The sequence below is a fragment of the SAR202 cluster bacterium genome (genome assembly GCA_009392515.1).
Lineage (GTDB): Bacteria > Chloroflexota > Dehalococcoidia > Lucifugimonadales > UBA6952 > UBA6952.
Map to the genome: position 1 here is coordinate 1 of VFGE01000032.1, position 45,978 is coordinate 45,978.

40 protein-coding genes, 1 tRNA gene and 1 rRNA gene are annotated in these 45,978 nt (G+C 35.7%); 15 read left to right on the forward strand and 27 right to left on the reverse strand.

Annotated elements, in window-relative coordinates:
- Positions 1-581, reverse strand: a 23S ribosomal RNA gene (locus FI695_04840); the annotation flags it as partial.
- 391 nt (positions 582-972) lie between these two features.
- A complete protein-coding gene (locus FI695_04845) occupies positions 973-1,707 on the reverse strand; it encodes an HAD family hydrolase (protein ID MQG51289.1) in 735 nt (244 codons plus the stop codon).
- Positions 1,708-1,839: 132 nt separating this feature from the next.
- Between FI695_04845 and FI695_04850 the strand changes: the two genes are divergently transcribed.
- From FI695_04850 to FI695_04875, 6 genes are read left to right on the forward strand one after another with little or no spacing between them, the layout of a single operon-like run.
- Positions 1,840-2,736, forward strand: coding sequence for a xanthine dehydrogenase family protein subunit M (locus FI695_04850; GenBank protein MQG51290.1), 897 nt, complete (start codon positions 1,840-1,842; stop codon positions 2,734-2,736).
- Positions 2,736-3,218 carry a (2Fe-2S)-binding protein gene (locus FI695_04855; protein ID MQG51291.1) on the forward strand — a complete coding sequence of 161 codons (483 nt, stop codon included), beginning with the start codon at positions 2,736-2,738 and terminating at the stop codon, positions 3,216-3,218. Before FI695_04850 ends, FI695_04855 begins: the two co-directional genes overlap by 1 nt.
- 2 nt (positions 3,219-3,220) lie before the next feature.
- Entirely contained in the window at positions 3,221-5,521 is a 2,301-nt protein-coding gene (locus tag FI695_04860; GenBank protein ID MQG51292.1) for a xanthine dehydrogenase family protein molybdopterin-binding subunit, read from the forward strand.
- Positions 5,521-5,790 (forward strand): MoaD/ThiS family protein, encoded by a 270-nt coding sequence (locus FI695_04865; GenBank protein MQG51293.1) that lies wholly within the window; start codon positions 5,521-5,523, stop codon positions 5,788-5,790. The genes FI695_04860 and FI695_04865 overlap by 1 nt, the downstream gene beginning before the upstream one ends.
- A 14-nt stretch (positions 5,791-5,804) precedes the next feature.
- Positions 5,805-6,206: a hypothetical protein gene (locus FI695_04870; GenBank protein MQG51294.1), complete on the forward strand. Its 402-nt coding sequence runs from the start codon at positions 5,805-5,807 to the stop codon at positions 6,204-6,206.
- Between the two features lie 33 nt (positions 6,207-6,239).
- Positions 6,240-6,710 (forward strand): DinB family protein, encoded by a 471-nt coding sequence (locus tag FI695_04875; GenBank protein MQG51295.1) that lies wholly within the window; start codon positions 6,240-6,242, stop codon positions 6,708-6,710.
- Here the strand turns inward: FI695_04875 and FI695_04880 are convergent, their stop codons facing one another.
- The 20 genes from FI695_04880 to moeB all read right to left on the reverse strand — a co-directional run bounded on the left by FI695_04880 (position 6,711) and on the right by moeB (position 31,567).
- Positions 6,711-7,502: an Mrp/NBP35 family ATP-binding protein gene (locus FI695_04880; GenBank protein MQG51296.1), complete on the reverse strand. Its 792-nt coding sequence runs from the start codon at positions 7,500-7,502 to the stop codon at positions 6,711-6,713.
- A gap of 28 nt (positions 7,503-7,530) precedes the next feature.
- Positions 7,531-7,833, reverse strand: a complete 303-nt coding sequence (locus FI695_04885) for a metal-sulfur cluster assembly factor (protein ID MQG51297.1) — start codon at positions 7,831-7,833, stop codon at positions 7,531-7,533.
- A 69-nt stretch (positions 7,834-7,902) separates the two neighbouring features.
- Positions 7,903-8,094: a hypothetical protein gene (locus FI695_04890; protein ID MQG51298.1), complete on the reverse strand. Its 192-nt coding sequence runs from the start codon at positions 8,092-8,094 to the stop codon at positions 7,903-7,905.
- A gap of 11 nt (positions 8,095-8,105) precedes the next feature.
- Positions 8,106-10,133: an excinuclease ABC subunit UvrB gene (uvrB, locus tag FI695_04895; protein ID MQG51299.1), complete on the reverse strand. Its 2,028-nt coding sequence runs from the start codon at positions 10,131-10,133 to the stop codon at positions 8,106-8,108.
- Positions 10,134-10,171: 38 nt separating this feature from the next.
- Complete coding sequence (ruvA, locus tag FI695_04900) at positions 10,172-10,756, reverse strand: Holliday junction branch migration protein RuvA (protein ID MQG51300.1); 585 nt, start codon at positions 10,754-10,756, stop codon at positions 10,172-10,174.
- A 2-nt stretch (positions 10,757-10,758) separates the two neighbouring features.
- Positions 10,759-11,244, reverse strand: a complete 486-nt coding sequence (gene ruvC / locus FI695_04905; GenBank protein MQG51301.1) for a crossover junction endodeoxyribonuclease RuvC — start codon at positions 11,242-11,244, stop codon at positions 10,759-10,761.
- A gap of 27 nt (positions 11,245-11,271) precedes the next feature.
- The gene (locus FI695_04910) at positions 11,272-12,033 is read right to left on the reverse strand and encodes a YebC/PmpR family DNA-binding transcriptional regulator (GenBank protein ID MQG51302.1); all 762 of its coding nucleotides are present in this window, start codon (positions 12,031-12,033) and stop codon (positions 11,272-11,274) included.
- 11 nt (positions 12,034-12,044) lie between these two features.
- Positions 12,045-13,043, reverse strand: coding sequence for a recombinase RecA (gene recA / locus FI695_04915; protein ID MQG51303.1), 999 nt, complete (start codon positions 13,041-13,043; stop codon positions 12,045-12,047).
- Between the two features lie 87 nt (positions 13,044-13,130).
- Complete coding sequence (locus FI695_04920) at positions 13,131-14,114, reverse strand: LLM class flavin-dependent oxidoreductase (protein ID MQG51304.1); 984 nt, start codon at positions 14,112-14,114, stop codon at positions 13,131-13,133.
- 19 nt (positions 14,115-14,133) lie between these two features.
- Complete coding sequence (locus FI695_04925; GenBank protein MQG51305.1) at positions 14,134-15,513, reverse strand: hypothetical protein; 1,380 nt, start codon at positions 15,511-15,513, stop codon at positions 14,134-14,136.
- 26 nt (positions 15,514-15,539) lie between these two features.
- Positions 15,540-16,784, reverse strand: a complete 1,245-nt coding sequence (locus FI695_04930) for an amidohydrolase family protein (protein ID MQG51306.1) — start codon at positions 16,782-16,784, stop codon at positions 15,540-15,542.
- Between the two features lie 9 nt (positions 16,785-16,793).
- The gene (locus tag FI695_04935) at positions 16,794-18,479 is read right to left on the reverse strand and encodes an NAD+ synthase (protein ID MQG51307.1); all 1,686 of its coding nucleotides are present in this window, start codon (positions 18,477-18,479) and stop codon (positions 16,794-16,796) included.
- Positions 18,480-18,540: 61 nt separating this feature from the next.
- Positions 18,541-20,004 carry a glutamate synthase subunit beta gene (locus FI695_04940; GenBank protein MQG51308.1) on the reverse strand — a complete coding sequence of 488 codons (1,464 nt, stop codon included), beginning with the start codon at positions 20,002-20,004 and terminating at the stop codon, positions 18,541-18,543.
- Entirely contained in the window at positions 19,997-24,547 is a 4,551-nt protein-coding gene (gene gltB / locus FI695_04945) for a glutamate synthase large subunit (GenBank protein MQG51309.1), read from the reverse strand. The genes FI695_04940 and gltB overlap by 8 nt, the downstream gene beginning before the upstream one ends.
- A gap of 11 nt (positions 24,548-24,558) precedes the next feature.
- Positions 24,559-25,905, reverse strand: coding sequence for a glutamine synthetase (locus FI695_04950; protein ID MQG51310.1), 1,347 nt, complete (start codon positions 25,903-25,905; stop codon positions 24,559-24,561).
- Between the two features lie 166 nt (positions 25,906-26,071).
- Positions 26,072-27,514 (reverse strand): type I glutamate--ammonia ligase, encoded by a 1,443-nt coding sequence (glnA, locus tag FI695_04955; protein ID MQG51311.1) that lies wholly within the window; start codon positions 27,512-27,514, stop codon positions 26,072-26,074.
- Positions 27,515-27,682: 168 nt separating this feature from the next.
- Entirely contained in the window at positions 27,683-28,888 is a 1,206-nt protein-coding gene (locus FI695_04960) for an ammonium transporter (GenBank protein ID MQG51312.1), read from the reverse strand.
- A 194-nt stretch (positions 28,889-29,082) separates the two neighbouring features.
- On the reverse strand, positions 29,083-29,733 hold the full coding sequence (locus FI695_04965; protein MQG51313.1) for a response regulator transcription factor: 651 nt from the start codon (positions 29,731-29,733) through the stop codon (positions 29,083-29,085).
- 17 nt (positions 29,734-29,750) lie between these two features.
- Positions 29,751-30,683, reverse strand: a complete 933-nt coding sequence (locus FI695_04970; GenBank protein ID MQG51314.1) for a cysteine synthase family protein — start codon at positions 30,681-30,683, stop codon at positions 29,751-29,753.
- A 53-nt stretch (positions 30,684-30,736) separates the two neighbouring features.
- Positions 30,737-31,567, reverse strand: a complete 831-nt coding sequence (gene moeB / locus FI695_04975; GenBank protein ID MQG51315.1) for a molybdopterin-synthase adenylyltransferase MoeB — start codon at positions 31,565-31,567, stop codon at positions 30,737-30,739.
- A gap of 182 nt (positions 31,568-31,749) precedes the next feature.
- Here moeB and FI695_04980 point away from each other — a divergent pair, with 182 nt between their 5' ends.
- Positions 31,750-32,418, forward strand: coding sequence for a 50S ribosomal protein L25 (locus tag FI695_04980; protein ID MQG51316.1), 669 nt, complete (start codon positions 31,750-31,752; stop codon positions 32,416-32,418).
- 1 nt (position 32,419) lies between these two features.
- Here the strand turns inward: FI695_04980 and FI695_04985 are convergent, their stop codons facing one another.
- Positions 32,420-33,388, reverse strand: a complete 969-nt coding sequence (locus FI695_04985; GenBank protein ID MQG51317.1) for a methionyl-tRNA formyltransferase — start codon at positions 33,386-33,388, stop codon at positions 32,420-32,422.
- A 132-nt stretch (positions 33,389-33,520) separates the two neighbouring features.
- On the opposite strand from FI695_04985, the gene dnaA reads away from it, so the two are divergent.
- The gene (gene dnaA, locus FI695_04990; GenBank protein MQG51318.1) at positions 33,521-34,891 is read left to right on the forward strand and encodes a chromosomal replication initiator protein DnaA; all 1,371 of its coding nucleotides are present in this window, start codon (positions 33,521-33,523) and stop codon (positions 34,889-34,891) included.
- 63 nt (positions 34,892-34,954) lie between these two features.
- Positions 34,955-35,506 (forward strand): hypothetical protein, encoded by a 552-nt coding sequence (locus FI695_04995; GenBank protein ID MQG51319.1) that lies wholly within the window; start codon positions 34,955-34,957, stop codon positions 35,504-35,506.
- On the opposite strand, the gene tsaD is transcribed toward FI695_04995, so the two are convergent.
- Positions 35,490-36,527, reverse strand: coding sequence for a tRNA (adenosine(37)-N6)-threonylcarbamoyltransferase complex transferase subunit TsaD (gene tsaD / locus FI695_05000; protein MQG51320.1), 1,038 nt, complete (start codon positions 36,525-36,527; stop codon positions 35,490-35,492). The two genes, FI695_04995 and tsaD, sit on opposite strands and share 17 nt — an antisense overlap.
- Before the next feature lie 172 nt (positions 36,528-36,699).
- Here tsaD and FI695_05005 point away from each other — a divergent pair, with 172 nt between their 5' ends.
- From FI695_05005 to FI695_05020, 4 genes are read left to right on the forward strand one after another with little or no spacing between them, the layout of a single operon-like run.
- Positions 36,700-39,240, forward strand: a complete 2,541-nt coding sequence (locus FI695_05005) for a DNA gyrase subunit B (GenBank protein MQG51321.1) — start codon at positions 36,700-36,702, stop codon at positions 39,238-39,240.
- A gap of 8 nt (positions 39,241-39,248) precedes the next feature.
- Positions 39,249-40,637 (forward strand): MmgE/PrpD family protein, encoded by a 1,389-nt coding sequence (locus FI695_05010; protein ID MQG51322.1) that lies wholly within the window; start codon positions 39,249-39,251, stop codon positions 40,635-40,637.
- 4 nt (positions 40,638-40,641) lie between these two features.
- A complete protein-coding gene (locus FI695_05015) occupies positions 40,642-41,088 on the forward strand; it encodes a nitroreductase family deazaflavin-dependent oxidoreductase (protein MQG51323.1) in 447 nt (148 codons plus the stop codon).
- Between the two features lie 2 nt (positions 41,089-41,090).
- A complete protein-coding gene (locus FI695_05020) occupies positions 41,091-42,038 on the forward strand; it encodes a hypothetical protein (GenBank protein MQG51324.1) in 948 nt (315 codons plus the stop codon).
- Between the two features lie 8 nt (positions 42,039-42,046).
- Here FI695_05020 and pyrE read toward each other — a convergent pair whose 3' ends face one another.
- From pyrE to cgtA, 3 genes are read right to left on the reverse strand one after another with little or no spacing between them, the layout of a single operon-like run.
- Complete coding sequence (pyrE, locus tag FI695_05025; GenBank protein MQG51325.1) at positions 42,047-42,673, reverse strand: orotate phosphoribosyltransferase; 627 nt, start codon at positions 42,671-42,673, stop codon at positions 42,047-42,049.
- Complete coding sequence (locus FI695_05030; GenBank protein ID MQG51326.1) at positions 42,673-43,260, reverse strand: nicotinate-nucleotide adenylyltransferase; 588 nt, start codon at positions 43,258-43,260, stop codon at positions 42,673-42,675. The genes pyrE and FI695_05030 overlap by 1 nt, the downstream gene beginning before the upstream one ends.
- The gene (gene cgtA / locus FI695_05035; GenBank protein MQG51327.1) at positions 43,251-44,480 is read right to left on the reverse strand and encodes an Obg family GTPase CgtA; all 1,230 of its coding nucleotides are present in this window, start codon (positions 44,478-44,480) and stop codon (positions 43,251-43,253) included. The genes FI695_05030 and cgtA overlap by 10 nt, the downstream gene beginning before the upstream one ends.
- 159 nt (positions 44,481-44,639) lie before the next feature.
- On the opposite strand from cgtA, the gene FI695_05040 reads away from it, so the two are divergent.
- Both FI695_05040 and hflK read left to right on the forward strand, forming a co-directional pair.
- A tRNA-Ile gene (locus tag FI695_05040) sits at positions 44,640-44,716 on the forward strand.
- Positions 44,717-44,780: 64 nt separating this feature from the next.
- Entirely contained in the window at positions 44,781-45,863 is a 1,083-nt protein-coding gene (gene hflK / locus FI695_05045; GenBank protein MQG51328.1) for an FtsH protease activity modulator HflK, read from the forward strand.
- Positions 45,864-45,978: the final 115 nt, after the last annotated feature.

The window sequence follows — 45,978 nt, forward strand, 5'->3', positions numbered from 1 at the left end:
CTCCCCTCTCGGGGTACTTTTCACCTTTCCCTCACGGTACTAGTTCACTATCGGTCACCAACTGTATTTAGCCTTGGAGGATGGTCCCCCCAGATTCAAGCAAGATTTCACGTGTCCCGCTCTACTTAAGAAAGTAATAAGGAGACCATTTCCTTTAATCTACCGGGCTCTCACCTTCTCTGGCTGTCCGTTCCAGGAACATTCGAATAGAAAATGGTTTTCTTACTCCTCGTTGAGTTATGGGCCTCAACACATACTTCTTGCAACCCCATAAAGACATGGGCCCCAAAGCCGTGAAGCCTCTATGGTTTAGGCTATTCCCATTTCGTTCGCCACTACTACGGGAATCTCTTTTGATTTCTCTTCCTCAGGGTACTTAGATGTTTCAGTTCCCCTGCTTACCTTCTTTGAATTAAGGGTTAGTTCAAAGATAATCCACATTTAGTGAATTGGGTTACCCCATTCGGGAATCCCCGGTTAAGTCAGCTAGACGACTAACCGAGGCTTATCGCAGTCTTGCCACGCCCTTCTTCGGCAGTTGGTGCCAAGGCATCCCCCGTGTACGCTTAGTAGCTTTATCCACAAAAAATCCCTGACAGAAAAAAAGACAGAAACTAATAAAAATTAGTTTTGTTTTCGAGAAATGAAGAATTAATATTCTTCATTCTTTTTGTCAACTTCAACATTAATGAATCCGCATTGTAGGGAATCATCAATGTCATTTATAGTTCTCTAACTAACTGGAGATAAACCTTTAGTTAGGAACTACTCTTATATTAAGAAAAACTATTCAATTATTAAGGTAAAAATAAAGACGCTGCCAGAAACTTCTAGCACCGCCTTAAGTCTGGTCTTTAAATCTTTTATGTTAGACTAAAATTATTGTCAATTCACACTCCAAATTTAAACTGAACTACAATATTACCAATTCCCTTCGATATCGTCAATGTTTTTCTGGCAATAAATTTGAATTTAAATTATATCTTTGATTTCTTCCAATCTTTCTATTGTATATGTAGGAGGGGTTATAATATCCCTATTATCATACCCTTTTACCCATATTGCGCTTAAACCACTACTCATGGCACCATGAATATCTGAATATAAATTGTCTCCAACGTGGATTGTGTCTTCAGGCATAACTTGTAAATCAATTAAGCTTTTCATAAATATTTTCCCAGATGGCTTGCTAATCAATAATTCATCTGAAAAAACCATAGAATGAAAAAATTCAAGTATTCCTAGTTGCTCTAAATATGCTTTTACAATTATCCCTGGTGTCGTTCCAGAATTAGAAATTAAACCTATTTTCAACTGCTTAGACTGGGCGTACTCAAGTATATCTAATGCACCTATTGCCAATTCAGGTGGGGCCTCATAAAAAGCAAAGCCATAATCATTTATAATTTTTCTAATAGAAGATTCACTTAACTCTTCAACAATTCCCTCTTTGATAAATGATAAATACATTAATACCTGATCTCGAAAAGATATATCTAAACCATTTTTTCTTAGCTCATCACATTCTTCATAAGTTTGTTTATAAGCATGTGCAATTTGATCCAATTCTACAGAAATATTATTCTCTCTAAGTATTTCGTAAGAACTATTTATACGTACATCCGAACGTGTTTTACCCCATTCTTGTTGATCAACTATGAGAGTTTGCCATAAATCAAAGGTTATACATTCATAAGTTTTATCCATACTAAATCTTTTCTACCCAATTATTAAAATTTATACAAAACAATTGTTATTATAGCTTGTGATATCAATAAAAAAATATGATATAATTCTCGCCATATCACCAAAAAAGCCTTATTGGCAAAGTTTTTCAATATGAAACCGGGGGGTGCTGAATTGAAATGGATAGATTATAGTAGTCCAGAGACCCTTGCTGAAGCCTTATCTTTACTTAATGAATATCAAAAAGATGCAGGTATTTTAGCAGGAGGAACTGATTTAATTGTTAAAATGAGGGCAGACCGCATTAATCCGGGTCAAATCATTGACATTAAATCAATACCTGAACTAAACCAAGTAAATATTAATTCAAATAACGATTTAACAATAGGGTCTGCAATCCCTTGTTACAAAATATATAACAATGATGACATTATGAATCTTCGCCCAGAATTGAAAGATTCTGCCTCTATCATTGGTGGTACCCAAATACAAGGAAGAGCCTCGTTTGGTGGAAATATTTGTAATGCTGCCCCAAGTGCTGATTCGGTACCTCTATTAATATCTCTGGGCGCAACGTGTAATGTACAAAGCGTTAATGGAGAAAGAGCTATCGCATTAGAAGATTTGTTCTCAGGCCCAGGCCAAACCGTACTTGAGCCAAATGAACTTCTTATTTCAATCACAATACCTAAAAAGTCAGATTTATCTGGAGCTAATTACATCCGATTTATACCAAGAAATGAAATGGATATTGCTGTTGTAGGCACAGGCGTTTCAGTAACCTTGAGTTCTAATAAAAAGAATTTCGAATCTGTAAGGGTTTCCCTTGCTTCAGTTGGGCCAACCCCAATTTTTGTGGACGGCATTGATAAGGAAGTCTCTGGGCAAGAAATAAATGATGAAAGTATTAGAGTAGTATCAAATATGGCTAAAAATGCTTCTAAACCTATAAGCGATATGAGAGGTACTGCAGAATTTAGACAACATCTTTGTGAAGTTCTCACTAGAAGAGCTTTGATAACAGCTGTAGAAAGGGCCAAGGAAGCATAATGACACAATCAAAAACATATGTACGTTGCACAATAAATGGAGAGGACACAGAATTTCTATGTGAACCAAGGCAAAGTCTTCTTGAATGTCTAAGAGACGTCTTACGACTAACTGGAACAAAAGAAGGTTGTAATGATGGGAACTGCGGAGCTTGTACTATAATGCTAGATGACAGAATTGTTACTAGTTGCTTGGTTCTTGGAGTTGAGGTTAATGGTAAAACAATTACCACTATAGAAGGTATGGCTTCACCCGAAGGACTCCACCCAGTACAACAAGCTTTTCTTGAAGAAGCTGCTTTACAATGTGGAATATGTACTCCAGGATTTCTAATAGCATCTAAGGCTCTACTAGATACAAATCCTAATCCAACCGAGGAAGAAATTAGGTTTTGGTTAGCAAATAATCTATGTCGATGCACAGGTTATGACAAAATAGTCCGTGCGGTAGTTAAAGCTGGTGAAAAGATAAGAGAGGGATAATAATGGCAACTGTAAAAAAAGATTACAAAGTTATTGGAAGTCGACCAGTACGGCATGACGGAGTAGACAAAGTAACTGGAAAAGCTATCTATAGTGCTGATTTTTCAATTTCAGACTTACTTCACGGGAAGGTTCTAAGAAGCCCAATCGCTCATGGAATTATTAAAAAAATAGACACTTCAAAAGCAGAAAAATTGCCTGGTGTACGAGCAATTGTCACATCTAAAGACTTTATTGGTTCATCAGATAAAAATATTGAGACTGCAGAAGATAGAAACGAAGGTGAAACCACCAGACTTAAATATCTTCGAGATAATGTTCTGGCTTCAGACAAACTCTTATATATAGGCCAGCCTGTAGCTGCAGTTGCTGCAACCTCATCACATATAGCAGAAGAAGCTATAAGCCTTATAGAACTTGAATATGAAACTTTGGAGCCTGTATTGAACACAACCCAGGGATTGGCTTCTAAATCAATAATCCACCAAGAACTTGAAACTAAAGAATTAGGTACAAAAGTCCCTGGTAAAACAAACTTAGCAGAACATATTCAGCACAAACTTGGTGATCCAGAGGAAGCATTTAAGCATGCTGAAATAATTGTAGAAAGAGAATTAACAACTGAAACTGTCCATCAAGGCTACATAGAACCTCATGCTGCTACTGCTTTATGGAGTAAAGATAACCGGATAACTGTTTGGTGTAGTACACAAGGGGCATTCCCTGCAAGAGATACAACAGCCGATATATTAGGTGTGCCTATTTCACAAGTTAAAGTAGTTCCTTTAGAAATAGGTGGAGGATTTGGTGGCAAAATACCAGTTTATTTAGAACCTGTAGCCGCATTATTGTCCAAAGCTACTGGCCACCCTGTTAAATTAGTTATGTCTAGAAAAGAAGTATTTGAATGCACAGGCCCAACTCCTGGAACATTAATGCGAGTCAAAATAGGTGCAGATAAATCGGGAAAATTTCTTGCTGCACAAGCACACCTTGAATTCGAAGCAGGAGCATTCCCTGGATCCCCTGTAGCTGCCGGTAGTTACTGTGTTTTTGCTGCATACGATATCCCTAATGTATTAATTGACGGGTACGATGTAATCGTAAATAAAGCTAAAACTGCTGCTTATCGCGCCCCAGGGGCAACGATGGCGGCTTTTGCGACTGAAACAGTAATTGATGAAGTTGCAGAAAAATTACAAATGGATCCTGCGGAAATAAGACTAATCAATACTGCAAAAAAAGGTACTCGTCGAGCTGACGGACCTGTATATCCAACTATAGGATGTGAAGAAGTTATAAAAACAATTAAGGACAGTGAACATTACAATTCCCCTATTACTGAACCGCATGTTGGCAGAGGAATAGCAATAGGTTACTGGTTCAATGTAGGGCTGGAATCAGCCTGTACTATTAGCCTTAGTAAAAATGGAACCATAAACCTTGTTGAAGGATCAACAGATATTGGCGGTACAAGAACATCAATAGCAATGCAAGCTGCGGAAGTACTTGGTTTGTTACCTGAAGATGTTATCCCTTCTGTTGTTGATACTGATTCAATAGGATTTACATCTGTAACTGGTGGAAGTCGTACTACTTACGCCACAGGATGGGCTGCATACGAAGCAGCAATTGACGTTAAAAATCAAATGATAGCTAAAGTTGCTGGTATTTGGTCTATTGATGCTGACAATGTTGAATTTGAAGATGGTGTATTCTTCTCAAAACAAGACACAGAGTTAAAAATGACTTTCAAAGAATTAGCTGCCAAGTCTGGAGCACCTATTGTAGGTAGAGGAAGTGTAAGTAAAGGAGGAATGGGTGCAGGGGGAGGATCATTTGCAGGCGCAATATGTGATGTAAAAATTGACCCTGAAACTGGAAAAACTACTATTTTACGATTCACTTGTGTACAAGACGCTGGAAAGGCGATATACCCAAGCTTTGTTGAAGGACAAATGCAAGGTGGGAGTGTACAAGGTATTGGCTGGGCATTAAACGAAGAATACTTTATGACAGATGATGGCAGAATGACAAACTCTAGTTTACTTGATTATCGTATGCCTACTTCTTTAGATTTACCAATGATTGACACAATAATTGTTGAAGTCCCTAGCGATGGACATCCTTACGGAGTTAGAGGTGTTGGAGAAGCTAATATAGTTTCACCTCCTGCTGCAGTAGCTAATGCAATTTACAATGCAACTGGAGTAAGACAATCCAGATTACCAATGAATCCAGCTTCAATAACTAAAGGTATTCAGGATCACAGATCTGACATCTTAAATTCTATGAATTGCTAATGTTACATGTATTTATTCCATCATTAATGCGAAAACTTACCAACGATAAACATATCGTTGAAATTAATGCTTCGAGTATTACTGAATTAATAAATAAGTTGGACGAAGAATACCCGGGTATGAAACAACAATTAACCGAGGGAAATCTTATTAAAGATGGATTGTCTGTTGTTATCAATGATGAAATATCAAACAATCCTTTATTGGAACATCTTGAAGATGGATTTGAAATACATTTTGTTCCAACTATAGGTGGAGGTACTTTTTAACAAAGGAATAGATTATGAACAATAAAAGTGATAAATATAAAAAATCTCTTGAGGAAACATACGATCAAACAACTTTGTATACCCAAGAAATCAATGACAGCACATTAGATACAAAACTAAGTTCAAAACAAAGTGTCCGCACAGTACTACAAAATCTTATAAGTGAATACCACGGCACACGTGAACAACTCTTATGGACAAAATGGGGACAAGGAATTCCACGAAGCGAAAGCAGAAGCTTGATTGCAGATTTATCTGCAGCTCGCATAGAGTTTATTTCATACTTTTTAGATATGAATGATAACCAATTGGAACAAAATGTTGCTCCAGCTGAAGGAGAATCTGCTGAAAGTCTTATAAACAAAATGTTGTTATTGGAAAAACAGTTACTATCTTTATTAAAAGAAAATAAGTAACCCATTTAAATATTATTATAGAGGTGTTGTATTATGAGCGATGGAATTTCATCCGAATTAACAAACGAATTAAATGATCAATTAAATGCCGCAATAGAATTAGTTAACAGTTTATCTGAAAAAGATCTTGAAACATTCCATTCTGAAGATACTGGAGAAGAGGGTCCTATGACTGTGAGAAGATTACTTCATAGGATTAACACTCACCACAAAGATCATATACAACATATAATCAAAGTAAGAAAAAAGCTAGGTTTTCCTGTTTCGGAGGTTGAAACTAACATTGCAGAAATTAGAGCTTCAAGAGCTTATCTAACAAGTATCATTCACTCATTAAGTGATGAAAATATGAATAAAGATATAGAAGAAAAAACCGATTTAGGTAATCTTGCCTCAGTTAGTGCTGGCGAAAACAGGTACACTATAAAAAGAATAATAGGGCACGTCATGGAAATGACTAACAATAGATTAAATCATATACGAGATTCAATTAAAAACAAATAATTACTTATTTGTTAAACTTGATAAAACTTGATTGGCAATGACTTCATATTCGGCATTAGCTTCTTCATTTTTTACAATAGTTGGGGTATCCATTAATTGATAATCGTCACGAAGATTTATACATCCTAAGAACGGAACGTCCATCTCTTCTGCAAGGCTTTCTCCACCACCACTGCCAAATTGACCACCTGAAAAGTTTTCAACCACACCGATAACATCAACGTTCATTTTTCTTATCATGTTAATAGAACGCTTTGCATCAAGTTTTGCTAATTCATGCGGAGTAGTAACTACAACAAACCCATCAAGCTGTAAATTTTGCATCACACTTAACGGAGCATCCGAAGTTCCTGGTGGTAAATCAACTACTAGAATATCCAAATCACCCCATTCAGTTGTTTGTAGAAACTGATTTATTGCATTATGAATCATAGGGCCACGCCAAATAATTGCCTCTTCTTCATTTTCTTGAAAAAACCCCATAGATACTACTTTAACACCGAATGCTTGGCCTGGTGTTATTACGCCGTTTTGATAAATTGCATCTTGATGAACTCCGATAATTTTTGGAACGTTAGGGCAGTCAACATCTGTGTCTAATATACCGACTTGTTTATCTTTATTGCCTAGCGAAACTGCCAGATTTACTGCCACGGTAGTTTTTCCAACCCCGCCTTTTCCACTATACACACCAATCTTATAAGCTATCTTGTCTAATTTGTCGTTGATTTCTTTTTTTTGTTGCCAAGATTTCTTCAAGGCCTCCAATTTAGCATTGTTTGGCTGATTCATTACACATCCTTGTTTAATTATATAGAGATCAAATACCTAATACAGCTTTTCCATCTTCTGTAATAAGATCAGGAGACCATGGTGGGTCAAATGTCATTTCAACACTTACGTCATTGATTTCCTCAATTTCAGCAATTGCCCATTCAGCTTGTTGAGCTATATAGGGGCCCATCCCGCATCCAGGCGCTGTTAAAGTCATCAACACATGAATATTATTATCACTCACATCAATATTGTATATTAATCCTAGATCTACTACATTGACTGGAATTTCTGGATCATAAACTTCTTTTAATTTTTCTAATACTTGAGCTCTAGAAACATCACTCATTATAAAACCTCCGGATAAACTTCTATTTCTTGATTTTATTATACATTGAATTGTAAACGACAACTAGAACTATAACACCAGTAAGTTGTCTTCTGGTACTATAACATGTCCTGCTAAACCTCCAAGAGGCCATTCGAAAACTACTTTCCATTCTTTATTTGTCTTAGGACCGAAGGCTTGCAATATACCAATTCTCCCATCGTAGCCACGATCAAAGTTTTGTATTTTAACCTTACAACCGTCAAAAAATTTTGGTTTCATACTATCCTCATTTATATATTCTCTTCAATTGCCATTATAGGTAGTTTATCATCATCTTCAATAATCAATATGTTTCGCAATTCTTTTATTTGGTCTCTAATCATTGCAGCTTTCTCAAATTCCAGTTGAGTTGCATATTTTTTCATATCTCGTTCCAGATCTTTGATCATATTTGCTATCTGTGCTTTATCAACAGTTAACGGTTCATTTGATTTAGAATCAGTATTTTCGTCAAATCCTGAAATTTCACGTACTCGATCAGTAATATCTTTAATACTTTTACTTATTCCAGTAGGTTCTATATTATGACAAACATTATACTGCATTTGTAGTTCACGACGTCGATTTGTTTCACTAATTGCCAAATCCATTGATCTTGTTAATTTATCAGCATACATTATCACATGGCCTTCAACGTGCCTTGCCGCGCGGCCTATAGTTTGTATTAGTGCAGACTGTGACCTCAAGTAACCTTCCTTATCAGCATCCAAAATAGCAATCAAACTGACCTCAGGTAAATCAAGCCCTTCACGAAGTAAATTAATACCTACAACTACATCATAAATACCAAATCGTAGATCTCGCAAACGATCAGTCCGTTCTAAGGTGTCTAGATCAGAGTGCAAATATGCTGTTTTTATTTTCATTTCCAGTAGATATTCTGCTAACTCCTCAGCCATCCTTTTAGTCAAAGTTGTAATTAAACACCTTTGTTTTTTGCTAATTCTATCTCTAATCTCTACAAGAAGATCATCAATTTGCCCTATAGTTGGCCTCACCTCAATAACAGGATCAAGTAATCCAGTTGGCCTTATTACTTGTTCAACAACAGATTCGCTATTCTTTAATTCATATTCCCCAGGCGTAGCAGAAACATATACAATTTGACTCACTTTTTCTGTAAATTCATCATAATTTAATGGACGGTTGTCTAATGCAGAAGGAAGTCTAAAACCATATTCAACTAAGGTTGTTTTTCTAGACATATCACCACGATACATGCCATGCAACTGTGGCAAAGTCATATGCGACTCATCTAAAAACACTATAAAATCGTCCGGAAAATAATCCAAAAGAGTCCAAGGAGCACTTCCTTTAGATCGTTGAGATAAATGTCTTGAATAATTCTCTATGCCAGAACAATAGCCCAGCTGCTGAAGCATTTCCAAATCAAAATTGGTTCTTGATTCGAGACGTTGCACTTCTAATAATTTTTCCTCTATTCTCAATTCTTTTAATCTTGTGTCTAATTCATCTCTGATAGTTCCAATACTGGTTAGCAATTTTTCTTCTGGAGTTACAAAATGTTTTGCAGGATATAATTCTACAGTTTCTCTCTCCCTCAAAACTTCGCCTGTTAAAGGGTCGAAATCCTGAATTTTCTCAACTTCATCTCCCCAAAATTGAATTCGAACTGCTAAATCTTGATAAGCAGGGACTAAGTCAATAATATCGCCCTTTAACCTAAATCTTCCACGTGCTAAATCCATATCATTTCTATCATATTGCATACCAATAAGTTGTCTGATCAATAAACCAATTTTCTTTTTGTCTCCAGTAGATACAGTAAGAACAAAACTCTGATAGTCATGAGGATCGCCAAGGCCGTATATGCACGAAACCGAAGCAACAATTATTACATCTTTTCTGCTAAGCAAAGATCTAGTTGCTGAAAGCCTAAGTTTATCAATATGTTCATTAATACTTGCATCTTTTTCAATATAGGTGTCGGTTTGAGGAACATACGCTTCTGGTTGATAATAATCATAATAACTAACAAAATATTCAACAGCATTATGAGGAAAAAATTCTCTAAATTCTGTTGCTAATTGAGCTGCTAATGTTTTATTTGGCGCCATAACAAGAGCTGGTTTTTGCATTTTTTCTATTGTTTTAGCCATGGTAAATGTTTTACCAGAACCTGTAACACCTAAAAGAACCTGTTTTGACATGCCCTTTTGCAGCCCTTTAACTAAGTTATTTATTGCCTGTGGTTGATCTCCTGTTGGTGAAAAATCCGAAACAATTTTAAATGGAATAGATTCATCATATCCTGTAATTGTATTATTGCTTACCATTAATTCAGTTCCGCAATTTTTTGTAGCAAGGTTTTAATTTTATCTTCAAAAGAAAGGCCATCTTCAAGTTTCGTATCCCTAATTGCATTTCTTATTTCTCTGTCAGAATAACCAAGGCCCTGCATAGCTGAAAAAATATTCACATCGTCAGAAGAGGTTTCTTCTGACTGAAGCCCAACAAATTGATCTAATTTATCCTTGAGCTCTAAAACTATCCTTGCTGCTGTTTTTGGACCTATACCCGAAACCGAATTTAGCATTGTTGAATCACCAATTGTTATAGAATTAACAATTTGGTTGATTTCTAAAGAATCTAATATTGCCATCGCATTTTTAGGCCCAATACCACTAACGCTAGTCAGAAAACTAAATATGGTTTTCTGACTAGTATTTACAAAACCATAAATAGTTGGATAGCCATCTTTTACAACTAAACTGGTATATAATACTGCACGTTTTCCAATTAAATTATATAAATTTCCTGACTTAGTAAGAACATTTATCGTAATGCCAAATCCTCCAACTCGTAGCGTGATGGAGTCGTCAAAAATTTCATCTATTATTCCTTCTATATATGCAATCATAATTATCCTATTATTTTATTTATTTTGATTTGTTGAGCGTGAGTTAAAGCTACAGCTATAGCATCTGCTGAATCAAAGGAAAGACCGTCTTTGACTTGTAATTGCATTTTAACACTATTTTCAACCTGAATCTTAGAGGAGTTCCCATATCCGGTTATATTGATTTTTACTTCTCTTGGCGAATAGCTTTTACAGGGGATATCTTTCTCACCAGAACCAAGAAAGACCAAACTCTGCGCTTGGCCTATTGCAATTGCAGATTTTACATTCTTATCAACAAAAGGATGTTCAACAGCTAATTCAGCGGGATTATGGATGTTTAAAATATTTATTAATTGCTGGTAGATTAAATATAAGCGCTTACTCAAATCTAAATTTGGTTTAGCTTTTAACACTCCGAAGTCAATAAGCTGGATTGCGGATTGTTGAACTTCAATAACCCCGTATCCCATTTTAATTGTTCCTGGATCGAACCCAATAATCTTCAAACTTAGTTTTCCATTAAATGCGTGAATTTAAATTGTTTGTGCATACGCTTCCAAAGCTTGGTCTGAAAAATCTGCATTAGTATACACTTTTTGAACATCATCTAGATCTTCAAATTTATCCAATAATTTTAGTATTTGAATAGCAACATTGGTCTCAACATTTAATAGTGTTTTCGGTATTTTAGATAATTCCGATTTAATTATAACCACCCCAAACTCTTCCAAGCTCTTACGAACATTTTCTAACATTTCGATAGGTGTTCTTATTTCAATATTATCATCATTGACATCCACGTCCTCAGCGCCATTATCAATGGCAAATAATACAACTTCATCTTGATCAAAATCTCCAGTTTCAACAACCACAATACCTTTTGATTCAAAATTCCAGGAAACTGATCCTGGTTCCCCAAGGTTTCCTCCTGATTTTGAAAAAGTACTACGTATTTCAGCCACAGTGCGATTTAAATTATCAGTAACAGCTTCAATAAATATTGCGGCGCCTCCTGACGCATAGCCTTCATAAGAAACTTCTTCAAATCGTTCTGTACTGTCCCCTGAAGTTCCTCCTCCTCTTTGTATTGCACGTTCAATATTTGCCAAAGGCATATTATTATCTCTGGCTTTTTGAACAGCCAATCTTAACTGAAAATTCATATCAACGTCCGTACCACCAGATCTTGCAGCTATTAATATCTCTCTTGTTAATTTAGTAAATAGCTGGCCTCTTTTAGCATCAGCAGCACCTTTTTTTCGTTTAATTGTTGACCATTTTGAGTGACCTGACATAAAACTATCTCCTATACACTGGATTTTGCTTTTCTTACTTCACGAATTTTATTCTCGATATCTCCACAAATATCTTGGTTCTCTTTGAGATACTCTTTAACCTGCTCTCTTCCTTGTCCAAGCCTAACATCTCCATATGAATAAAAAGAACCACTTTTTGTTAAGACTTCTTCTGTTACTCCAAGATCTACTATATCGGCCTCTCTACTTATTCCTTGACCAAACATAATATCAAATTCTGCTACACTAAATGGAGCCGAAACTTTATTTTTTACTATTCTAGCCCTCGATCTATTACCAATATTTTCTGTACCCCTTTTCAAGGTTTCAACTCTTCTCAAATCAATTCTTACAGAACTGTAGTATTTTAAAGCTCGACCGCCAGGAGTAACTTCTGGATTACCAAATACTACACCAATTTTTTCTCGGATTTGGTTGATAAAGATAACTGCTGTATTAGATTTGCTTACCCCTCCAGTAAGCTTACGTAGGGCCTGTGATAACAAACGAGCCTGAAGTCCCATATGTGAGTCTCCCATATCGCCTTCTAATTCAGCCCGAGGCACTAACGCAGCCACACTATCAACAACAACTAGGTCAACACCACCACTACGCACCAAATAGTCTACAATTTCTAAGGCTTGCTCAGCATCATCAGGTTGTGAAATAAGTAAATCCTCAATATTTATTCCACACTTTTCTGCGTATGACGGATCAAGCGCATGCTCCACATCGATAAAGGCTGCTATGCCTCCTGCTTTCTGTGTCTCTGCAGCAACATGATAAGCTAATGTTGTTTTACCAGATGATTCTGCACCAAATATTTCGGTTATTCTCCCTTTTGGGATACCTCCGGCACCCAATGCCACATCAACTGCAAGTGAACCTGAAGAAATTACCTCCACTGAAACTGCATCCGAGGCACCCAGTCTCATAATTGAGCCCTTGCCGAACTCTTTTTCTATTTGATTAATAGCTAAATCTAATGCTTTTTCTTTTTCTGTAGTCATGGCGTTCCTCTATAATAATTATCATACCTATCTTATATTATACCCAGAATATATCTAAACAAAATAAATTACACAAGTATTTATATTTTATCTAAAATGTTTTATTACATCCTTCATTTTTTTAATTGAATTTAATGTGAGTTCTTGTGGCATTTCCGGCCACTGCATTCTAAAAATTATACTTTCAACCCCCAAAGATTCATATCTTTTAATTTCTTCTACACACTCTTCTACATTTCCAATTATAAATCTATCTTTGACTATTTCGTCAAAAGATGTATCAAGCCGATCTGCGTCAGGTAAATCTCTTGCATGTCCCAACGAGGCTCTATCGGCATACAGAGCTTCAGCATACGGCCTTATAGTTTCTATGGCTTTTGCTTTGCTTTCATGAACATAGCATTCTCTCCAAGCCCATATTGTACCTTCAGTGCTATACTCTTTTAGAGCTTCTTTATGTAAAATTGATTGTCTGGCTATAGTTTCATATTTCGCTCTTGTGCTTATTAACCAACCATTAGCTATTCTTGCAGATCGCTTAATTCCCACATCTGCATTTGCTGCTATAAGTATTTTAGGATGAGGAGTTTGGTGAGGTTTTTTGATCCCTCTTTCAAACTCTAAATTATAAAATCTTCCTTCGTGTTTGAATGTGGATTTTTGCCATAAAGACTTCATAATATCTAGGGTTTCCAAAAACCTTGGCAATCTTTCTTTAGGGTTGAGACCAAATGCTTTAAATTGAAATTCTCTCCAACCTAACGAAACAGCTATTGTAAGCTTACCTTCTGTCATTACATCAAGTGCTGCAATTTCCTCGGCCAATGTAACTGGATTTTCTAAAGGGAGTAAATATAACGCCCCAAACTCCATGTTAGACAATTTGCCTGAAAGTCGGGACAGGAGCAATGTAGTATTAAGCATCCCATCGCCACTTGCATGGCCTCCAGCACCCCATATTCCATCAAAACCAGACTCTTGTGCCGTTAAAGTTTGTTGTTCTATATTATTTAACCAATCTTTTGAATTATGATTCGCAGAACCACTAAATAATAATAAAGAAAATTTCATTTTATCTCCTATCCAATGACTATATGTTAAAAGTCCACCAAGGTACCCCTACAAATAATACAACGATTACACATATTGCAAGCATTAATAGAGCAAATCGAAAAATCTCAGGTCCAGGTACATTTCCTTTACCAAATACTAATATCCCTGATGTACCTGCAGATACATAAAAAACCACACCATCTCCTAATATTAATGCCATCAAACCTGTAACAATTGGATCTATTCCATAAGTAGTTCCAATTAAAGTTGCTAATGGAATTACTATTGCAAGATATCCTACAATATTTGGTATCAAAAAACGTATAACAGAACAAACTACTGTTAACAACAAAAGTACTGTAAAAGTACTGTCACTACCTAATTCAACAAAGCTATTGGTTATGTCTTTAATCCAATTTGCCAAACCTGAATCTGTTATCGCAAAAGCTAAAGAAAACGAAGCGGCTATCAGTATTATTGTACCCCAATCAATGCCCTGCTCCACAACTTTCCACGAAACAACACCAAATTTAGGTAGAAGCAATATTATATTTGCAATAAGTATTGGAATTGCAGGATGAATATCATGAAAAGAATCAGTAAACCATACAAAACCTGCAAAAAGTAAAAGGGCTATGACTTTTATTTGATCTGAATTTAAATTGGTTTTTTCCAAATTCCAATTTTTCTTTTCAACACTTTGAAAACCTTTCCTATATATAAAAAATAAAAATAGTCCCCCAATAAACAATATGAAATAATAAGGAATACTTAAGAGAACAAACCATTTAAACCAGGAAATATTCATATCTAGCAAACCTGCTGCTGCAATTGGAGCGATACCACCAGTTAAAACTGCTGAAGATGCTAATCGATTCAAGGACCCTAAAGATAAAGTTATAGCTTTACCAAATCCACCACTAGGGTCTATATTCCATAAGCTGAATACTTCATCATAAACTGGAACTAAAATAGCATTTCTTGTTGTGGCTGACGGAATGAAAAATGTAAGTACTACAAACGAAAGTAAGGTTTGAAAGAAAAGTAATATAGGGTTACTTTTTGCTAACCCTATTAATATATATGCCATTTTTTCTCCCAGACCAATTTCTCTGACAATTACACCCATACCTAAAACCCCAAATAAAAATAGTGTTATAGGATTTGAGAAACCAATAAAAACGTTAGCTACACTTGTTTTGTCTGCAAATAGTCCCAAGAGTGTAATAGCCAATAAACCTGTAAGAAATGCAGGTATTATCTCAGTTATCCATAAGGATATTGCCAAAAGTAAAACTACAAATGTAATTCTTGCGTTGAGGGCTAAATCTAAATCTAATAAATTAAAACCAATGAAAACTACGAAAAACACATTAATAAATACAACTAATAATAATTTTATCGAATTTGAACGCATAGCCACACCCGGTTATAAACAAAATTTTAATTACTAATGTCTTTTACAACTTTACCCTCAATAATAACAACTTTAATTTTATCAATATCTTTTAAAATCGATATGTCTTTTTCAGGATTACCATCAACTAATATGATATCAGCAGTTTTACCAACTTCTATTGATCCTAATTCTTTATCAATACCTAGTAACTCAGCACTTTTTAATGTTGCTGAATTAATTGCTGATAAATTATCCATACCAGCACTTACTAATAATTCAATTTCTCTCGCGTTTGAACCTGGTGGTGAACCAGGTCTTGGTCCATCTGAACCAACGGCAATTGGGAGTTTATGTTTAAGGTATTCTTCAAAATTATCTCTTTGTATCGTAGCCATTGGTCTTCCTCGATTTAATCTGTATTGAGGATAACGTTGCTCAGCGTCAGGTTGTAGATAACTATTAAATGCATTCATGGTAGGTACTAAAAATGTACCATTATCAGCCATTAATTTTATAGTTTCCAAATCAATCATGACTCCATGTTCGATACTATCAATACCTTCTAACACACAGTCTCTAACCGATTCAGATGAATATGCGTGTGCTGCAACCTTGCGATTTAATCTATGAGCTTCATCTGTAATAGCTTTTATTTCTGATCGTTCTACTTCAGTATCCCATGGAAGAGTATATGCGTCTGATCCAACTCTACCACTAGCGATTAATTTAATAACGTCAGCTCCATGATAAAACTGATACCTAGCAGCTCTTCGCGCTTCATCTGCACCAGAGAATATACCAGATTTCATATCAGGTATATCTATTTCATGTCTCAAATACCCAAGCTCACCTGAAACAGTTGACATAAGCATCTCGCCAGAAGCAATCATTCTGGGGCCAGCAATCATTCCTCTTTGAAAAGCATTTTTCATAGCCACGTCTATAAATCCATATGTCCCCATATTTCTTACAGTAGTGAATCCAGATTGTAGAATCTTTTCACAACTATCTATTGCTCTAACAGTTAGAAATGGAATCGTTTCAGTTAAAAATCCACTTTGGTCTACTTCATAACCCTGTGTGATATGAATATGAGTATCCATCATACCTGGCATGACAGTAATTCCAGCGATATCTAACACTTGATCATCTATATTTATTTCATACGGAAACTCATCACTATTACCAATCCATTCAATTTTTCCGCTATCAATGCGGATTGATTGGTTTTTAACTGGAGCATTGCCCGTACCATCAATTACATTACAATTTTTAATTACTAGTACCATAAAAAATCCTCACCAATTTTTATACTTGTTAATTAACGGAATCCTTCTATCCCTACCAAAATTTCTAGGGGTAATTTTTACCCCAGGAGGAGACTGCTTTCTTTTATATTCACTCCTATCAAGTAACAATGTAGCTCTTTTAACCACCGCTTCATCATAACCTAGATCAACAATTTCTTGAAAAGATCTATCTTCCTCCACATAATATTTTAAGATTGCATCTAGTATGTCATAGGGAGGTAAAGAATCTTCATCCTTTTGATCTTCTCTTAATTCTGCACTAGGTGGTTTGGTAATTATCATTTCAGGTATTAGATCTGTATTTTGTATGGTATTTATATATCTACACAATTCATATACTAATGTCTTTGGAACGTCTTTTAGTACAGCAAATCCACCAGCCATGTCACCATACAAAGTACTATAACCAGTTGCCATCTCGCTTTTGTTACCTGTAATCAAAGTAATCCAATTAAATTTATTAGATAAGGCCATTAATATATTACCGCGTATTCTTGCTTGAAGATTTTCTTCAGCAACATCTATACTAGTACCTTCAAAAGACTCAGATAGCATTTCTAAAAACGCAATATACGCAGGTTCTATAGGTATGATTTTTGTCTGTATTCCAAGATTACTTGCCAGTAGTTGTGAATCAGTAATACTACCCTCAGAAGAAAAACGAGAAGGCATAATAACCCCTAATACATTTTCTTTCCCAAAAGCTTGTACGGCAATATAACAAGTTAATGCTGAGTCAATACCTCCCGATAACCCCAATAAAACTTTTGAAAATCCACTTTTATTTACATAATCCCGAGTGCCTAAAATTAATGCTTTACGGATTTGCTCTAATTTATCGATTTCTACATTGTGATTATTAGGTATTGTTCTGAGTTTTTTATTCTTAAAAGTGTTTGAAACAAAAATATTTGTATTACTTTCTACAAAATTTCCTGTTTCTTCTAGATTAAGATCAGTGATTATAAGATCTTCTTCAAAAGCCTTTCCTCGGGAAATAATTTCTCCAGCCGGATTTAAAACCACACTTCCTCCATCAAAAACAAGCTCATCTTGCCCACCAACCATATTTGTATAACTAATATACAAATTATTGTGTAATGCGCGCTCTTTAAGCATATTTTCACGAATATATCTTTTTTCTGTATCGAAAGGAGAACCATTAATATTCAATATTAATTGTGCACCTAAACCAGCTTGATCTTTGGTTGGTCCATCTTCAAACCAAATATCTTCACATATATTTATCCCTACAGTTATTCCGTTAATTAAATATACAGGGTTGTTTTTTCCAGATATAAAATATCTCTTTTCGTCGAATACACCATAATTGGGGAGGATCTTTTTATCATAAAAATTAATGATTTTTCTGTCATGTATAACAGCTGCAGAATTTAGTAGTCCACTATCCTCTCGCGCTAAACCAATGATTGCAGTTATTCCTTGTGTAGACTTTGTAACTTCTTCTAAATGTTTCTTTATGTCATTTATGAAGTGAGTCTTAAATAGTAAATCTTCAGGTGGATATCCAGTTAAAGCAAGCTCTGGAAAAGTGATAACATCTACATTTTCCTTTTGAGCTTGTTTTATGTAATTCTTAATCTTCTCCGTGTTGCCTTGAATATCGCCCACAACCGGATTAATTTGCGCCATTGCTATCCTAAGCGTTTGCATATCCACACCTAATACAAAAAGTAAATAAACTGAAGTATACCATAGTCTGTAATCGTATATATTATCTAGGTAATGCCCCCGGTAAACTCTGAGGTAATTCAGTAACTCCCATAAGATATTTATCTATATGATATGCAGCTTCTCTACCTTCAGCTATAGCCCAAACAACAAGCGATTGTCCTCTATGCATATCGCCAGCAGAAAAAACCTTATCAATATTCGTCATATGTTGCATATTTGTATTAACGTTATTGCGTCCGTCAAGTTCAATTCCAAGTTGGTCAATAATCCCTTCTTGTTGTGGATGCACAAAACCCATTGCCAATAAAACTAAATCAACTTCTATTTCAAACTCAGTGCCCGGAATTTCTGACATTTTTGGCCTTCCATTTTCATCCTGTGTCCACTCAATTTTTATACCTTGTAATGATTTTAGTATACCATTCTCGCCAGAAAAGGATTTGGTTAGCACGCTAAATTCTCTTGTGCCTCCTTCTTCATGGGCAGAAGAAATTCTAAGAATAAGAGGCCAATAAGGCCATGGATTATTGACTGATCTTTCAACTGGTGGCTCTGAAAGTAATTCGTATTGATAAATTATTTCTGCTCCTTGTCTATGTGCTGTTCCTAAGCAATCTGCACCAGTGTCACCACCACCAATAATAACAACCTTCTTACCTTCAGCAGAAATTTTTTTATCTGGATTTATATACTCTCCAGAAAGTTCTTTATTTTGCTGACTTAGATATTCCATTGCAAAATAAACCCCTTTAAGATCTCTTCCCGGGATCGGTAAATCCCGAGGTATAGTTGATCCTCCACTTAAACAAATAGCATCATATGAGTCTAATAATTCATCGTGTTTTATATCAATTCCTATATTAGTTCCAGTTACAAACTTAATCCCTTCTTCAGACATTAAATTAACTCTTCTCTGAACAACAGATTTTTCTAGTTTAAATTCAGGAATTCCGATTCGTAATAATCCTCCAATGTAATCATCTCTCTCATAGACTGTGACCGAGTGTCCAGATTTATTTAATTGATGTGCAGCAGCTAAGCCTGCTGGTCCTGAACCAACGATAGCAACCTTTTTTCCAGTTCTTATTTTGGGTTGTTGAGGCACAACCCATCCGTTTTCAAAACCTGTTTCTATAATCGATTTTTCAATGTATTCTATAGTCACAGGATCCTGATTAATATTTAAAACACAAGCTGCTTCACATGGAGCAGGGCAAATTCTTCCTGTAAATTCAGGAAAATTGTTTGTTGAATGCAATACTTCTAGTGCCTTTTGCCATTCGCCTTTATAGACTAGATCATTAAATTCTGGAATTATATTTCCTAAAGGACATCCAGTGTGACAAAATGGAACGCCACAATCCATGCAGCGAGCTCCTTGATCTCTTATCTCTGATTCTGGCCATTTCAAATATATTTCTTTCCAATTTGCTATTCTTGCATTAGCATCTATTTTTTTTGGTGTTTCTCTTTTAAAATCCTTGAATCCCAATGGTTTACCCATTCAAAATCTTCTCCATTTCTTTCGGTAATGCTAAACCTTGTTGTTCCAAAACAAGCGCATATGCACTTGGCATAACTTTTATAAACGATTCTTTTGCCTGTTCCCAATTATTGAGAATTTTATTTGCATTTTCACTACCTGTATATTCAAGATGATTTTCAATCAAATTTTTCAAAACAATCTCATCTTCAGAAATATCTAAAGGGCCAATTTTTACCATTTCACCATTACATTTATCGATAAATGTTCCATATGGATCATAAACATATGAAATACCTCCACTCATACCTGCAGCAAAATTTCTGCCAGTACTTCCTAAAACCACAACGATACCACCAGTCATATATTCACAGCCATGATCACCAACACCTTCAACAACCGCCATTGCACCACTATTTCTTACAGCAAACCGCTCGCCAGCCATTCCTCTCAAATACATTTCGCCACCAGTAGCGCCATACAAACTAACGTTACCAGTAATGATATTTTCTTCAGGGATAAATTTAGATTCCTTAGGAGGTTTTACCGAGATTCTTCCTCCAGACATTCCCTTACCAATGTAATCATTTGCATCACCTTCTAAATTGAAAGTTATTCCTTTGGCCAAAAAAGCCCCAAAGCTCTGACCTGCAGAACCTTTGAACTCTACATTTATGGTGTTCTCTTTTAGTCCATCCTCACCATATTTTTTTGCCACCTCTCCACTTAACATCGCACCAACTGTCCTATTAGAATTCTTAATTTGATGTGAAATGGTTACCTTTTCCCCGGTATTAATAGCTAATTCTGCATTTTCAATCAAAATATTATCTAATGCTTTATCCAAAGCATGGTCTTGATCTGAAACACAGTATGTATCTACTTCGTCAAATCTTTGTGGTTTATATAGTAATTTAGAAAAATCTAATCCTTTTGCCTTCCAATGATCAATCGCTACTCTACTATCTAGCTTATCTACTCGACCAATCATTTCATTAACTGTTTTAAATCCTAAACTTGCCATAATTTCTCGCATATGTTCAGCTATGAAATAAAAATAATTTATAACGTATTCAGGCTTTCCTGCAAAATTTTTCCTCAGTTCAGAATCTTGAGTTGCTATACCTACAGAACAAGCATTTAAGTGGCATTTTCTCAACATAATGCAACCCATTGTTACCAAAGGTGCTGTAGCAAAACCAAATTCCTCTGCGCCAAGCAAACAAGCAATTGCTACATCTCTTCCTGTTTTAAGTTGGCCGTCTGCCTGAACAACAATTCTCCCTCTTAAATCGTTTTCTACTAAAACCTGTTGAGTTTCAGCAATACCTAATTCCCAAGGCAATCCAGCATGTTTAATTGATGTTTCGGGAGAGGCTCCTGTTCCCCCACTATCTCCACTTATAAGCACGACGTCGCCATGCCCTTTTGATACACCAGCAGCAATGGTGCCAACTCCTGCTTCAGCTACTAGCTTTACATGTATTCTTGCATTTGAGTTTACATTTTTTAAATCATGGATAAGTTGTGCTAAGTCCTCTATAGAATAAATATCATGATGGGGGGGTGGTGAAATTAATTCAACACCAGGCGTTGTATGTCTAACCCATCCAATATAGTCATCCACTTTATGTCCTGGTAATTGCCCGCCTTCTCCAGGTTTTGAACCTTGTGCCATTTTAATTTGCAAATCTGTTGCATTGACTAAATAGTTAGTAGTAACACCAAATCTTCCAGAGGCTACTTGTTTTATAGCGCTGTTTCTATTTTCGCCATCTTCATCTAAAGAAAACCTTCTTGAATCTTCGCCGCCTTCCCCCGTATTGCTACGAGCTCCTATTTTGTTCATGGCAATAGCTAAGGTTTCATGGGCTTCAGGACTAATTGCTCCTAGTGATATAGCACCTGTAGCAAACCTTTTAACTATATTGTCGGCAGATTCAACTTCAGAGATATCTAAGGGTGTAGATATTTCCTTAAATTCTAATAAGCCACGCAAAGTAGATAATTGCTGATCTTGTTTATCAATCAATTCTGCAAATTCTTTGTAAACAGAATATGAGCCTATTCGAGCTGATTCCTGGAGTTTGGCTATAGCAAAAGGATTATACATATGATATTCACCATCACGTCTCCATTGATATTGTCCTCCTGAATCCAAATCTAGTAATGTAGGACCTCTCTCCTCGGAAAAACCTTTAGAATGCCTTTCAATCATATCTAATTCTAATTCTTCTATACCAATTCCACCAATTCTTGATGGAGTCCAACAAAAGTATTTTTCTATTAATTTATCATTAAAACCTATGCACTCAAATATTTGAGCTCCACGATAACTCTGAATAGTAGAAATACCCATTTTTGATGCGATTTTTAACAAACCTTTGTGAATAGCTTTTTTATAATTTAGAACAGCATATTCTAAATCTTTAACATTTATTTCTCCCTTATCTAACATTGAACCAAGAGTTGCGTAAGCTAGATAAGGATTAATTGCTGCTGCACCATAACCTAGCAAAAGAGCAAAGTGCATTACTTCCCTTGGTTCTCCAGATTCAACAATTAATCCAGCCTTGGAACGCAAACCTCTTCTAATTAAATCATGATGAACTGCAGCAAGGATTAAAAGTGAGGGAATTGCAGCCATTTCACCTGAAACCCCCCGATCAGATAAAATTATCAGGGTATTACCTTCATTTATAGCATCCGAAACTCTTTCACAAATTTTGTTGATAGTTTCTTCTAAATTCTCATTTTTATTTTCAATACTATACAAACAACTGACAGTTGCTGTTTTTAAACCAGGATTATTCAAGTTTTTTATTTGTGCTAATTCTTGATTAGTTAAAATAGGTGATGATAGTTTTAATTGCCGGCAATGAATGTCAGTTTCCTTAAACAATTCCTGCTCGCAACCAACAGGTGCCTCTAATGAAGTCACCAACTCTTCTCTTATTGCATCTAATGGCGGATTACTAACCTGTGCAAATAATTGTTTAAAATAAGAAAATACAGATTGTGTTTTATTTGAAAGAATAGCGATAGGTGTATCTGTTCCCATAGAACCAATAGCCTCAGCTCCATTTTGTCCCATTGGTACTAAAAGCATCCTTAATTCTTCATCCGTATAACCGAAGGACCTTTGTAATTGTGATACATTCTCAATATTATCTTTTGTTTCGGCAGTAGATGTTTTAGGTAAATTCTCTAATCTAGTTAGATTTTCAGTCACCCATTTCTGATAAGGCTGTAGTTTAGCAAGATCTTCTTTTATTTCATTGTCAAAAATAATCCTGCCTTGTTCTGGGTCAACAATCATCATTTTTCCTGGTTGTAGTCTTCCTCTGGTTTGAATTTTTTCAGAATCTAGTTCTAAAACACCTGTTTCTGAAGACATCACAATTAAACCATCATTTGTAACAGAATAACGAAATGGCCTTAATCCATTTCTGTCTAAATTGGCACCGATTTGTTTTCCATTGGTAAACGCAACGAGAGCAGGTCCATCCCAAGGCTCCATAAGACACGAATGATATTCATAAAATGCCCGAAGTTCAGGAGAAATAGAATTATCACCTTCCCACGCCTGTGGTACCATCATAGCCATTACATGTGGTAATGAACGACCACTCAATGTAAGTAATTCAAATACTTTATCTAGAGAAGCTGTGTCGCTATCGCCTTGTTCAAGTATAGGAACAATTTTTGTAACATCTTCCCCAAAAGAGTCAGATGTTATAATCTTTTCTCTAGAAGACATCCAATTACTATTTCCTCTAACAGTATTAATTTCACCATTATGGGCAACATATCTGTAAGGGTGTGATAATTTCCATTTCCCTAAAGTATTCGTACTAAATCGAGAATGAACTAATCCAAACCAAGATTTAAATAAAGTATCTTTCAAATCTGGATAGAAGTCTTTTACTTGTTCAGGGGTTAATAGCCCTTTGTAAACAATTGTTCGACAAGAAAAACTACAGAAATAAAAATCATCAGGACTGTTTAAATCTATTGAAGAAGAAGATATTTCTATCCTTCTTCTAAGTACGTATAATTTTTTTTCAAAATCATCTTCATTATTTATATTAGAAGGTTTTTTAACAAAAACTTGCATAATCAAAGGCATAGAAGATTTAGCATCATACCCAATTATTTCATCCTTTACCGGGACTTCTCTCCATGACAATAATTCAATATTTTCGTCTTTAACTATTTCTTCAATTAGATTTTTGCAAACTTCTTTGTCTTTTGTATTATTGGGTATAAAAACCATACCTACGGCATATTCACCTATATCAGGTATATTCACATTGCTTGCCATTAATTGTTTTGCAAAAAATTCATGTGGAATTGAAAGTAATATACCTCCTCCATCTCCAGTATCAGGGTCAGCCCCACAAGCACCTCTATGGGCTAAATTATCCAGAATTGTTAACCCTTGCTCTATTATTTTATTTGAAGCCTTACCATGAATGTTCGCAACCATTCCAACACCACATGCATCGTGATCGAATGATGGATAATACAAACCTTTATTTTTATTATTATAATTAAAACTCACGACTCCCCTTCCTATAGCATCGATAGGTATTTATCTATCTCATAACCACTAACGTGACGGCTATATTCAGCCCATTCTAATTTTTTATTTTTTATAAAGTTATAAAACGCATCTTCTCCAAGACAATTGTACATTAATTCACTATTCTCAAAAAAGTGCAATGCTTCCGAAAGATTAGTGGGTAAAGACTCTATACTCTGGGCACTTCTTTGAATCTGGTCCATCTTGTTTATATCTTGTTCAACAGGAATAGGAATCTCGTACTTGTTTTCTATACCTGCCAAACCCGCTGCAAGAATAGCACTAAATGCCAGATAGGGATTACATGCTGAATCAGGTGATCGATATTCAATTCTAACAGAATTTTCTCTTCCTTTTCTGTATGATGGAACCCTAATAAGATCTCCCCTATTAAGTTTTGACCATGAAATGTATCCTGGTGCTTCAAATCCAGAAACAAGCCGTTTGTAAGAGTTGACCCATTGATTAGTTATAGCCGTAATTTCTTTGGCATGCTTCATAAGCCCAGCAATAAAATACTTCGCAGTATCTGAAATAAAATCGTCACCTGTTCCATCGTCTTTATAAAATTGATTTATATCTCCTTTAAACAAAGACATATCCATATGCATTCCATTACCATGTAAACCTTCTACTGGTTTGGGCATAAAACTCGCGTGAATTCCGTGTTTCTGTGCAATTTCTTTGACAGCAAGTTTATAGGTCATAACATTATCTGCCATAGTTAACGCATCTGTATGCCGTAAGTTTATTTCATGTTGACTCGGAGAAACCTCATGATGGCTATATTCAACAGGTATTCCTATTTCTTCTAAGGCTAATACTGTTTCTCTTCGAAGTTCTGTTCCTATATCAGAGGTTTGGTCAAAATATCCAGCAGAATCTAATATTTCAGTTGAATTAGAGTCTTTGAAATAATAGTATTCTGTTTCTGGAGACAATAAAAAGGTGTAACCAAGCCGATATGCCCTTTCTAAGTTTGATTTTAGTATAGCCCTAGGATCGCCTAAATGAGGTGAACCGTCTGGTCGAAACACATCACAGAACATTTTACCAACAGCCCCATCTGAAGGACGCCATGGTAAAACCTTAAATGTGGTGGGGTCAGGAATTAAAACTAGGTCACTTTCCTCGTTTCTAGCTATTGCTCCTATAGATGCTCCGTCAAAAGTCATACCATCTCTTAGAGAATTTTCGAGCTCAGCCACATTTAAGGACACGCCCTTTAAGTTACCTAAAATATCAGTAAACCAGAGTCGCACAAAACGAACATCACTGCCATGTACGGTCTCTGTGACAAATTTAATAGCTTCATCTCTACTTTTTTCTTGATCCATAGAAATTCCATTTCTGACAAGAATAGGGGAGAACTAAAGTCTCCCCTATTTGAATTCTTATTGCTTCAATAACGCTTAAATTTAGTGTAAGTAATAGATTTGTACTTGTCAACGAAATCTACTCTCACTTAAATAAGTAAGATTTACTGGGCACACATATCAATAATTAAGCATCAAAACTTAAATAAAATTCATATGGATGAGGGCGAAGCCTAACAGGATCTACGTCATTTTCACGTTTAAAATCAATCCATCCTCTAATAAGGTCCTCGGTAAAGACACCACCTTTTAATAAAAATTCATGGTCATCTTCTAATGCCTGCAGCGCTTCTTCCAAACTACTTGGAACTTGAGGTAATTTTGCCATATCTTCAGCACTTAATGAGAAAAGGTCTGATTCTAATGGGTCTCCTGGTTCATAGCCATTTTCAATACCATCTAATCCTGCCATTAACATTGCAGCAAATGTTAAATATGGATTACATGTTGGGTCTGCCGAACGGAATTCTACTCTCTTCGCTTTAGGATTTTGAAAATACATAGGAATCCTGCATGCTGCAGATCTGTTCCTTGCTGAAAGCGCCAAAATTGTTGGTGCTTCAAATCCAGGAGTTAGTCGTTTGTATGAGTTTGTAGTTGGTGCTGCCAAAGCCATTAATGCTTTTCCATGTTTGATAAGCCCACCAATATAGTTTAAAGCAAGCTTTGATAGACCAGCATATTCATCACCAGCAAATAACGGAACTCCGTCTTTCCAAATAGATTGATGTGTATGCATTCCTGTCCCATTATCATTAAAGAGAGGTTTTGGCATAAATGTAACGACTTTATCATATTTAGCGGCTACATTTTTCACAACATATTTATAGTTCATTACATTATCTGCTGTTTGTACAAGACTATCAAAAACTATATCTATTTCGCCTTGTCCTCCTGTAGCAACTTCATGATGATGTTTTTCAACAGCAATATTAAATCCATTTATTAAAGTCCTAACCATTTCTGAGCGAATATCTTGTAAAGTATCAACAGGGGGTACAGGGAAATATCCTTCTTTATGTCTAGGCCTCATCCCTTTATTAAGTGTTGTACCGTCTAGCATTGTCAAATCACCAGAATTCCATATACCTTCATCTGAATCAACAAAATGATACCCGTGATTTGCTCCATAGCTAAATCTCACTGAATCAAATATAAAAAATTCTACTTCCGGACCCCAAAATGAATTGTCACCAATTCCTGTGGTTTTTAAATATGCTTCAGCTTTTTTTGCAACATTTCTAGGGTCCCTAGAATAACTTTCACCAGTCAATGGATCCCTTATATCTGCAATAACTGTTAATTGACCATCGTTAAAAGGATCTTTCTTAACGGTAGATACATCCGGAACCAGCAACATATCCGATTCATCAATTGATTGAAAACCTCGTATAGATGATCCGTCAAATCCTGTTCCGTCTTGAAACAAAGACTCTGTAACTTCACTTGTGGGAACAGAAACGTGTTGCCATGTACCTGGTAAATCTATAAATTTAATATCAAGGATATCACTCCCTGTATCTTGCATTAGTTTTAGTACATCGCTTATATTTTTTGGTTCATTTGCCATCTTTCACCTCAAACCTTCACTTTTTTGATTTCCTTATAGCACTGATCGATATATGCATTTCTTCGAGGCTTGACTAAGAATTACATATACCGATCTAGTGATTATACCAAACAGTTAGAATTTTTCTTCGCTTTTTGGTTACAATTGTGTTAACAAATTAAATACACTCTAGGCATCAGCACCATCAGCTACATATCCACGCTCTCCATGAGATGTTAAATCTGTTCCAATATCTTCATCGGTTTCAGAAACGCGTAATCCCATCACCATATCTAAGGCTTTAAGTATTACTGCACTTACAATAAAACCATAAACAAGGGTAGCTACTACTGCTATTATTTGCTCAATCATAATTGATCCATTTCCTTCAAGTAGCCCCTTTGTGCCCCCTATGGCTTCGACTGCAAAAACTCCAGTCATAATTGCTCCCCAAATACCACCTATACCATGAACAGGAAAAACCTCTAAAGCATCGTCTAGATTAAAATTTGAGCGCACTATAACTGCACCATAACAAAGAGCGCCAGCGCCTGCACCAATAACAAGTGCTCCTAATGGGTTTACAAAACCTGAGGCAGGAGTAATAGCCACCAAACCACCTACAGCTCCAGATGCAGCACCTACAGCACTAAATCTGCCAGTCTTTAGGTATTGTAATATCACCCATACTGTTAGAGCTGTTCCTGCGGCTATGTTTGTCACTAAAAAGGCCATAGTTGCCCGGGCATCAGATGCGAGTTCAGACCCTGCATTAAAACCAAACCATCCAAACCAAAGCAATCCTGCTCCTAATAAAACAAAGGGTACACTGTGTGGCTCAACTCCTGAACTTATATTTCTTCTAGGACCTAGAAGCCATGCTGCAGCGACTGCTGCAATTCCTGCGTTGATATGAACTACAGTACCACCAGCAAAATCTAAAGCACCTCTTTTAAATAACCAACCATCTGAGGCCCAAACCCAATGACAAATAGGAGCGTATACAAAAGTTAGCCAAAGTACTAAGAAAACCATATATGTTGAAAACTTAAATCTTTCAGCAAATGCTCCTGTAATTAGTGCAGGTGTAATAATTGCAAACATACCTTGAAATGCTACAAATATAATTGTATCTCCATCAGTTACGTCTAAACCATTTAAACCAATCATTTCTAAATTACCAATAAAAGCACCGCCACCACTAAATGCTAAACTATACCCCCAGAGAACCCATACAATGGTTGCAAGGCCCATAGAAATAAAGCTGAACATCATGGTATTTACTATGTTTTTAGCTCGTACCAAACCTCCATAGAAAAAAGCTAACCCGGGCGTCATTAATAGGACTAATGCACTCGCGGTGATCATCCATGCTAAATTACCAGTATCGTTCATTTTAACCTCCAAGTAGAATTGTCGAATAATAAATATCGACATTAGTGAAATAATTAAATTAATGATGCATTGGTAAAATTACATAGTTATTTCTTGTATGTTAAATATTGGTAAAAAAAATAAAGAAATAATTACACAGAAGTTAATTAAATGTTAATTATATGTAAATTTAGTGATTGGGTTTAGCAAAATATTTAGATGAATTTATAGCCGACATTTCGTATAGTTTCTATAAAAAAATTACCGTTAATTTCTATCTTGCTTCTTAATCTTCTTATATGTACATCAACTGTACGGGTCCCACCATAATAATCGTATTCCCATATATCCGTTAATAAAACTTCTCGAGAAAATACTCTACCTGGGTTTGCTGCCAAAATACAAAGTAATCTATATTCTTTGTACGTCAACATTACTTTTGTATTTGCAACAAAAACCTCGTATTTCTCTGTGTCAATTCTTAGGTTTTGAGCCGTAATAATACTAGGAATAGAATTATTTATACCTAAATTATTCTCAGACTTCTGCTTTATTCGTGCAGTAAATTCACCAAGGTGATATGGATTCGTTAAAAAATCGCGACCACCCCATGAACTATCATAAAAAGGAAGCACTTCTTTTGTAACAGCTAAAAAAAATGGGACTCCAAGTTTTGTAGAAATGTCATTAGCTTTATTGATAACATCGTGATCTATTTTTGTAAGTTCAAGCAGAATCCCATCTAAACCTATTGAAGAATCTTCAGATTCCAAAATCGAAAAGAAAGAAATATCCTCTGCCTTGAGAGCAGATTCTAATTCTTCAGATATATCACCATTAGTCGAAATAACATGTAAATTTAACATTTTTCTCCGTTAATAAATTACCACCAAAGTTTGCTTTCAAGTTCTTCTTGAAGATCTTCATATTCTTTGGTCCATAAATTTGTACTAAGGTATTTCCAACCAGCGTCTGCTAATAGACAGACAATATTTGCTTTATCCAAACGTCTAGCCACCTTTAAAGCGCTTGCTACCACGGCTCCACATGATATTCCTGCAAAGATACCTTCGTCATCTAACAGCATTTTTGTTGCTTTAAACGCCTCTTCACTTGTCACCATTATTCTTGCATCCAATAAGTCTAAATCTAATATGGGAGGAACAAATCCATCCTCTATACTTCTCAGAGCTTGTATAGCATCCCCAGGCTGAGGAGCAGCTGCAACAACTTTAATTTCTGAGTTAAATTCTTTTAATCTTCTGCCTGTACCCATTAATGTGCCACCTGTACCCAAACCTGCAACAAAAATATCAATTTCTGGTAATTGTTCTATTATTTCTTGCCCTGTCCCATAATAATGAGCTAAAGGGTTTGCTTCGTTCCCATATTGATAGGGGAAAAAATATTTCCCTGAGGCTACCATTTCTTTAGCAACATCTATAGATCCATTTGTGCCCTTAGCTCCGTCAGAAAAATGAATTTTTGCACCATAGGCAGTCAATAACTGCACTCTTTCTGGACTTACATTTTCAGGAAGAACAATTTCAAGTTTGTACCCTTTTAATTTACAAACCATGGCTAAACCTATGCCAGTATTTCCGCTTGATGGTTCAAGAACAGTGTCTCCCTTTTTAATTTCACCGTTCTCTTCTGCCATCTCAATCATTTGCAAAGCTATCCGATCTTTAACACTACCGGTAGGATTTGCTCCTTCTAATTTGGCATAAAGCCTCACATCTTCACTAACAGAAATATTTGGCATTTCAACTAAAGGGGTGTTTCCTACAGCTTTTAAAATCCCGGGGCGTTCAATTTGGTTATTATTCTTTGATTTTAACTCTTTAGACAATATTATACCTATCCGAATTAACCAACCAGTTCGCTTGAAGCTGGTAGTCCGCAAAATTCTAAATAATCAATAAGTTCTGTTTGGGATCCGTTACACAAAGGGCAGTCTTTATTTTTTCTATACTTCACAACCCTAAAGTCTAAACTCAATCCATCATATAGTAATAATCTATTTACTAAAGGTGTTCCTATACCTAATAGTACTTTAACAACCTCAGTTGCTTGAATACTTCCAATAGTGGCAGTAAGTGCCCCTAAAACACCAGCTTCGGCACAAGTTGGAACCGACCCTGGTGGTGGTGGCTCTTTAAACAAACATCTGTAACATGCATTATCCGTTCCAGGAATATAGGTTGTTGCTTGCCCATCAAACATAAGAATGCTTCCGTCTACTAGAGGTTTCTTTAAAAAATAGCAAGCATCATTAACAAGGTAACGGGTAGGAAAATTATCGGCACCATTTATAACAATGTCATATTGACCAAGAATCTCCATTGCATTTGTAGAATTTATTGGGGTTTCGTGAGTTACAACATTCACATTTGGATTGTATCTTTTTAGAGTTCTAGACGCAGATTCCACCTTGGGCATTCCGATTGATTCACTATCATGTAAAACCTGTCTTTGTAAATTTGTTAAATCTACTGTATCAAAATCAACAATCCCTATAGTTCCCACCCCGGCCAAAGCAAGGTAAAGAGCAACTGGGCCGCCCAGGCCTCCAGCTCCAATCACAACTGCTTTTGAATTTATCAGCTTTCTTTGGCCCAAACTACCTATTTGAGGCATAATTATATGTCTACTATACCTATTGACTTGTTCAGGCGTTAACGCATTGCCTTGAGTCATCACAGCCCCCTCAAGAAATTTTTGTTTCTTATGAATTATAGACTATACATGATATCTTAGATTTATGTAAAATAGCAAAATTAGGTCTATTTATCATTAAAGGTTGACATAATCTATAAACTTCTTAGAATAGTTATTTCTTAGATATTAATTAATTAAATGATTTCAAGGTATATATAAAAATGGCAAATTCAGGTTTGGAGATAAAAGTTCAAAAAAGAGATGTTATTGGGAAAAATGTTCGTTTCCTTCGTAAAAACGGAAAAACACCAATACACCTTTATGGTAATGGTATCGAATCGGTTTCTTTAGAAGTAGAAACTGATGAGTTAACTAGACTCCTAAATAGAGCAGGTCCAAACACACCAGTATCTGTAACAATTGATAATGATAAAGAGCCTCGTTTTACATATTTAAGAGAAGTTCAAAAACATCCTGTAACAGAAAAAGTTTTGCATGTAGATTTTCTTGAAGTATCCACTACCCAAGAAATTATATCTAATATTTCAGTAGGTTTAGTCGGTGAATCTCCCGCCATTAAATCTTATGGCGGAAGAATAAACCAAACCATGAGAACCATACGTGTTTCAGCACTACCGAAAGATCTACCGGAAAGGCTTGAGATAGATCTATCGTCTTTAGATTCTTTCGAAAAAGTTTTACGTGTGTCTGATATTAAAATTTCCAGCGATGTTTTATTACTAACAGATTCTGACTCTGTAGTGGTAAGGATATCTGCGCCTAGAAGGGCTGCAACTACTGGCGGTAGCGGCGAAATTCAAGAACAACCTGTTTCAGACGATACTTCTTCAGACGAAAACGCTGAAGAAGAAATTACAGAAGATCAATAATTCATCCCAGAGTTGAGCCAATAAAATTAGGCTTACCACGAACAAAATCTTCAATATCCTGTGAAGAACTTCCTTCTAGTTTCACATGTGTGAGTACAAGAAAACCTTCGCCACATACAACCACTGTAACAACTTCGCCATTCAACACTGTTTGGGTAACATAACCCGGGTTTTTATTATGCTCAGAGCTAAGTTGTGGATTAATCACTGAAAAACCTTTTTCAATGATTAATCTTTTGGAAGAAAAACTTGTAAAAGTACTTGGCCAAGGATTAAAAGCCTGAATTTGTCTGGCTATAAATTCGCAATTAGAGCCCCAGTCAACAAACCCATCATCTTTTGTTAACAGTTTGGTAGTTGTCGCATTTTCTGTATTTTGCTTAATGGGGGTTATTTCTCCAGACACCCATGGCGGAATTGTTGAAACAAGAAGTTTAGCCCCGATTTGAAATAATTCTTCAGTTAATGTTTGTGTATTGTGTTCAGCCCTTATACTGAATTTTTCGGCTGCTAGTATTGGTCCAGTATCCATGCCTTCATCAAGCATCATTATACTTACTCCTGTTATTGACTCACCATTTAACAATGCAGAGGCTACGGGAGAAGGGCCTCGATATTTTGGTAACAAAGATGGATGTATATTAATCACTCCATATCTAGGGATATCTAATATTTCTTTAGGTATTATTAACCCATAGGCCGCTACAATAATTAAATCTGGGGATAATTGTATAATTTGTTCAATTATGGCATCATTTCTAAGAGATTTGGGTTCAAATATGGGTAGGTTCAAACTTTTTGATAATTGTTTTACTGGGCTTTCTAATAATTTTTTTCCTCTTCCGTTAAAACTATCTGGCCTTGTAAAAACACCAACTATGTTTATTTTTTCTTCACTGATTTTTTGAAGCACATGGGCAGATATTTCAGGAGTTCCAAAATAAATTATATTGATTTTTGATGATTTCATTTTTTTTTGCCTTTAATTCTTACTTTGGTACAGAATACATCAAAATTCATAAAAATTGCATTTCTTCTCTCTTGGAGTTGAGTGCGGTAAAAGTGATATCCTAGTTTTCCGGCCCTAACTAACATCGGAATTATGTTTAATATGACACAAAATATCCCTGAACATAATAATATTTGGTCAGCAACTCTTGGTTTACTTGAAATGAAAATTCCAAAAGCCAGCTTTGAAACATGGCTAAAAGATACTTTTGTTTTGAATTCCAAAAATAACGTACTGACTATTGGAGTTTCCTCATCGTTTGTTTCAGAATGGTTGAATAAAAAGATGAAAACTCAAATAGAATCAGCCGTCAAAGAAGTAAGTTCTATAAAAACAAAAGTCGTTTTTACTGTTGCAAAAAATAGAGAAACCCCTACAAAAACACCAGCTAATATAGACATAAAAGCAACAAAAAAACCAGTTTCAAAATTTAATAAATCAAATTACCGGTTTGATAATTTTGTAGTAGGTGAATCTAATAAGCTTGCATATTCATCTGCATTAAGTGTAGCAACAGAGCCTGGAGGAAGATTTAATCCTCTATTTATTTACTCAGGTGTTGGATTAGGTAAAACCCACCTTTTACAATCAATAGCGGACCTGATGCGAAAAAATAGCCAAAGCATACTTTATGTAACCACTGAACAATTTACTAACGAATTTGTAACAGCTATACAGAAAAGAAAAACAGATGAATTTCGCGCCAAGTATCGAAATGCTGATGCGCTAATCTTAGACGATATACAATTTCTACAAGGTAAAGAACAAACACAAGAAGGACTGTTCCATACTTTTAACGATCTACATGATTCAAACAAACAAATCGTATTAGCATGCGACCGACATCCCCAATATGTTGATTTTATCCATGACCGTTTATTGTCCAGATTTCAATGGGGACTAGTCGCAGATATTCAAAGCCCAGAAATAGAAACTAGAGCAGCTATTGTTTTAAAAAAAGCCGAGCAAGCAAATATACCCATAACTGAAGATGTAACTAGCCTTCTGGCCACTTTATATACCCATAGTATTAGAGAACTAGAAGGTAATTTAAATAAATTGATTGCCTACTCAGAATTTTCTGGGGTAAATATTAATTTAGACTTGGCAAAATTAGCACTTGGTCTTGATACTGAATCTTATAACTTGCCAATCACTGAGGTTTCTCCTGAAGATTTAATATCAATCGTTGCCAAATATTACAAAATTAGTGTAGAAAAAATACAAACCAAACAAAGTGGCAGGGTTTCTGAGCCTCAAAAAGTTGCTATGTATCTTGCACTAGAAATCTTAAAATTAAGGTATCAAGAAATTGTGCCACTTTTTGGAAACTGGACAACTAAAACAATTAGAGCCTCAAACAATTGGGTAAAAAATGAATTGTCTTCAAATAATGAATTTGCAAAAAAAATAACTTCAATAAAATCAATTATTTCACCAAAACTATCTTATAAACTAAATTAGTTGAGATTATAATAATATATTTGTATAGTTAATTATAAATATATTAGGATTGGATGATTTTAATTGGAAAAACATCGCCATTTTTCATTACTAGAAAACGAAAAAATTGTTTATCTTTTCGGCAATGAAACAGGAAAAATTCATACAAGTAGATACAGTCTTACAGATAATAATGACTCAGAATATTTAACTTTAACTAATTTTCGACTAATTTATGAATCTTTTACCGAAGAAAAAGATATAACGCAAGTAATCAAAACAAACGATATATCAAGCACAGAGCTATCTTTACCCAAAAAAACTTATACAGATTTATTATGCGGAATAGGTTTTGGTATTGCCTCTCTTGTTTGGGTGTGGTTTTCTTTTGCCTTTGGATTTACTTCTATACTTACTTGGCTTATTTTGTTAACAATAGCTGGATTCTCTGGTATTAATCTTTTTTCATATTTTGCCACTCAAGAAATCCCAAAATTAAAAATTAAAACTGGCTCAAACGAACTCGTTATTGATTTAATGTCAAAGACTGCATTATCTGACTCAGAGGAAATTATCAATTTTATATATAGCCAAAGCGCCGGAATTGGTATACCCATATCTATAGATAATTACTAACAGGGTCATCTTCTATAGACAAACCAGGATTAACGTCTAACTCTATATTATGCTCATATTGCTTAAAATAAGCACAGGCTGCTATCATGGCACCATTATCAATACACAAACCGGGGCGAGGTATTACCACCGGAACTTGCCTGATTTCGCCTTCAATTCTTTCTCTCAATCTAGCATTTGCTGCCACTCCTCCTCCAACAATAGCCATTTTGGCACCAGATATATTAATTGCCCGTTCTATTTTCGTCGCTAAGACTTCTGTAATGGCTTCCTGAAATTCCCAGGCCATTCTGGAGACAAGTTGTGAGTCTTGTGTCAAATCAAAACCAATTTCTTTAGATTTTGCCCTAGCCTTATTTAAAAAAGCTGTTTTTAAACCACTAAAGCTAAAATCCAAACCTTCTCTTAACAGTGGCCTAGGCATAACTAAATCAGATACATCTAATTCATTTGATGCGTGTTTTTGTATTTCAGGCCCCCCTGGGTAACTTAAGCCAAGAACTCTAGCAGCTTTATCAAAAGCTTCTCCCGCGGCGTCATCTTTGGTTTGGCCTAAAATTTCATAATCTCCGTGATTTCTCATCAAAATTAATTCCGTGTGGCCACCAGAAGCAACCATACAAATCAAAGGAAATTTTGGAGAGAAGTTGTCCTTTTCCAACCAGGAGCTATATATATGTGCCTCTATATGGTTAATACCTAATAAAGGTTTTTTGTAAATATAGGCTAGGGTTTTTGCAAGATTTACACCTACTAAAAGAGATCCAGCCAATCCAGGGCCAAAAGTTACTCCTATTTTATCTACTTCTTCAATTTTTACATTTGCATTATTTAGCGATTGTTGCAAAGCTGGGATAATTGCAGCAACATGGGCTCGCGATGCGATCTCGGGCACAATCCCCCCATGTTGGGCATGGATTTCCACCTGAGAACGAATTACATTTGATAATAAATTCGAACCATTTTCTACAACAGATATGGCCGTTTCGTCACAAGATGTTTCTATTCCTAGTATTATCATAATTCTCCATTCAATACTATATATTGTGCATTCTTTACTATTAAATACAAATATTGGTGTTTATTACTTTGACTGTATATATCTATTTTGTTAAAATAACGTATCCGTATACACAAACATAGAACATATTACAAGACGATTAAAAGATAGTAAAACTTAATGAGAGGAATTTATGGCAACAAGTCAGAAAGATAATCAGGCTGAATATACCGCCAGCGACATACAAGTTTTAGAAGGTCTTGAAGCAGTAAGAAAACGACCCGGTATGTATATCGGGAGCTCAGACCAGCGCGGTATCCACCACCTCATATATGAAATTGTGGACAATGGAATTGACGAGGCTATGGCTGGATATTGTGACACCATATCAATAAATATTGATGAAGAAGGCTGGGTCACTGTTAAAGATAACGGTAGAGGCATACCTGTTGACACCCACGAAGTAACCAAAAGGCCTGCACTGGAAACTATAATGACCACTTTGCATGCAGGAGGAAAATTTGGAGGAGGGGCATATAAAGTTTCTGGGGGCTTACATGGGGTAGGAGCTTCAGTTGTTAATGCTTTGGCAGGAAGCATGAAAGTAGAGGTCTATAGAGACGGAAAAGTCCATGTTCAAGAATATGCTAAAGGTAAACCTAAAGGGGACATGGAAATAACTGGCAAAACTTCAAAACACGGAACTACAATAACTTTTATGCCTGATAAGGCTATTTTTAAAACTATTGATTATGATTTCGACGATTTAGTCGCTCGGTTCCGCCAAATGGCTTACTTAAACAAAGGAGTTACTCTTAAATTCACAAGTGAGTGGCATAAATCAAAAGGTGCTACTGACTGGAAAGCTGACTTTTATTTTGAACTTGGAATAGTTAGCTATGTTAAAGATTACCTTAATAACAACAAAACTGTTTTAAATGCAGATCCTATACATATCGAAAAAGAAGTTTCAGAAACAATGATTGAGGTAGCCCTGCAATATAACACAGGATATTCAGATACAACTTACGCATTTGCAAACTGCATACATACACCAGATGGAGGTACTCATTTAACAGGTCTTCGTTCTGCTCTGACTAAAGCAATAAATGATTATGCAAAAAAACAAAACTTTATTAAAGACGATCAGCCTAGTATGACCGGAGAGGACACAAGGGAGGGGCTCTCTGCAGTTGTTAGTGTAAAATTATTAGACCCCGAATTTGAAGGACAAACTAAAGCAAAACTTGGAAACCAAGAAGTTCGTAGTCAAGTAGACTCAGCCGTCTCAGAAGGTTTGGAATACTATTTAGAAGAAAATCCAACAATAGCTAAACGCATTATCGAGAAATGCCTAACTTCACAAAAAGCCCGAGAGGCTGCTCGTAAAGCCCGTGACATGGTTTTAAGAAAAAACGCTATGGATGGAGGCTCGCTGCCAGGCAAATTAGCTGACTGTCAAGAAAAAGACCCTTCTCTCAGTGAAATCTATCTCGTAGAGGGAGAATCAGCTGGTGGGTCAGCAAAAATGGGTCGAGATAGAAAATTTCAAGCAATTTTGCCATTAAAAGGCAAAATCCTAAATGTTGAAAAAGCCCGAGAAGACCAAATGGTCGGACATGAAGAAATTAGACATATTATAACCGCACTTGGAACAAAATATCATTCCAGGCTATATACCAGTGATACAGACGATATAGAAAATGATAATGGTGACGGATATCAAGAAGATTCTAAAGTACCTCAATTTGATTATGATTCACTACGCTATCATAAGGTGATTATAATGACAGACGCAGATGTTGATGGGTCACATATAAGAACACTTATACTTACTTTTTTCTTTCGACACATGAGGCCCCTCATAGACAAAGGGAATTTATATATAGCTCAGCCCCCTTTATACAAAGCGTCTAAAGGGAAAAAAGAAGAATGGTTGTTTTCTGAAGAAGATAAAGAAGCATGGCTAGTCAAAACAACTTTATCGGGGGTTAAGTTGTCATCTAAAGACGGGTCTGTTTCGCTTTCAGGAGAAAAAATGCAATCTGTCGCCAACAGACTAAACCAATTCAATAATATTATAGAAAGTGTTTCCAAGAATACTGGCATTCCTGTAAATATTATTTTTAAAATACTATCGTCACAACAAATAAATTGGGTTAGTAATTTAATGTCTATATCAGAAATCGAATCAACACATATAGAAGCTTTAATCACCGAAATTGGCCTATCTGTTGACAAAAAACAAACTGATGATGAGGGAATATCTACATGGACAATTAAAAATGACGAAACGTCATTTACTTTAAATCAATCCATATTTAAAAGTTATGATCTTGAATTTCTCATATCTGCATGGGAAGAACTTAAAGATTATATTTCTATAGATAATTATAACATCGAAAAAAACGGAACTATTGTCGAAGAAGACATTAACTGGCCCCTTTTAGCTGAAAAAATTAGTCGTTCCGCCGATCAATCAGGAATAAATATACAACGATATAAAGGCCTAGGAGAGATGAATCCTGAACAGCTATGGGATACAACCATGAATCCAGAAACTCGAGTTATGCTACGAGTGCGGATAGCAGATGATAAGGCGGAAGAATCGTTACTAGAAGAACAAAATAACGAAGCAGAAGATATGTTTGTCAGACTTATGGGCGATGAAGTTGCCCCAAGAAGAGAATTTATTCAGAAAGAAGCTAGAAACGTAACTAATCTTGATATTTAGGGAAGTAGATGGTGGATGCAACTAAAGATACGCTAAGCTCATACGCATACGATTTATCATTTTCAGATCTAGATGGCAAAACGGTTCATCAGGTTAAAAGAACATTATTAGATAGTATTGGTTGCCTCTTAGGCGGATTTAATTCCAAAACAGCAATAATAGCAAGAAAAATAGCCCCAAAGGCCACCGAGTCTCCCATATCAAGAGTTATAGGAACAGCAAATAATACAACCATAGATGTTGCTGCGTTTGCCAATGCTGTTGCTATTAGATATCTAGATTTCAATGATTCTTATTTTTCACCTGGTGGTGGCCATCCTAGCGATATGGTGTCAGCTTCACTTGCAGCAGGCGAATACCAAGAATCTACCGGAAAAGAGATTATTACTAGTATAGCTCTAGCATATCAGGTATTTTGTGGTATATCAGATGTTGCACCCATGTTGGGTGGCAGAGAATGGGATCAAGGTTTATGTGTGGGGATAGGCGCAGCGCTTTCCTCGGGCAAATTACTCGGTTTGTCACAAGAAGAATTGGGCCACTCACTTTCCATCTCCTTAGTTCCTAATTTACCACTCCTTGCCACAAGAGTGGGTGAACTATCCTTATGGAAAGGTTGCGCTACAGCTAATGCAACAAAAGCAGGAGTGTTTGCCTCAGTATTAGCAAAAGAAGGAATGGAGGGCCCTTATGAGCCCTTTGAAGGAAAAAATGGTCTATGGGAAAAATTAAACGTGACTCCAACAAAACCTCAGATAATAAGTATTTCTTCTGCTATATCAGCACGATTTGAGCCTTTTGGCATAACAAGAACAGATTTTAAATTTTTTCCAGCCCAAATTCTCACCCAAGCACCTACAGGCCTTGCATTAGAAATAGAAAAATTAATTAATATAAACGAAATAAAATCTATACAAATAGAAACATATTCTAATTGTGTAAGTACTCCAGAAAGCCATCCGGAAAAATGGGATCCCAGAACAAGAGAAAGCGCCGACCATAGTATTCCTTTTATGGTTGCTTCTGCTTTTTTATATGGAGATATAGGAATAAATAGCTTTACTGAAGAAAGAATAACAAGTCAAGAAATCAGAAACATTATCTCAAAAATAAAAATCATAGAAAACCCATCGTTTACAAATAAACGGCCAGAGGAATCAAACTGTAAAATGAGAGTGGAACTTATTGGAGGGGAGATTATTACCAAAGAAACTAGTTATCCCAAAGGCCATTACAAAAACCCTTTAACTGACGATGAGCTAACAAACAAGTTTACAAATCTGGCAGAAACCATGATCTCCAAAGAACAGTCATCAAAAATATCCACATTGATTTGGGATTTAGAAAATCAAAAAAACTTAACAACGTTATTAGATGCTTTGATTATCGAAAGGTAAAAAAATGAAAGAATATATTCCAAGTCCACGACAGTGGGTTGCCGACCAAGTTGAATTATATGAAAAAAGTGGAGGAACTAAAGGAATAACATTAAGAGACACGGGCTTGCCTTGTATTATAATCACCCACATTGGTTGGAAAACAGGTGCTATCAGAAAAACCCCTGTAATGACTGTTCAAGACAAACAAAACTATGTGTTGATTGCATCAATGGGCGGTGCGCCCAAAAACCCTCTTTGGTATTATAATTTAAAAGAAAACCCTTTGGTTGAAATACGTGACAGAACAGAAGTATATAAAATGAAAGTTAGGGAAATTAATGAAGGCCCCGAACGCCAACGGTTATGGAACCTAGCTGTTGCAGCTTATCCACCCTATAAAGATTATCAAGAAATAACAGACAGAATAATACCTGTATTTATAGCAGAACCATACAAAGGAGAACACTAATTATGAATGTTTTAGAATGGGATCAAATTTTAATAGGCACATCTGCAAAACCAACCTCAATAAATATCACAAAGGAAATGATACTTAATTATAATGAATCTATTGAAGATAATGCTGCTACTGGCAAGGGGGATTCTCTACATGCTCCGGCAGGGATGTTTTTTATTTATGCTCCTGCACGTAGATTAGACGTAATGCATGAAAACGGTTTTATTTCACCAGAAGAAGCAGAACAGAATAGTCGCTCTACACCTTTTGTTGGAACAGATATAGAATGGAAAGGGACTCCAATTAAAGAAAACGACACTATTACAAGTACTGCTTTCTTTGAAAAGAAATGGGAAAGCTCTTCAGGAAATAGATTTTTATCCATAGGTGTAGAGGCAAAAAATCAAAATAACGAACCTGTCATTAATTATAGATATAATGTAATGTGGGAATTCTCGAAAGGCCAAAAATCAAGAAGCCCCGGAACGGCCCAAACAATAAGCGCAAATATTGGAACCGAAACAAATAATTTTGATATTAATAATATATCTGAAGGCGATATTATCCCTCAATTACAACGAGCTATCTCTCAAGAAACTATCAATAAGTACCATGAGCTAAACAACTGGTCCAACAAGGAGCCTAGCCCAACTGCTTTGCTTCATGTAGACGAAGCTTTTGCAGAAGCTACTGTTTTCAGTGGAACAACATTATCTGGCCCTACTGCTGTTGGATTTATGCTACATCTTGTAGAAAAAACGTTTGGCAAAAATGCTATTATTAACAGCACTTTTAATGAACGCGCTCTCGAGCCTGTGCGCCCCGGAGATATAATTACTTATTCTGGAAAAGTTCTTGCAATTAATAACACCGAAAAAGAAAAAAGGTTAGACCTTGAAGTAAGGGGAACAAATCAGTTAGGCCAAACCACTTCTCTGGCTTCAGTAAATCTCCCTCTTTGATTTATATATTAAATGTCTGAGTTAAAAGGGCCTGTTCTTAACCAATCTTCAACTAGTTTAATTTCTTTCGAGGAAAGATAGTTATTTTTGAGTGCGGTTTGTAAGATTTCGTCAATCCCAAACAAAAATGAGTGTTTTATTTGTAGTTCTTGAAATCTTTCTTTGGCTAGTTTGGATTTATATGAGCAAATACTATAGCAAGAAAGAACTTCTATATTTTCTGAGTGAATCGCTTCAACAGAACGAATTGCAGACCCCCCGGTGCTAGTTAAATCTTCTATAACAATGACCTTTCGTCCCTTATCTATACTGCCTTCGATTTGTTTTCCTAGACCATGATCTTTTGGCTCTGGTCTAACATATGCTAAGGGTTTATTAAGCCTTTGTGCTAATAAAGATGCCCAAGGAATACCAGCAGTAGCAACTCCCACTACCACGTAGTTATTAAACCTTTCTCTTTCGATTAGATCAGCTATCTTATTTATAATCTCTCCACGTGTTTCTACATCCGATAAGAGCTTCCTCATATCACAGTAAATTGGACTATTTACACCTGAAGCTAATATATAAGGCATTGTTGGATCTACGACAACAGCCTGGTTTGATAAAATTTTTTCTGGAATTGTTTTATTCATTACACTTGTTTTTTATATAAATTATTTTTAAAAATATACTCTTCTACGTTTTTAGGCACAAGTCCTTGTAACGAATCATTGGTTTGAACCTTTTTTCTTATTAAAGTGCTGCTTATTTCCTCTATTTCTTCATCAATTATGGTAACGGTATGATTTATAGTTTCTGGTAGAGTGTCACCCTTGCGAGTAAATAATATTATCCTCACAATTTCGATAATTTCTTCTGGATTTTTCCATCTACTTATTTCTTTATAAGAATCACTGCCTAAAATTAAATGATATTCTTTTTGGGATTTATCTACACCTAGTTCCTTTAGTGTGTCTATTGTGTATGTGTTTCCTAGTCTCTTTATTTCTATATCAGAAATACAAAATGAAGAATTATTTCCTATAGCCAAATTAACCATATTTAATCTATGGATTGGACTTGTAATCAACGTGTCTTTTTTCATCCAAGGATTACCTGCTGGTATAAATAAAACTTTATCCAAATTGCACTCAACCATCGCTATTTCTGCTAACTTTATGTGTGCTGTATGAATAGGGTCAAAAGTTCCTCCAAGTATGCCTATCTTATTTATTCCCATATGAACTCTTTCTTGCCTATTTTTACATTGTCTCCTTGTTTTACCCCTGCCTTTTCAAGAGCATCTATTACCCCCATAGTATTTAGCTCTTTTCTTAATTGTATTCTTGCAGCAAAACTTCTTTGGTCCGGTAACACAACGAGTCTTTCAGCTCTAGAATTAAAAACAACATATCCTTCGCTGTTTTTTTCAACCTTAGTTATGTTTTTTTCTTCAGTTGTATGAATAACATTGTTTTTTTCCAATTGTTTTTTGTATAAAAATTCTTTATTTAAAATATTTATGGCTTTCTCTTTTATATGCCTTATTATGTTTTCTGATTCTTTTTCATACTGGATTAAGTCTACATATTCAGCTTGTTTTTGCTCAATATATTCTTCCCCTAATAAATCAAGCTCTTCCTTAATAAATGTAATTTCTGGACTACGGGTATATATAGTATTTGAAGCTAGAAATTGGGCAATATTTTCAATATTTATATCAACTTCATCAAGTTCTAAAACTAGGATTATAACCTTGGCCCTTTTAATTAAATTTAAGCTTTCTTGCAACTGATCAACATTGTTATTTGAAAAAGAGATTAATCCAATTTGGTACTTAGTCCAATTCAGTTCTACTTCTCTTACCTGAAAGGAGCTATGTGGTGCGATATTAACCTCTTCATTCTGTTGACCACGGTTAATATTGGTTATACTTTCAAATATACTTTTAGCATATCCCGAAAGATCACCCATTACACAAATATCTACCAAGGGGAAAAGTTCCATTACTACTTTTTTTTCTTCCCCAGGACCTCCTGTTTCTGCTAAAAGAGGTATTTTATTTCGAGAAGTAGAAAAGCGAGTGTTTCCTTTTCCATAAACTCCCCCCTGAGCCACCAATAACTGTTCCCCTTCTTCCATTATTTCTCCTATAATTTTCCCAGTTACTGTGTCACTAACCCTAGTTCCCAACGGAACATTTATAATATTATTTTCCCCTGCTTTTCCTGTTTTCTTCCTACTTTTTCCCTCTTCTCCCCTGGCTGCTTTTATAATATTTCTACCTTTAATTTTTCGTAAGTCGTATTCTGCGGTAGTCCCTTTAAGAATAACACTTCCACCAAACCCACCATCTCCTCCGTCAGGTCCACCTTTAGGAACGTATTTTTCTCTTCGGAAACTAATACATCCGTTTCCACCAGTTCCTCCCTGAAAAGTTATATTTATTTCTGTTTCCACTCTTATTTAACTCTCTTACTATTATTAGTATTATTATCATTACATATTATATAAATATATTAATATATATAGTTATATTATTAATTATAATCAATAATACTTTCTTGACATCATTTTTTGAATATATATACTTCTGATAGATAGAGCAAATAAACTTTTGGGCGATTAGCTCAGCTGGTTAGAGCGCAGTCCTGATAAGACTGAGGTCCCTGGTTCGAGTCCAGGATCGCCCACCACTAACCCTTGTAATTCAACCCTAAAAATAATAAACTGGTATTACGTTGAATTAATAGGAAACATATGAAAAGTAAGATCTTAAGCCTTTTTCAACAAAGGCCTCAACAAGAAATAGATTTAGATGAACTTTTTGAAAAAATCAAAAGTTCGTTTTCTGGTGGGTTTGGTGGATTTAGTCCCCAAATTGGACGTTTTTTCATACCTGGTATACTTCTTGCCTTAATACTTGTATGGGCAGCAACTGGACTTTATAGGGTTGAACCCTCCGAACAGGCTGCCGAAAAATTACTTGGATCTTTTACCAATAATTTAAGGGGACCAGGCCTTCATTGGTTTTGGCCAGCACCTATAGGACAGGTTCAAAAAGAGGTTGTTACAGAAACCAAAAGACTTGAAGTTGGATTTAGAACAGGTCCGGGTGGTGCAATACAAGATGTTGGCGAAGAAGCATTAATGATTACAGGAGATCTTAATCTTGTTGATGTACAACTCATTGTTCAGTATAGAATCGGTGACCTAGGTGCTTATTTGTACAATGTAGACGATCCTGGAAGTCCAGATAGAGAAATTAGAGAGGGCGCTCCAGACGGACTAACAATTCTTGATGCCACGGAAGCATCGTTGCGGCAGGTAGTTGGGCAAAGAAGTGTTGATGATATTTTGACCACAAACAAAGAAGCTGTTCAAACAGACACTCTTCTTATGTTGCAAGAGATGCTTAGCTCTTACGAAACAGGTATTGAAGTTCTTGAAGTACGACTTCAAAACGTAAGGCCACCTGACGAAGTTAGAGAAGATTTTGACGATGTTGTTCGAGCAAGGGTCGACAAAGAGTCCGTTATAAACGCGGCATTGGCTTACGAACAAGACCAGCTTCCTAAGGCAAGAGGTGACGCAGAGAAGGTCACTAATGCAGCTCAAGCATACAAGGAAGAAAGAATATTAAAAGCAACAGGTGAGGCAAATAGATTTTCTGCCCTACTTGACGAATATAAAAAATCAAAAGAGGTAACAAGACAGCGACTATATCTAGAGGCAATGGAAGAAGTTCTTCCTGGTGTTAAAAAGTATGTTCTTGACCCTGAAAACGAAGGCAACTTATTACAATTTTTACCATTAAACGAAAGTAGTAGTACAACACCGTGAGAAAACTACAACTATTAATTGGGGCTTTGGTCATAGCAGGATTCTTCGGGATCCAGGCCTTATTTATTGTTGACGAAACGGAATATGCCGCAATTGTTAGGTTTGGTGCTATACA

Excerpts from the sequence above, each read along its gene's own strand:
- FI695_05030 (MQG51326.1), bottom strand. The coding sequence starts at position 43,260 with ATGGGAATAAATAAGATAGGCATACTTGGAGGAACTTTTGACCCTATT.
- FI695_04985 (MQG51317.1), bottom strand. The coding sequence starts at position 33,388 with ATGAAATCATCAAAAATCAATATAATTTATTTTGGAACTCCTGAAATA.
- FI695_04850 (MQG51290.1), top strand. The coding sequence starts at position 1,840 with ATGAAACCGGGGGGTGCTGAATTGAAATGGATAGATTATAGTAGTCCA.
- FI695_04845 (MQG51289.1), bottom strand. The coding sequence starts at position 1,707 with ATGGATAAAACTTATGAATGTATAACCTTTGATTTATGGCAAACTCTC.
- FI695_04910 (MQG51302.1), bottom strand. The coding sequence starts at position 12,033 with ATGTCAGGTCACTCAAAATGGTCAACAATTAAACGAAAAAAAGGTGCT.
- FI695_05015 (MQG51323.1), top strand. The coding sequence starts at position 40,642 with ATGAAAGAATATATTCCAAGTCCACGACAGTGGGTTGCCGACCAAGTT.
- dnaA (MQG51318.1), top strand. The coding sequence starts at position 33,521 with ATGTTTAATATGACACAAAATATCCCTGAACATAATAATATTTGGTCA.
- ruvA (MQG51300.1), bottom strand. The coding sequence starts at position 10,756 with ATGATTGCATATATAGAAGGAATAATAGATGAAATTTTTGACGACTCC.
- FI695_04925 (MQG51305.1), bottom strand. The coding sequence starts at position 15,513 with ATGCGTTCAAATTCGATAAAATTATTATTAGTTGTATTTATTAATGTG.
- FI695_04860 (MQG51292.1), top strand. The coding sequence starts at position 3,221 with ATGGCAACTGTAAAAAAAGATTACAAAGTTATTGGAAGTCGACCAGTA.
- hflK (MQG51328.1), top strand. The coding sequence starts at position 44,781 with ATGAAAAGTAAGATCTTAAGCCTTTTTCAACAAAGGCCTCAACAAGAA.
- FI695_04885 (MQG51297.1), bottom strand. The coding sequence starts at position 7,833 with ATGAGTGATGTTTCTAGAGCTCAAGTATTAGAAAAATTAAAAGAAGTT.
- FI695_04880 (MQG51296.1), bottom strand. The coding sequence starts at position 7,502 with ATGAATCAGCCAAACAATGCTAAATTGGAGGCCTTGAAGAAATCTTGG.
- FI695_05010 (MQG51322.1), top strand. The coding sequence starts at position 39,249 with ATGGTGGATGCAACTAAAGATACGCTAAGCTCATACGCATACGATTTA.
- FI695_04960 (MQG51312.1), bottom strand. The coding sequence starts at position 28,888 with ATGAACGATACTGGTAATTTAGCATGGATGATCACCGCGAGTGCATTA.
- FI695_04935 (MQG51307.1), bottom strand. The coding sequence starts at position 18,479 with ATGCAAACGCTTAGGATAGCAATGGCGCAAATTAATCCGGTTGTGGGC.
- FI695_04870 (MQG51294.1), top strand. The coding sequence starts at position 5,805 with ATGAACAATAAAAGTGATAAATATAAAAAATCTCTTGAGGAAACATAC.
- FI695_04920 (MQG51304.1), bottom strand. The coding sequence starts at position 14,114 with ATGAAATTTTCTTTATTATTATTTAGTGGTTCTGCGAATCATAATTCA.
- FI695_04950 (MQG51310.1), bottom strand. The coding sequence starts at position 25,905 with ATGGATCAAGAAAAAAGTAGAGATGAAGCTATTAAATTTGTCACAGAG.
- glnA (MQG51311.1), bottom strand. The coding sequence starts at position 27,514 with ATGGCAAATGAACCAAAAAATATAAGCGATGTACTAAAACTAATGCAA.
- tsaD (MQG51320.1), bottom strand. The coding sequence starts at position 36,527 with ATGATAATACTAGGAATAGAAACATCTTGTGACGAAACGGCCATATCT.
- FI695_04980 (MQG51316.1), top strand. The coding sequence starts at position 31,750 with ATGGCAAATTCAGGTTTGGAGATAAAAGTTCAAAAAAGAGATGTTATT.
- FI695_04940 (MQG51308.1), bottom strand. The coding sequence starts at position 20,004 with ATGGGTAAACCATTGGGATTCAAGGATTTTAAAAGAGAAACACCAAAA.
- pyrE (MQG51325.1), bottom strand. The coding sequence starts at position 42,673 with ATGAATAAAACAATTCCAGAAAAAATTTTATCAAACCAGGCTGTTGTC.
- recA (MQG51303.1), bottom strand. The coding sequence starts at position 13,043 with ATGACTACAGAAAAAGAAAAAGCATTAGATTTAGCTATTAATCAAATA.
- FI695_05005 (MQG51321.1), top strand. The coding sequence starts at position 36,700 with ATGGCAACAAGTCAGAAAGATAATCAGGCTGAATATACCGCCAGCGAC.
- FI695_04890 (MQG51298.1), bottom strand. The coding sequence starts at position 8,094 with ATGAAACCAAAATTTTTTGACGGTTGTAAGGTTAAAATACAAAACTTT.
- FI695_04930 (MQG51306.1), bottom strand. The coding sequence starts at position 16,784 with ATGGTACTAGTAATTAAAAATTGTAATGTAATTGATGGTACGGGCAAT.
- FI695_04875 (MQG51295.1), top strand. The coding sequence starts at position 6,240 with ATGAGCGATGGAATTTCATCCGAATTAACAAACGAATTAAATGATCAA.
- moeB (MQG51315.1), bottom strand. The coding sequence starts at position 31,567 with ATGACTCAAGGCAATGCGTTAACGCCTGAACAAGTCAATAGGTATAGT.
- FI695_05020 (MQG51324.1), top strand. The coding sequence starts at position 41,091 with ATGAATGTTTTAGAATGGGATCAAATTTTAATAGGCACATCTGCAAAA.
- FI695_04855 (MQG51291.1), top strand. The coding sequence starts at position 2,736 with ATGACACAATCAAAAACATATGTACGTTGCACAATAAATGGAGAGGAC.
- FI695_04865 (MQG51293.1), top strand. The coding sequence starts at position 5,521 with ATGTTACATGTATTTATTCCATCATTAATGCGAAAACTTACCAACGAT.
- FI695_04965 (MQG51313.1), bottom strand. The coding sequence starts at position 29,733 with ATGTTAAATTTACATGTTATTTCGACTAATGGTGATATATCTGAAGAA.